Source organism: Streptomyces sp. NPDC044106, assembly GCF_056433985.1.
In genome coordinates this window covers 57,004-112,908 of sequence record NZ_JBWKFZ010000001.1, presented here as the reverse complement: position 1 = coordinate 112,908, position 55,905 = coordinate 57,004, and the positions used below count along the sequence as shown (strand labels likewise).

Annotated in this window: 56 protein-coding genes and 1 tRNA gene (2 of these 57 cut by a window edge); 44 read left to right on the top strand and 13 right to left on the bottom strand. The window is 69.6% G+C overall.

Annotated elements, in window-relative coordinates:
* On the top strand, positions 1-1,076 hold the 3' portion of the coding sequence (locus AC07DI_RS00525; RefSeq protein WP_478901266.1) for a cation-translocating P-type ATPase. The gene continues 970 nt to the left of window position 1, outside the view; only the last 1,076 of its 2,046 coding nucleotides appear in the window; its start codon lies beyond the left edge, outside the window; it ends in the stop codon at positions 1,074-1,076.
* A complete protein-coding gene (locus AC07DI_RS00520; RefSeq protein WP_478901265.1) occupies positions 1,073-1,873 on the top strand; it encodes a cation transporting ATPase C-terminal domain-containing protein in 801 nt (266 codons plus the stop codon). Before AC07DI_RS00525 ends, AC07DI_RS00520 begins: the two co-directional genes overlap by 4 nt.
* On the opposite strand, the gene AC07DI_RS00515 is transcribed toward AC07DI_RS00520, so the two are convergent.
* A complete protein-coding gene (locus AC07DI_RS00515; protein ID WP_478901264.1) occupies positions 1,864-3,408 on the bottom strand; it encodes an LCP family protein in 1,545 nt (514 codons plus the stop codon). The genes AC07DI_RS00520 and AC07DI_RS00515 overlap by 10 nt on opposite strands.
* Positions 3,409-3,487: 79 nt before the next feature.
* Between AC07DI_RS00515 and tatA the strand changes: the two genes are divergently transcribed.
* The 3 genes from tatA to AC07DI_RS00500 all read left to right on the top strand — a co-directional run bounded on the left by tatA (position 3,488) and on the right by AC07DI_RS00500 (position 5,408).
* The gene (gene tatA / locus AC07DI_RS00510) at positions 3,488-3,718 is read left to right on the top strand and encodes a Sec-independent protein translocase subunit TatA (protein ID WP_478901262.1); all 231 of its coding nucleotides are present in this window, start codon (positions 3,488-3,490) and stop codon (positions 3,716-3,718) included.
* Between the two features lie 201 nt (positions 3,719-3,919).
* Positions 3,920-4,201: a hypothetical protein gene (locus AC07DI_RS00505; protein ID WP_478901260.1), complete on the top strand. Its 282-nt coding sequence runs from the start codon at positions 3,920-3,922 to the stop codon at positions 4,199-4,201.
* 277 nt (positions 4,202-4,478) lie between these two features.
* Entirely contained in the window at positions 4,479-5,408 is a 930-nt protein-coding gene (locus AC07DI_RS00500) for a phosphotransferase family protein (protein WP_478901259.1), read from the top strand.
* Between the two features lie 7 nt (positions 5,409-5,415).
* Here AC07DI_RS00500 and AC07DI_RS00495 read toward each other — a convergent pair whose 3' ends face one another.
* Positions 5,416-6,810 (bottom strand): hypothetical protein, encoded by a 1,395-nt coding sequence (locus AC07DI_RS00495; protein ID WP_478901258.1) that lies wholly within the window; start codon positions 6,808-6,810, stop codon positions 5,416-5,418.
* Positions 6,811-7,101: 291 nt separating this feature from the next.
* Between AC07DI_RS00495 and AC07DI_RS00490 the strand changes: the two genes are divergently transcribed.
* The 3 genes from AC07DI_RS00490 to AC07DI_RS00480 are packed head-to-tail and all read left to right on the top strand — an operon-like array spanning position 7,102 to position 8,421.
* Positions 7,102-7,629: a bifunctional DNA primase/polymerase gene (locus AC07DI_RS00490; protein ID WP_478901257.1), complete on the top strand. Its 528-nt coding sequence runs from the start codon at positions 7,102-7,104 to the stop codon at positions 7,627-7,629.
* On the top strand, positions 7,629-7,952 hold the full coding sequence (locus AC07DI_RS00485; protein WP_384249024.1) for a hypothetical protein: 324 nt from the start codon (positions 7,629-7,631) through the stop codon (positions 7,950-7,952). The genes AC07DI_RS00490 and AC07DI_RS00485 overlap by 1 nt, the downstream gene beginning before the upstream one ends.
* Before the next feature lie 4 nt (positions 7,953-7,956).
* Positions 7,957-8,421, top strand: coding sequence for a hypothetical protein (locus tag AC07DI_RS00480; RefSeq protein ID WP_478901255.1), 465 nt, complete (start codon positions 7,957-7,959; stop codon positions 8,419-8,421).
* Between the two features lie 1,755 nt (positions 8,422-10,176).
* On the opposite strand, the gene AC07DI_RS00475 is transcribed toward AC07DI_RS00480, so the two are convergent.
* Both AC07DI_RS00475 and AC07DI_RS00470 read right to left on the bottom strand, forming a co-directional pair.
* Positions 10,177-11,424 carry an XRE family transcriptional regulator gene (locus AC07DI_RS00475; RefSeq protein ID WP_478901253.1) on the bottom strand — a complete coding sequence of 416 codons (1,248 nt, stop codon included), beginning with the start codon at positions 11,422-11,424 and terminating at the stop codon, positions 10,177-10,179.
* A 160-nt stretch (positions 11,425-11,584) separates the two neighbouring features.
* Positions 11,585-11,920, bottom strand: coding sequence for a GntR family transcriptional regulator (locus tag AC07DI_RS00470; RefSeq protein WP_478901251.1), 336 nt, complete (start codon positions 11,918-11,920; stop codon positions 11,585-11,587).
* A gap of 211 nt (positions 11,921-12,131) precedes the next feature.
* Here AC07DI_RS00470 and AC07DI_RS00465 point away from each other — a divergent pair, with 211 nt between their 5' ends.
* From AC07DI_RS00465 to AC07DI_RS00445, 5 genes are read left to right on the top strand one after another with little or no spacing between them, the layout of a single operon-like run.
* Positions 12,132-12,662, top strand: coding sequence for a hypothetical protein (locus tag AC07DI_RS00465; protein ID WP_478901250.1), 531 nt, complete (start codon positions 12,132-12,134; stop codon positions 12,660-12,662).
* Positions 12,662-13,522 carry a hypothetical protein gene (locus AC07DI_RS00460; protein ID WP_478901249.1) on the top strand — a complete coding sequence of 287 codons (861 nt, stop codon included), beginning with the start codon at positions 12,662-12,664 and terminating at the stop codon, positions 13,520-13,522. The genes AC07DI_RS00465 and AC07DI_RS00460 overlap by 1 nt, the downstream gene beginning before the upstream one ends.
* 2 nt (positions 13,523-13,524) lie before the next feature.
* Positions 13,525-13,911: an HNH endonuclease gene (locus tag AC07DI_RS00455; protein ID WP_478901248.1), complete on the top strand. Its 387-nt coding sequence runs from the start codon at positions 13,525-13,527 to the stop codon at positions 13,909-13,911.
* The gene (locus AC07DI_RS00450) at positions 13,908-14,102 is read left to right on the top strand and encodes a helix-turn-helix transcriptional regulator (RefSeq protein WP_478901247.1); all 195 of its coding nucleotides are present in this window, start codon (positions 13,908-13,910) and stop codon (positions 14,100-14,102) included. Before AC07DI_RS00455 ends, AC07DI_RS00450 begins: the two co-directional genes overlap by 4 nt.
* Positions 14,099-15,562: a tyrosine-type recombinase/integrase gene (locus AC07DI_RS00445; protein WP_478901246.1), complete on the top strand. Its 1,464-nt coding sequence runs from the start codon at positions 14,099-14,101 to the stop codon at positions 15,560-15,562. The genes AC07DI_RS00450 and AC07DI_RS00445 overlap by 4 nt, the downstream gene beginning before the upstream one ends.
* Positions 15,563-15,715: 153 nt before the next feature.
* Here the strand turns inward: AC07DI_RS00445 and AC07DI_RS00440 are convergent.
* Positions 15,716-15,787 (bottom strand) — tRNA-Arg (locus AC07DI_RS00440).
* 180 nt (positions 15,788-15,967) lie between these two features.
* Between AC07DI_RS00440 and AC07DI_RS00435 the strand changes: the two genes are divergently transcribed.
* The 25 genes from AC07DI_RS00435 (at position 15,968) to AC07DI_RS00315 (ending at position 42,343) form a co-directional block, all read left to right on the top strand.
* Positions 15,968-16,594: a response regulator gene (locus AC07DI_RS00435; RefSeq protein ID WP_478901245.1), complete on the top strand. Its 627-nt coding sequence runs from the start codon at positions 15,968-15,970 to the stop codon at positions 16,592-16,594.
* Between the two features lie 291 nt (positions 16,595-16,885).
* Positions 16,886-17,944 carry an ArgS-related anticodon-binding protein NrtL gene (nrtL, locus tag AC07DI_RS00430; protein WP_478901243.1) on the top strand — a complete coding sequence of 353 codons (1,059 nt, stop codon included), beginning with the start codon at positions 16,886-16,888 and terminating at the stop codon, positions 17,942-17,944.
* Between the two features lie 70 nt (positions 17,945-18,014).
* Entirely contained in the window at positions 18,015-19,406 is a 1,392-nt protein-coding gene (gene lysA / locus AC07DI_RS00425) for a diaminopimelate decarboxylase (RefSeq protein ID WP_384248998.1), read from the top strand.
* 103 nt (positions 19,407-19,509) lie between these two features.
* Complete coding sequence (locus AC07DI_RS00420; RefSeq protein ID WP_384248995.1) at positions 19,510-20,802, top strand: homoserine dehydrogenase; 1,293 nt, start codon at positions 19,510-19,512, stop codon at positions 20,800-20,802.
* Between the two features lie 6 nt (positions 20,803-20,808).
* Positions 20,809-21,867 (top strand): threonine synthase, encoded by a 1,059-nt coding sequence (thrC, locus tag AC07DI_RS00415; RefSeq protein ID WP_384248992.1) that lies wholly within the window; start codon positions 20,809-20,811, stop codon positions 21,865-21,867.
* A 305-nt stretch (positions 21,868-22,172) separates the two neighbouring features.
* Positions 22,173-23,090 (top strand): homoserine kinase, encoded by a 918-nt coding sequence (gene thrB, locus AC07DI_RS00410; RefSeq protein ID WP_384248989.1) that lies wholly within the window; start codon positions 22,173-22,175, stop codon positions 23,088-23,090.
* 396 nt (positions 23,091-23,486) lie between these two features.
* Positions 23,487-25,577 (top strand): transcription termination factor Rho, encoded by a 2,091-nt coding sequence (gene rho, locus AC07DI_RS00405; RefSeq protein ID WP_478901240.1) that lies wholly within the window; start codon positions 23,487-23,489, stop codon positions 25,575-25,577.
* A gap of 329 nt (positions 25,578-25,906) precedes the next feature.
* Positions 25,907-27,034, top strand: a complete 1,128-nt coding sequence (locus AC07DI_RS00400) for an LCP family protein (protein ID WP_478901238.1) — start codon at positions 25,907-25,909, stop codon at positions 27,032-27,034.
* Positions 27,035-27,192: 158 nt separating this feature from the next.
* Entirely contained in the window at positions 27,193-27,414 is a 222-nt protein-coding gene (gene rpmE, locus AC07DI_RS00395; RefSeq protein ID WP_384248980.1) for a 50S ribosomal protein L31, read from the top strand.
* A gap of 116 nt (positions 27,415-27,530) precedes the next feature.
* Positions 27,531-28,607 (top strand): peptide chain release factor 1, encoded by a 1,077-nt coding sequence (prfA, locus tag AC07DI_RS00390; RefSeq protein ID WP_384248977.1) that lies wholly within the window; start codon positions 27,531-27,533, stop codon positions 28,605-28,607.
* An 84-nt stretch (positions 28,608-28,691) separates the two neighbouring features.
* Positions 28,692-29,531: a peptide chain release factor N(5)-glutamine methyltransferase gene (gene prmC, locus AC07DI_RS00385; RefSeq protein ID WP_478901235.1), complete on the top strand. Its 840-nt coding sequence runs from the start codon at positions 28,692-28,694 to the stop codon at positions 29,529-29,531.
* Between the two features lie 44 nt (positions 29,532-29,575).
* Positions 29,576-30,223 (top strand): L-threonylcarbamoyladenylate synthase, encoded by a 648-nt coding sequence (locus AC07DI_RS00380; RefSeq protein WP_384248971.1) that lies wholly within the window; start codon positions 29,576-29,578, stop codon positions 30,221-30,223.
* Positions 30,220-30,873: an arsenate reductase/protein-tyrosine-phosphatase family protein gene (locus AC07DI_RS00375; protein WP_384248968.1), complete on the top strand. Its 654-nt coding sequence runs from the start codon at positions 30,220-30,222 to the stop codon at positions 30,871-30,873. Before AC07DI_RS00380 ends, AC07DI_RS00375 begins: the two co-directional genes overlap by 4 nt.
* A 78-nt stretch (positions 30,874-30,951) precedes the next feature.
* Positions 30,952-32,220, top strand: coding sequence for a serine hydroxymethyltransferase (locus tag AC07DI_RS00370; protein ID WP_478901233.1), 1,269 nt, complete (start codon positions 30,952-30,954; stop codon positions 32,218-32,220).
* 112 nt (positions 32,221-32,332) lie between these two features.
* On the top strand, positions 32,333-33,676 hold the full coding sequence (locus AC07DI_RS00365; protein WP_384248962.1) for an MraY family glycosyltransferase: 1,344 nt from the start codon (positions 32,333-32,335) through the stop codon (positions 33,674-33,676).
* A gap of 261 nt (positions 33,677-33,937) precedes the next feature.
* A complete protein-coding gene (locus AC07DI_RS00360) occupies positions 33,938-34,375 on the top strand; it encodes a hypothetical protein (RefSeq protein ID WP_478901232.1) in 438 nt (145 codons plus the stop codon).
* Between the two features lie 276 nt (positions 34,376-34,651).
* Positions 34,652-35,422: a F0F1 ATP synthase subunit A gene (gene atpB / locus AC07DI_RS00355; protein ID WP_478901705.1), complete on the top strand. Its 771-nt coding sequence runs from the start codon at positions 34,652-34,654 to the stop codon at positions 35,420-35,422.
* A 76-nt stretch (positions 35,423-35,498) separates the two neighbouring features.
* Positions 35,499-35,741 (top strand): ATP synthase F0 subunit C, encoded by a 243-nt coding sequence (gene atpE, locus AC07DI_RS00350; protein WP_355802790.1) that lies wholly within the window; start codon positions 35,499-35,501, stop codon positions 35,739-35,741.
* Between the two features lie 37 nt (positions 35,742-35,778).
* Positions 35,779-36,327 (top strand): F0F1 ATP synthase subunit B, encoded by a 549-nt coding sequence (locus AC07DI_RS00345; protein WP_478901231.1) that lies wholly within the window; start codon positions 35,779-35,781, stop codon positions 36,325-36,327.
* Positions 36,324-37,148, top strand: a complete 825-nt coding sequence (locus AC07DI_RS00340) for a F0F1 ATP synthase subunit delta (protein WP_384248950.1) — start codon at positions 36,324-36,326, stop codon at positions 37,146-37,148. Before AC07DI_RS00345 ends, AC07DI_RS00340 begins: the two co-directional genes overlap by 4 nt.
* Before the next feature lie 119 nt (positions 37,149-37,267).
* Positions 37,268-38,857 (top strand): F0F1 ATP synthase subunit alpha, encoded by a 1,590-nt coding sequence (gene atpA, locus AC07DI_RS00335; RefSeq protein ID WP_384248947.1) that lies wholly within the window; start codon positions 37,268-37,270, stop codon positions 38,855-38,857.
* A gap of 21 nt (positions 38,858-38,878) precedes the next feature.
* The gene (locus AC07DI_RS00330) at positions 38,879-39,799 is read left to right on the top strand and encodes a F0F1 ATP synthase subunit gamma (protein WP_384248944.1); all 921 of its coding nucleotides are present in this window, start codon (positions 38,879-38,881) and stop codon (positions 39,797-39,799) included.
* Positions 39,799-41,241, top strand: coding sequence for a F0F1 ATP synthase subunit beta (gene atpD / locus AC07DI_RS00325; protein ID WP_384248941.1), 1,443 nt, complete (start codon positions 39,799-39,801; stop codon positions 41,239-41,241). Before AC07DI_RS00330 ends, atpD begins: the two co-directional genes overlap by 1 nt.
* Before the next feature lie 131 nt (positions 41,242-41,372).
* A complete protein-coding gene (locus AC07DI_RS00320; RefSeq protein WP_384248938.1) occupies positions 41,373-41,747 on the top strand; it encodes a F0F1 ATP synthase subunit epsilon in 375 nt (124 codons plus the stop codon).
* Positions 41,748-41,893: 146 nt separating this feature from the next.
* Positions 41,894-42,343, top strand: coding sequence for a DUF2550 domain-containing protein (locus AC07DI_RS00315; protein WP_384248935.1), 450 nt, complete (start codon positions 41,894-41,896; stop codon positions 42,341-42,343).
* A gap of 154 nt (positions 42,344-42,497) precedes the next feature.
* On the opposite strand, the gene AC07DI_RS00310 is transcribed toward AC07DI_RS00315, so the two are convergent.
* The 3 genes from AC07DI_RS00310 to AC07DI_RS00300 form a co-directional block, all read right to left on the bottom strand.
* Positions 42,498-44,315: a glycosyl hydrolase family 18 protein gene (locus AC07DI_RS00310; RefSeq protein WP_478901228.1), complete on the bottom strand. Its 1,818-nt coding sequence runs from the start codon at positions 44,313-44,315 to the stop codon at positions 42,498-42,500.
* Between the two features lie 232 nt (positions 44,316-44,547).
* A complete protein-coding gene (locus AC07DI_RS00305; RefSeq protein ID WP_384248929.1) occupies positions 44,548-45,198 on the bottom strand; it encodes a response regulator in 651 nt (216 codons plus the stop codon).
* Positions 45,195-46,385 (bottom strand): sensor histidine kinase, encoded by a 1,191-nt coding sequence (locus tag AC07DI_RS00300; RefSeq protein WP_478901226.1) that lies wholly within the window; start codon positions 46,383-46,385, stop codon positions 45,195-45,197. The genes AC07DI_RS00305 and AC07DI_RS00300 overlap by 4 nt, the downstream gene beginning before the upstream one ends.
* Positions 46,386-46,550: 165 nt before the next feature.
* On the opposite strand from AC07DI_RS00300, the gene AC07DI_RS00295 reads away from it, so the two are divergent.
* Positions 46,551-47,126 carry a hypothetical protein gene (locus AC07DI_RS00295; RefSeq protein ID WP_478901224.1) on the top strand — a complete coding sequence of 192 codons (576 nt, stop codon included), beginning with the start codon at positions 46,551-46,553 and terminating at the stop codon, positions 47,124-47,126.
* 11 nt (positions 47,127-47,137) lie between these two features.
* On the opposite strand, the gene AC07DI_RS00290 is transcribed toward AC07DI_RS00295, so the two are convergent.
* The 3 genes from AC07DI_RS00290 to AC07DI_RS00280 are packed head-to-tail and all read right to left on the bottom strand — an operon-like array spanning position 47,138 to position 49,285.
* Entirely contained in the window at positions 47,138-47,710 is a 573-nt protein-coding gene (locus AC07DI_RS00290) for a cob(I)yrinic acid a,c-diamide adenosyltransferase (RefSeq protein ID WP_478901223.1), read from the bottom strand.
* Between the two features lie 13 nt (positions 47,711-47,723).
* On the bottom strand, positions 47,724-48,479 hold the full coding sequence (locus AC07DI_RS00285; RefSeq protein ID WP_478901221.1) for an ABC transporter permease: 756 nt from the start codon (positions 48,477-48,479) through the stop codon (positions 47,724-47,726).
* 23 nt (positions 48,480-48,502) lie between these two features.
* The gene (locus AC07DI_RS00280; RefSeq protein ID WP_478901219.1) at positions 48,503-49,285 is read right to left on the bottom strand and encodes an ABC transporter ATP-binding protein; all 783 of its coding nucleotides are present in this window, start codon (positions 49,283-49,285) and stop codon (positions 48,503-48,505) included.
* A gap of 98 nt (positions 49,286-49,383) precedes the next feature.
* On the opposite strand from AC07DI_RS00280, the gene AC07DI_RS00275 reads away from it, so the two are divergent.
* The 4 genes from AC07DI_RS00275 to AC07DI_RS00260 all read left to right on the top strand — a co-directional run bounded on the left by AC07DI_RS00275 (position 49,384) and on the right by AC07DI_RS00260 (position 54,310).
* Positions 49,384-50,025: a TetR/AcrR family transcriptional regulator gene (locus tag AC07DI_RS00275; protein WP_478901218.1), complete on the top strand. Its 642-nt coding sequence runs from the start codon at positions 49,384-49,386 to the stop codon at positions 50,023-50,025.
* Between the two features lie 190 nt (positions 50,026-50,215).
* Positions 50,216-51,064 (top strand): 3-hydroxyacyl-CoA dehydrogenase family protein, encoded by an 849-nt coding sequence (locus AC07DI_RS00270; RefSeq protein WP_384248910.1) that lies wholly within the window; start codon positions 50,216-50,218, stop codon positions 51,062-51,064.
* A 196-nt stretch (positions 51,065-51,260) separates the two neighbouring features.
* Entirely contained in the window at positions 51,261-51,584 is a 324-nt protein-coding gene (locus tag AC07DI_RS00265; RefSeq protein ID WP_055696792.1) for an STAS domain-containing protein, read from the top strand.
* A gap of 233 nt (positions 51,585-51,817) precedes the next feature.
* Positions 51,818-54,310 carry a P-loop NTPase family protein gene (locus tag AC07DI_RS00260; RefSeq protein ID WP_478901216.1) on the top strand — a complete coding sequence of 831 codons (2,493 nt, stop codon included), beginning with the start codon at positions 51,818-51,820 and terminating at the stop codon, positions 54,308-54,310.
* Positions 54,311-54,389: 79 nt separating this feature from the next.
* On the opposite strand, the gene nucS is transcribed toward AC07DI_RS00260, so the two are convergent.
* Positions 54,390-55,061: an endonuclease NucS gene (nucS, locus tag AC07DI_RS00255; RefSeq protein ID WP_362364886.1), complete on the bottom strand. Its 672-nt coding sequence runs from the start codon at positions 55,059-55,061 to the stop codon at positions 54,390-54,392.
* Between the two features lie 253 nt (positions 55,062-55,314).
* Here nucS and AC07DI_RS00250 point away from each other — a divergent pair, with 253 nt between their 5' ends.
* The gene (locus tag AC07DI_RS00250) at positions 55,315-55,707 is read left to right on the top strand and encodes an SCO5389 family protein (RefSeq protein ID WP_384248902.1); all 393 of its coding nucleotides are present in this window, start codon (positions 55,315-55,317) and stop codon (positions 55,705-55,707) included.
* 72 nt (positions 55,708-55,779) lie between these two features.
* Here AC07DI_RS00250 and AC07DI_RS00245 read toward each other — a convergent pair whose 3' ends face one another.
* A protein-coding gene (locus AC07DI_RS00245; RefSeq protein ID WP_478901215.1) for an LLM class flavin-dependent oxidoreductase crosses the window boundary here: on the bottom strand, positions 55,780-55,905 show its final stretch. The gene runs 909 nt beyond the window's last position; only the last 126 of its 1,035 coding nucleotides appear in the window; its start codon lies off the right edge, out of view — the gene reads right to left on this strand; the stop codon is at positions 55,780-55,782.

Below are 55,905 nucleotides of genomic sequence, written 5' to 3'. Positions count from 1 at the left end.
TGCGGGGCCGGGGCCTGGAGACGCTGCCGTTCGCCGTGGCGGTGGCGGTCGGGCTCACCCCCGAGATGCTTCCGGTCGTCGTCACGACCTGCCTGGCACGGGCCGCCGCACGTCTCGCCCGCGCCCACGGCGTGATCGTCAGACGGCTGCCCGCCCTGCACGATCTCGGCGCCATGGACGTCCTGTGCGTGGACAAGACCGGCACGCTCACCCAGGACCGCCCGGTGTTCGATCGCGCCCTCGACACCGAGGGCCACGACGCCCCCGAAGTCCTGCACTGGGCGGCCGTCAACGCCTGGTGGACCCTCCAACTCGCCGACCTGCCCGCCCCAGACGCCCTGGACGAGGCGATCCTGGACGCCGCCGACGAGGAAGCGCTCACGCACGGCGAGGGCATCGCGGCTCTCCCCTTCGATCCCGTACGCCGTCTCGCCACGGCCGTCGTGTCGTGCCCCGGCGCCGGCCTCGGCGTCCACACGCTCGTGGTCAAGGGCGCCGTCGAGAACGTACTGGAGCACTGTGCTCTCCCCGACGAGGAGCGCGTACGTCTCCACGCGCACGCGGCACGCCACGCCGAGGCGGGCCTGCGCGTGCTGGCCGTGGCCACCGCCGACCGCCCCGCACGGCACCGTGACTGGACCCCGGCCGACGTACGGGGCCTGACGTTCCGCGGCTTCGTCACGCTGCGCGACGCGTTGACGCCCGCCGCGGGACCGGCCCTGCGCGCCCTCGCGGAGCGGGGCGTCACGGTCAAGATCCTCACCGGCGACCACCCGGGAACGGCGGCCCGCGCCTGCCGCGACCTGGGACTCGACGTCGACCGGGCGGACATCCGCACGGTCGCCGACCTCGACGGTCTCACCCCGGCCGCACTCTCCGAACTGGCCCACCGCACCACGGTCCTCGCCGGTTGTACGCCCGAGGACAAGGCTCGCGTCGTCGCGGCGCTGCGCGCCCACGGCCACACGACGGGCTTCCTCGGCGACGGCGTCAACGACCTCCCGGCCCTGCGCGCGGCCGACGGGGCGTGGCCCCGCACGACGCGGTGCCGGTGGCGAGGGAGGCGGCGGACATGATCCTGCCGCAGCGCGCCACGACCGAGCCGACGGCGTCTTCCACGGGCTCCTCCCGCCCCTCGGGCCTGACGGCCATCGTGCACGCCGTCACCGCGGGGCGGGGCAGCAGCACGAACATCGCGACCTACCTGCGCATCACGCTCTCCTCGAACCTCGGCAACGTCATAGCGATGCTCACCGCGGGCCTGCTGCTCCCGTTTCTGCCGATGCTCCCGGCCCAGGTGCTGGCCCAGAACCTCTGCTTCGACGCGGCCCAACTCGCCTTCGCCTACGAGCGCCCCGCCCCCACGGCCCTGCGCCGCCCCACCGCACTGCGCCCGCGCGCCTTCCTCCGCTTCATCACGGGCTTCGGCGTCCTCAACGCCGTGGCGGACCTCGCGACGTTCGCGATCCTCGCGCTCGCGGTGCCGGGCCCGACGGGGACGGAGGACGAGTCGGTGTTCCACTCGGGCTGGTTCACGGAGAACCTGCTCACCCAGGCCTTGGTGATGCTGCTCCTGCGTACGACGCGCGGCACGGCCGGCGCGGCACGCGGCGTGACACGGGGAACAACGCGCGGCGCGACATGGGGAACAACGCGCGGCGTCCCGACCGCACGCCTCGGCAAACCCGCGCCGATCACCTGGGCGGCGACGGCCCTCGCGGTCACGGGCCTGCTGCTCCCGCTCACCCCGCTGGGCCCGCTGCTGGCCATGACTCCGCTGCCGCCCTTCTACTACCTGCTCCTGGCCGCGGTCCTGGCCCTGTACGCGGCGGCCCTGACCACCCTCAGGTGCCGCTTCACCGCTCAGCCGTAGGACAGATCGGAGCAGGGCCCGGCATCGGCGGCCCGAGCCTTGCCGCGACGGTCACCGCCGCCCGCACCACCCGTGCTGCCCGCACTGCCCATGCTGCCCGCACTGTCCCCACTCCCCGTGCTGTCCGCGCTGCCCGCCTCGGCCCCGGACCTCTCGGCGTACGACCGCCCCAGAACCACCCTGACCCCGCCCCCCTCGGCAGCCGCCCGCGCCCGCACCTCGGCGCCGGGAAAGAGCCGGGCAACGTTCTCGGCCCGCGCTTTCAGCCCCTCCCCCTTCCCTTTCCCCTTCCCTGTCCCGTACTCGACGACGGTGGTGACGTGCTCCTGACCGGCGGCCGTACCGGTGCCGGTCACGGTGAACCCGTGCGAGGTGAGCGACCGGGCGGCCTTGGCGGCGAGCCCGTCGACGATGGTGCCGTTAAGAACATGGACGGCGATCCCACCCCCGGAAACCTCTTCGGATTCACGCCGGGATTGCTTTTCGCCACCGTCGACACCCTTGTCCTCCCTCAGAGCAGCCCACAACTGTGAGGCCTCGGGCTCGACAACAGCGACACGAGCGCCGTCGTACCGCCAAGGAAGAGTCACGAACTTGGTGTTGTGCAGATCGATGTCCTTCAAGGACATGGCAAAGGAGATGAGCTTGTCGGCGGACCCGAGACCGGGATCGACGGTCATGGAATGGACGGCGGCATCGGCGAGGGGAAACAACTTCCCGGGACTGAACCCCTCACTCTTGACCTTCTTCAACAGGCCGCTGACGAAAGCCTGCTGCCGCTTGATCCGTCCGATGTCGGACCCGTCGCCGATGCCGTGGCGAATGCGTACGTAGTCCAGGGCGCGCTGCCCCGAAACCTCCTGCACTCCTTTGCGGAATATCCGTCGACCCGGGCTGCCGCGACGGGGATTGAGGTCGCCCTCGTAAAGATCCTTGGACAGGCAGACCTCAACGCCACCCACCACGTCGGTGAGTTCGGAGAACCCTTTGAAATCGACGACAACGGTGTGATCCACCCGAAGCCCGCTCAGCTTCTCCACGGTGTTCTGCGTGCAGGCGGGATTCCCCTTGGCGGTCTCCCCGACGGAGTACGCCGCGTTGAACATGACGTGGTGCTGCGGCTCGGTCCACTTCCCGTCCGGAAGTTTGCAGGACGGTATGTCGACGAGGGCATCGCGGGGAATGGAGACGGCGACGGCATGTCGCCGATCGGCGTACACGTGCAGCAGGAAGGCGGTATCCGACCGCCCGATGTCGTCGGAGTCCCCGCCCCCGAGCGCGCGATTGCCTCCGGTCCGCGCGTCGGACCCGATGACGAGAACGTTCTGCCCGCCCGAACTGCTGTCGGCGGGCCGGTCCCCGGAGATCCCGTCGGCGTCGAACGTCTCGATGCTCCCGCTCAACTTCAGATAGACCCAGCCACCACCCCCCACACCGAGCACGACCAGAGCCCCCACAACAGCGAGCCCCACCCGCCACTTGCGCCCCCGCCCCCGCCGCTGCGCCCGCCCCCGCCTACGCCGGACCCCACCCATCTGCCCACCTCACTGCCGCCCCGTCCGTAACAGTTATATAGTTGCGCAATATAGCAAGTGACAGGCAGCCAAAATCCCCGTGGACCGCACAGAAGCCGGAGGCCCGACAGTGATCCGCAACGCCCTGGAGCCCTGGCACCTACTGATCGTGGCGATCGTGGTCATCGCCCTCTTCGGCTCCAAACGACTCCCGGACACCGCCCGCTCACTCGGCAAGTCGCTACGCATCCTCAAGAGCGAGACAAGGGCACTCAAGGGGGACGAGGTGAAGTCGGAGGGGGCCGTGCGGCCCGAGCGGGACCGAAGCTGACCCGCGCCGAATCGGACCGGACCGGACCGGATCGCACCCGCCGTCTCGCCGCCTCACCCCTCGACAGGCGGCGTCCGGAATTCAAGCCTGCCCAAACGGCTCCGGCATCCGTAACAGACAACTGACCACCGGGGTGCATTTCCCTCAAGCAGGCGCAGGATGGAGACCCGGTCGGACCGGCCGACGTTCGGAGGTACTCCCATGACGCAGCAGACTCTCGGCAGTGGTCATCCCACGAGCGCGGAAAGCTTCTGGTACATCCTCGGATGCATCTCGTTCGGGGCCTCCTACTTCGCAAAGGTTCCCGCCAAGAAGGCGCTCAGCGAATACGGCCTCACCGAGATGACCGGCGCGGAGAAGTTCTGGTACGTCGTAATGAACATAGCGTTCGGCTCCGGATACCTCTCCAAGGTCATCACCAAGAAGGCCCTCTCCGAAGTCACCCGCACAGGCACCCCCGAACGCGTCGAGCCCCTTGTCTGATCAGGAGCCGAGCCCCGAATACAACGCAGCCGGACATCAAAGGCCTTCGCCGCCCGGGTCGGCGTACGGCGGCAGCCGCCTGCACATACGCGAAGACCCCGGCCTCAGCGTTTCCGCTGGTGACGGGGTCTTTAGGCACCTCATGGTGAGAGGCAAGAGCGACCACACCCCTGATCTGCGGGGGAGCGGCGCAAGGACGTGACCTCGACCAGGTCATCACGTCCCTATTACGTGGGTGCCCTGTCCGGGGCCTGGGCCGCGCCGTATCGTCGGAGCCATGATCTCGGGCAGCGGCGAGGAAGCGCGCGGCAGCGGCGGGGAGGACACGGCAGAGGACGTGGCGGTCGTACTGCGCGAGGCGTGCGAAGCGGCCGGCTTGGACTCCGCGGGAGCGGAACTCCTCCGACTCGGATCGAATGCGGTCTACCGTCTCGCGTCCGCGCCGATCATCATCCGCATCACTTGCGACCCGTCCGTTCTGACCGAGATGCAGCGGGCGGTAGCGGTGGCCCGTTGGCTTGAGGAAGCCGACTTCCCTGCGACGCGCGTGCTGGCCGACGTCCGTCAACCCATCGCCGTATGCGGCCGCGTGGTCACCTTCTGGGAGAGCGTCCAGGAGCGGGAGGAGTTCGCGACGGTCGGAGAGCTGGCCGACCTGCTCCGTCGGCTCCACTGGCTCGAAGAGCCCGAATCGCTGGACCTCCCGTACTTCGACCCCCTGGCCAAGCTGTCGTCTTCCCTGGAGAGCCTGACCGCCGTCTCGGAGGGCGACCGCCCTTTCCTGGAGGAACGGGCGTCCCGGCTGTCCAAGGAGTACGGTCGCCTGGACTTCGCCCTCCCCTTCGGCCTGATCCACGGTGACGCCAACATCGGGAACGTCCTGCGTCACCGCGAGGGTCACGCGGTCCTCATCGACCTCGATGGGCTGACCCTGGCGCCACGCGAGTGGGACCTGATCCTGACCGCGATCTACTACGACCGCTACGGCTGGCACACCAAGGCTGAGTACGACGAGTTCGTGCACCGCTACGGCTTCGACCTCATGAACTGGCCCGGCTACGAGACGCTGGCCGACCTGCGGGAGCTGATGATGGTCGTGTGGGTGGGGCACCAGGCCGGTACGAGTGAACGTCACGCCGCGGAGTTCACACGCCGTATGAGATCGCTACGAACAGGCCGGGGCCACGACTCCTGGGGTGCTCTCTAAAGCTCCGTCAATACGTCAGCCGCTGGCCGATCCTTGGCTGAACGTCCCGGCAGCGATCCACAGCCGGTGATCCTGCCCCCCCCTCCGCGAGGCGTCGTGCCGCCGCGCTCGGGCGCCTCGCTCTGAGGTTGTGACGGAACTCCGCGAGATAGCTGACGCACCTCGCGGACTTGAGCTGTTCGCCGAGATCAAGAGCATCGAGAGCTACGCGGCATGCTTCCTCGACCTCACCCGCACGCATGTGTGCGTCGGCAAGGACCATGGTCGCGAAGAAGTCACTCCGCACGTGGCTGCCGCTCATGGCGTTCTCGGCATGGGCCACCGCCCGGCGGGCGCTGTTGACGTCCCGGAAGCAATGGGCGGCCTCAGCAGCAAGCTCGATCTCGTCGAAGTAGCTGATCCACTCCGGCTCGTCCTCGCTGTTCCGACTCTCCAGAGCCTTGGATGCCGCACTCAGAGCGGCTTCGCATCCGATGACATCGCCTGTACGGGCAAGGGCGCGGGCCTCCATGGCGTGGGATTGGGCCCGAAGCGTCGGCGTAGCGACCGGAGAGATACCCATGAGAGCCGCGCGGGCAAGGGTCGCGGCCTGGATGTACCGCCCCAGGAAGGTCGCCTGGTGACTCATTGCGCTCAGGATGCTGCCCGCGAGCCGCCGATCGTTGGCGTCTTGGGCGAGGCGGAGGGCCTGGAGGAAATAGCGCTGCGCCAGCCCGTGTCGGCATGAGTCGTACGACATCCAGCCGGCCAGGAGCGTGGCTTCCGCGACGGTGGAGAAGAGCGCCCGCCCCACTTGTTCCGTGTACCGGCCTCGCAGCAGCGGCGCCACGTCGTTGTTCAGGTATTGGATGACCGAGTGCCGCGCGTGATCCCCACCGAACTGGTCGTCCAGGCGGGCGAACACATCCGCTGTGGTCCTCACCGCTGCCACGTCGCCGAGCCCGACCCGTACTCCGCCGTCCCGCGGGCGCGGAGTACTGGGCTCAGGCGCAACCAACCACCGAAGGGATGCCTCGCTCCACGCGGGCTCGGAAGGCTCTGAGGTGAGCAGAGGGTCGTACTGGTTGAGATCCGCACGCCACAACTGACCGATGGTCTGGATAGCGTCGTCCGGGCTTGCGGGATACGCCGCGTCTACTACGGCCGCGTCCTTGGGTTCGCTGTGATTCAGGCCGAGCTCTCCAGCATTCACGCCGTACGCATCGCAGAGCAGCGGCCCGTAGAAGCTGTCGGGGATGCTGTGCCCGTTCTCCCAACTGGCGATACGCCGCTTGACGCTGCTGTCCGACGGGAGCTGATGCCCACGCCGGGTGGCTGTCTGGCGCAACTCCCTGACCAGTCGCGGCTGGCTCCAACCACGACCGACGCGAGCCTCACGTAGGCGGACACTGGTCGGCTTCATGGAGACGTGAACCCTTCACTCCCGTGCGCATACGCCGGTGGGGCACCTCAATCTGTCCGATCGAATGTACGCGCTTGATACTGCCTCTTGCAGGAAGTAATCGGAGATCATCCTGCGCGGAAACAGATGACGGGGGACGACGCGACCTTCGTGGACGCGTCACCCCCCCGTCACCTCTCGTCATCTGTCCCGGCCTGGTGCTGGGCCAGGAGTCTGGATTCACAGCGGCATTGAGCCGCACGCGACTCCGGTTGAGGGTGGGACGACGTGCAGCGGATGACAAGGCGAGGCGTGGAGTGGCTTACCGCGGCGGCGGACAACGCGGCCGAGTGCCGACAGGTCTGGGTGGAAGACCCGCGAACACCGACGCTGCTGCCGACCGGCCGCCTATTCGACGTGGTGAGCGTGGAACAGCGTCTCGGTATGGAGATGTTCGACCGCCTCCTGCGCAGCGCCATGCCGTTCGGTCCGACGGTCGTCGACCGCAAGGCGCAGAGAGTCGGGTTCTTCCTCGGCTCAGGAAGTCGCGGGACCTTCACGAACTGCCTCGACCGGGAAACGACCTCGCCGCCTCCGTACCGGTACCTCGACCAGGGCTCCGCGATGGTCGTACCCGGCCCCATTCCGCTGGCCGACGACCGCTATCAGTGGCTCCGCGCGCCGGTGCGCCGGCCGGAAGCCAACCCGTTGCGCCCGGTCGCCATGGCGACTGCCTTGGTGGCGTCCGCGGAACTCCTGGCCAGGATCGACCGCTTCGACGAGCGGTACCCGACTCCGTACGTGGCGGCCACCGTTCTCCGCGACGAGGTGGACGACTGATGCCGATCGACCCACCCGACGAGCCGGACGCTGCTGCGTGGTCCCCTCTGCATGGCGACGGTTGGTACGCGGCCCGAAACGCGACGACAGCGCTGCGCGACGCCTTGGTGAGGGCGGGTCTGGAGAAGAACTTCCCGTATCTGCGTGCGGAGCTGAATGCCTTCGGACACGGCTTGGTTGAGCTGGGCCGGGTATCGCCCGACACGGCGGAGCGCGTGGCGGAGCTCCTGCGCCTGGCGCTTGCCGAGGGCTTCGGGCCGGCTCCAGTCCTGGAGGCCCGTCAATCGCTGCCGACCGTCGATGAAGGCAAAGGAGGGCCATAGCGCCATGACTGACCGACGTGGAGTGGTGGCCAGGCGGACGGAAGACCTGATGCCGGGCGCGTCCTACGTCCGCGGTTGGAACCATGCGCGGCGCGGCGTCAACGCGTCAGCCGATCAACTCGCTCTGCTGGGATTGGACTCCGACTTCGCCGGCCTGACGGCAGACGGGAGCATCGTCGGCGACGGGCTGGTGGACGTGCTCGGCAAGGGGCCTGTTGCTGAGCACCTCGTGTGGGTCTACGGCAGAGCCGAAGTGCGTGGCCTGATGATCTCTGCCTCAGGCTTCACGCAGCCAGCCGTAGACGAGTGCCGTCGCGTCCTGGCCCATCGCGTCGTCGTTCTTGGGGAGCTCCGTGAACTCGTGATGGCGCTGGAACAAGAGCGGCCTCTGGATGAGTGGCTCCGGGAGAAGGCACGGAGAGCCATGGTCGATCGCGAACCTCTGGCTATCTACGGTGTCCACTTCTGACGCGACGACCACTCAGTGGGTTGCGCCGCTACGAGGAGGCTTCTTGGCCCGTCTGAGCTGGGGTATAACTCACCAAGATCATTACGTCGACATTGCGTGATCATCGGCAAACGGCTGCTTCTAGCGGCACCGCCTGCACATACGCCAAGACCCCGTCCTCAGCGAAAGCGCTGGTGGCGGGGTCTTTGGGCACCTACTACAAGGTGCCCCCGGCAGGATTCGAACCTGCGCACACGGCTCCGGAGCACATTCAGATTTGAGCTTGCGAATGGGCCCTGACCAGCAGGTTCCTTGATCCTGGGTGGTGTTCGGTGCCTTCCTGTATCGCAGATAGTGCGAAAGGCCCTGACCCGTGACCGCGCTCGATCGCTGAGCGTCCACTGGCGCGAGCTGCCGGACTGCCGCCTCGTTGGCTCCGATTCCACCGTGTGAGAGGGCGCGAGACGTTCCGCTTACGCGGGGAGGCGCAGGGGGAGGCGGCAGGGAGGCGGGGAGTTCTCCCTGAGCGCCTCCCTGGGGTGCCTCCCTGTGTCTGACCTGCGTAGATCAACGATCAGGGAGGCGGGGAGGCGCGCAGGTCAGGCCCTGAAAACCCCCTTCTGAGCGCTTCGGGAAGGGGGTGCCTCTGCCTCCCTGAAGTGGTCGGCTCCGGATTCCGCTTGTGCTCGCAGAGCAGTGAGGACCGCCCTACGGCTGGACGGTCCTCGGGCGCCTCAGCGGGCGGGAGCTCCCGCCGGAGGGGCGAGTGCGGGCTCGCTGTGGGGAAGACGGCTCTTAGGGGAGGGGCGGCCCCTGCCCCCCCCTTCTCCAGGGGCCGCTACGTCCGCTACCGCCGCTACCGCGCAGGTCGGAGCCATGATCGAGGTAGCGGGAAGGGGTAGCGGTAGCGGCTACGACCGACGCCTTCCAAGGGGAGGTGTCTGCGTCCCTTCCTCTCTTCCCCGGTGTCCGCCACGTCCGCCACAAGCCCCTAAGAGCAATGAGGACCGCCCTGCCGGGCGGACGACTCTCAGGCGCCTACCCCGGCGGGAGCTCCCGCCGGACCGCGACCGACCCTTTCCCGGCAACCACGACGGCTCTTCAGGAGGGGGGTCCGGCCGGGGCCCCTCGCCCCCCTCTGAAGAGCCGTCGTGTCCCCAGGGCGATGGAGGGCGCGGTGTCTGTCCGAGGTGCGGATTTCTGCGTCACCGCGTCACCTGCGTCATCCAAGGTGTCTGACCTGCACTTTTCGGGTGACGCAGAGGCATAGGGGTGCGTCATCGGTGACGCAGGCCTTCGTCACCGATGACGAAGGTGACGCAGAGGTCACCGTCTGCGTCACCGCTGTATGCGCAGGTCACGAGGTGTTCGGTGACGCAGTGACGCAGGTGACGCAGGTTTTCCTACTTAGGAAAAGGAGGGGGGTCTGTAGTAGTACGACGCCGGGCGGAGCGTTGCTCCGAACAGCAAGAAGAGCACGCGCGGCCGGGGTGCTCCTCTTGCTTGGGCGCGGCGGTCGCGGTCCGGCGGGAGCTCCCGCCGGGGTAGGCGCCTGAGAGTCGTCCGCCCGGCAGGGCGGTCCTCATTGCTCTTAGGGGCTTGTGGCGGACGTGGCGGACACCGGGGAAGAGAGGAAGGGACGCAGACACCTCCCCTTGGAAGGCGTCGGTCGTAGCCGCTACCGCTACCCCTTCCCGCTACCTCGATCATGGCTCCGACCTGCGCGGTAGCGGCGGTAGCGGACGTAGCGGCCCCTGGGGAAGGGGGCAGGGCGACCTACTGCGGAAGGAATCCCGGGGTGGCTTGCCCGAGATCGCGAAGGCGTGAGAGGTAGTCCTGAGCGGCAGGCTCTGCCGCGTACCGAGTCCGCATCTCGGCCGCTAGTTCCCGGCTGGTCATGATGAGCGACGGGACCGACTGGCGCTCGCCCTGGAGGGCCCTTTCTCCCATGATCAGAGCCTGTTCAAGGTCACCCCCCCGCGCTGCGGTCACACCCAGCGTGACGCGCGCTTCCGCATTGCGCATGGGTGAGCGCTCCGTGCCATCGAAATCTGTCCCCGCTCGGAGGACTTCATCGGCAAGGGTTCGTGCCAACTTGTCCTCACCCACCAGGCGATAGCAGTCCATGGAGTAGAAGTCGAACTTGGCCGGGTCCACCACAAAGTGGTTGTCCAGGTTCTCCGGGTACGGCATCCCTTCGAGCAACGAACGTCCTCGATCAAGTGCCACCTCAACCTGGCGACGATCCCCGAGACGGGCCCACGCCTTCGCCTCCTGGGCTGCAAGCTGCACCCCCACGCTGTGGCGCCCGGCGATGTCGGCGCCTGACTGCGCCGCCGCGATGACGCCCCGGTAGTCGCCCGTGGTGAGTGCGAACCATGCCTTCATCTCGTGTGCCCACCCGGCAACCTCCGGATGATCCGATTCGGTTGCCAGAGACAGGGCCGCCCGCCTCGTCGACTCGGCTGCGTACCGATCACCCGTGTCGTACTCCACGCACCCCACGAGTAGCGCGAGCCAACCGGACAGGGCGAGCACCTCGCGATGCTGCGCGAGCGTGAGGCTCTTCGAGTGGAGTTCTACCACCCGGCGCAACCATTGGCGCCCCTCGATGAGGAGCTGGTCGCTGGGCATGAACGGATACTCCGAACAGAGGCGGTCCGTGGTGATCCGTAGAGCGTCCAGCGTGGCTGAGTCCACGTCCGACCGATTGAGACGGCTCACGATCTCCAGCGTCTCCATACCGCTCACAGCCAAGATCTCCTTGTCCCCATCGCGGCGTGCCGGCGCGGGGAAGAGCGCGTGCGTCACGGTGCCGAAGACCGCAGCGATGAGCGGTTGATAGAACTCATTGGGGATCTGCCCGGCCTCCCACCGCTTCCACTGCCGAATCAGGCTGTCATCTGCGGGAAGCTCTTCCTTGGCGTGGGCCCGGAGCGCCCTGATCGCGTCTCGCTGGGACCAGTCGCGGGCTGCCCGCTCGGCCGCGATGCGCCGCACCCACGCGGGCCTACCGTCGCTCATACGTCCTCCTCGGAGTGCTTACCCGCTGAGTCTCTCGTCCCGCCCCTGGGGACAGGCAAGGGGACAGCCAGGGGACACCGGACATGTCCCCAACGCTCCAGACTGCCCCCCTCAGTGTCACTTACCGCACACCTTCCGTTCCTCGCATGCTGGTTACAGATCAAGCACCGACCTGGGTTGAGCGCCCTTCGAGGGCTTCCACCCGTTCCGTTAGCGTCTGAACCAGGGAGCGGAGTTCATTGATCTCGCTACGCACGTCGTTAGAAGGGGCGCCGCCATCGGCGACGAAGTTCCCGAGGTTCCCGGCTGACACGATCAGCCCTTCAGACCTGAGCAGGGCCAACCCGTTCTGGATGGTCTGGCTCGCGAAGCCGAACCGCTCGATCAACTCTCGTTGTGACGGCAGCTTGTCACCTGGCTTCATGCTGCCGATATCCCCGCGAAGGGCGTCCGCGACCTGCACCGCCTTGGGCTTGGGCCCACCTGTGACAGTCATGCATTGAGCGTACCCACCACAGCGAACTAGTGCACACCACTTCATGAGGGTTGTGCACCACAGCGAACTAGTGCAAGCTAGTCAGCAGCGGGGAAGAGTCGGGATCGAGACTCTGATCTGCGAAAAGTCCTGGTCACGCCAGGAAAAAGCAAGGAGCGGCTTCCTACCGCCAAGCAGACAGCCGCTCCCTGACCCTCGAAGGGGCAACTCCATGATGCCTGGAACCACTGCGGAACGACGTGCCGACGCGGTCACGGTCGAGGCCACCGAGCCCATTGACATCCGTTCTCTGACGGGCGCGGAGCGGACGGTAGCGCTGTACACCTCGGACATGCCGAACCGGCGCCGGAACCACGGGCCGGAGGAGCTGTGCGCGTGGATCGCTCAGGGCGTCGAGCGCCTCGGGTTGGACACGGTGCGGGCATGGGCCCGCTTCTACGCCGGTCACCGCGTGTTGGAGTCGGCCAGGGTGATGACGGCGCCAGTGCAGGCGCGCCACGAGCAGCGGTTCCCCAAGGCCAACCGTCTGGTGTGGGCGTCGCAGATGAGCGCCAACCTGCTGTGGCGCTTCCCGCCGACCGCTGAGGCGGCGGCCCGGGACGCGATCGAGGTGGACGGCGGATGCCCGTGCCGGGGGACGGGTGAGATCCCGCTGTGGGGACCGGGCATCTCGATGATGTGCCCGGTCCACCGCCGCGCCGAGATCAACGCGCACCACAGCGCCTTCCTGGCGGGGTACTGATGGCCACCTCGGGCCCGCTGGACGCGCTGTACGCCCGTGTGGCGGCCCCGGCCGCTCCCGCCGTGCCTTTGGCACGGCGGGAGCGCCGCCGGGCCACAGAGGAGTTCCCCACCATCCCCATCCTGGGTCTGGAACTGAGCGTGGGGGAGACCGCCGCCGCACTGTTCGAGACGGGCGCGGACGAACTCGCCCTCCCCGGACCGGACACCGACACGCACACCGACACCCTGTACGACGCCTTGAACGGCGCCGTGCGCGTGCTGGGTGTGGCAGGGATCGCCGAAGTCTTTGGCGCCTTCGCTGAGTTGGACGCTGCCGAGTTCCCCGAGGTGGGCCTCTGCCGACAGTTCGCCTACCGCCTCGCCCTGTCGTTCTGGTACGGGGACACCCGCTCCCGCCCTATGACGGTGGGGGAAGCGGCCGTGGCGCTGTACCTCTCGGACGCCTACCGCCACCACCACATCAACGCCTACGCCGCGCGGCGGGCCCCGTTGCTGGTCTCCCGCGCGATCCGGCAGGGCGCCGCCCTGGTGCCCCTGGAGACCCTCACGCGGCTCGGGGAGGCCATGGGGCGGGAGTTCGCGACGCCCGTGACGCGCCTCGTCACGCAGGTCAGCCCCGGCGACGCAGGCGCGGCAGGTGAAGGCGCTACGGCCGTCACGCCGGGCCGTGACTGGCTGTACCGGCAGGCCCTGCCGGACTGGCACCGCCGCCGCCTCTGCTTCGATCTCATGCGGGCCGACACGCGCCAGCCCTCCCCGCTCATCGTCCGGTTGGACGGGGGCTGCTACGCGCTCGGGGTGACCCCGCCAGCCGGACCGGACGGCACGTGGACGCGCACCGTACGAGCGGAGTGGTGAGCGTGCCGAACAAGCCCCACGGGGACGTGCGCCGCCGCCGCAAGCGGCAGGTGGCGTACGTCTTCCGGCACCGGTGCGCCTACTGCCGCCGCCGGTTCGCCTCGCTCGATGCGGCCACCCTCGATCACATCGTGCCCCGGTCCGTGTGGCACACCTGGTCGGCTACCGCGCTCGCCCTTGCCTGCTTCGACTGCAACCACCGCAAGGGCGACCGATTCCCCCTCTCGATCGCCCTCCTGATGCTGCGTCATATCGACGCGAACCGGCCCGTCATCCGCCCGACCGAACTGCCGTTGCTGGCCCGACTCGCGCACGCCAACCAGTCGACCCCTCACCTGCCTGAATCGACCCGTATTCGCTCGATCCGTTCGGAAAGGACTGCGGTATGAGCGCCCCCGTGGTGGACGAGAAGATGACCGTTCAAGAGGTGCTCACCGATCTGAAGGTTGCCCCGTCGACCTTCTACCGGTGGCGTCAGCTCGGGAAGGGCCCCCGCTCGATCAAGCTGCCGAACGGTGACGTTCGCATCCGCAGGTCGGAGTACGAGCGCTGGCTTGCGGAGCGGGAGGACGCCGCGTGAGCGTGACCGAAGACAGCTCGACTCTCCGCCCCCACGGGGAGGCCCGATCGGGGTACTCCCTCGACGTCCGGCTGTGGAAAGTCACGAAGGTCGACCGCAAGGCGCGGCCGTATCAACTCCGGTGGGTCGTCGGCGGAAAGGTAAGCAGCGCGACGTTCGCCACGTCGGCACTCGCCGAAAGCCGACGCTCGGAGTTGCGGCAGGCCATGCGCCGTGGCGAGGCGTTCGAGATCGCAAGCGGACAGCCTGAGTCCGAAGTCCGCGCGTCGGAACAGGCGGCGGCAACCGCGGCTGAGGCTAAGCCCTCGTTGCGGTGGTTCGAGTTCTGCCGAAAGTATGTCGCCGGGCGGTGGCGCATGAGCGCCGCCAAGACCCGTGAGGGCATGGCGGACGGTCTTGCCGCCGTGGCGCTGGCCATGGTCAAGCGAGGCGAGAACACTCCAGACGACAAGTACCTGCGCCTGGCGTTCCGGTGGGCGATCGTCCCCGCGAACGCGGGACAGGAGCCGCCGGCCGAACTGAAAGCCGCGTACGAGTGGCTCACGAAGGAGGACCGGCCGGTTGTCGACCTGGTCGACGTTGAGGTGTTCGAGGACGTGCTGTACCGCCTCAGCTATCGACTGGACGGCACCCCGGCGGCGGGGGAGACGCACAAGCGGCGGCGCCGGGCCCTGAACACGGCCCTCGAACACGCGGTGGCCGCGAAGGAGCTCCCGGAGAACCCTCTCCAGGGGGCCCACAAGAAGCGCGTGGGTTCCGGCGCGGTGGTGGACCGACGCGTCCTCGTGAACGCCGTACAGGGGCGCCAGTTGCTCATTGCGGTCTCCTATGTCGGTTCGTGGGACCGCAACCGGGGGCGGCGCCTGGCGGCCTTCTACGCGGTCCTGTACTACGCGGGGCTCAGGCCCGCTGAGGCGGTCGGGCTCAGGCTCTCCGACTGCCACCTGCCGGACGTGGGTTGGGGCACGCTGACGCTGCGGGAGACACGTCCCGTCTCCGGCAAGCAGTGGACCGATTCGGGCGAGCGGCACGACCGCCGGGGCCTGAAGGCGCGCGAGGCGGACACAGACCGTCCGGTGCCCATCCCGCCCGTTCTGGTCGCCATCCTGCGGGCCCACCTGAAGGAGTTCGGGACCGCCAAGGAGGGGCGGGTCTTCGGCAACGAGCGCGGGGGAGTCGTCGGGTCCTCGACGTACTGGCGCGTGTGGGAGGAAGCGCGCGTGTTCGCCCTCCCGCCTGAGCGCGTCGCCTCGCCGTTGGCCGGGCGCCCATACGACCTGAGGCACGCGTGCATCACACGGTGGCTCAACGCGGGGGTCCCGATCGCTGAGGTGGCCCGGCGCGTCGGCAACTCCCCGGAGGTGATCCACCGCCGATACCACGGCTGTATCGACGGGCACGAGGAAGCGGCCAACGAGAAGATCGCAAAGGCTCTGGAGGAGGAGGGCGACGCAGCCTGAGGGGTGTGTCGGAGGTGTGTCGCATGTATCGCAGATAGTGCGCGAACAGTGAGAGACAGCGAGAAAGAGCGGGAGTCAGTGAGACTGACTCCCGCTCTTTCCTGTTGGCTTTCGCCCTGGTCACGTCGCAGATTCAAGTTTCTGATCAGCGAGTGCCCCCGGCAGGATTCGAACCTGCGCACACGGCTCCGGAGGCCGTTGCTCTATCCCCTGAGCTACGGGGGCGTATCGGCGCGGCTTGCGCGGCGACGGGGTGAACACTACCAGCTCTCCGGGGCTCACCATGAACAGGTATTTCGTTGTCCCGGGAGGAGGCGTCGCAGCGGGTCCGGTGCTCCGGCTCGGCGGCCCCGCTCGGCCCTCCCGCACGGGGCGGAAGTAGGGAAAACCGGGACGCGGTGGTGGGTGCGGACCTACTCTCGAGGTGTGCCAGGCGTGCCCGGCCGCGTGCTTGTTGTGGACGACAACAAGGTCATTCGGCAACTGATCAGGGTCAACCTCGAGCTGGAGGGCTTCGAGGTCGTGACCGCGGCCGATGGTGTCGAATGTCTGGACGTCGTCCATCAGGTGCAGCCCGATGTGGTCACCCTCGACGTCGTGATGCCCCGGCTCGACGGACTGCGCACCGCCGCGCGCCTGCGGTCCGACCCGCGCACCCGTCATCTGCCCATCGTCGTCATCAGCGCCTGCACCCAGTACGAGGTCGAGAACGGGCTGGAAGTCGGCGTCGACGCCTTCCTCGCCAAGCCTTTCGAGCCGAGCGAACTCGTCAGGATCATTCAGCAGCAGTTGATGGAGCGGGGAGCGCCGTCGGCGCAGGGCGCAGACGGGAACGGGTTCGGGCGCGGCCATCAGAGTCACCAAGGGCACCAAGGGCACCAAGGGCAGCAGGGGCACGGGCGTGAGCGTGGGCCCATGGGGAGTGAGCGCTGGGCCGGTGGAGCCGCTGGGGGCCCCGGCGGCGTCGCCTCGGCCTCGGGCATGGGCGGCTGCGTCGACGAGGCCGAGCGCGCCGCGCAGTCCGGCGGCTGAGTCGCGGAAGTCCGGCGGCAGGGTCGCGGAAGTCCGGCGGCAGGGTCGCGAAAGCCCGGCGGCCGGGTCGCGGAACTCGCCGACCGCCGCCCCAGGGCGCCGACCGCCGCCCCAGGGCTCCGGCCCGCCACCCCCGGACGGCGACCCACCACCCCCGGCCCCCGCCCCGGCAAAGACAGAGCCCCGCCCCCCCACACAGAACCACCGCCCCGCCCCCACCCCCGTCCACATCCCGGACCACCCCCCAATCCAACTGGCCTCCCCACCCCCCTCCTCCCATACCCTTGGCCCGTGACCCCCGTCGAGCTCTCCCGCACCGTGCTGCGCGCCATGCGTCATGCCGTTGATGCCGGTGAGCTTCGCGTGGCCGTGCCCGAGGGGGGGAGCGTTCGGGTCGAGCGGCCGCGGGCCGGGGGGTGTGGGGACTACGCCAGCAATCTCGCCCTTCAGGTCGCCCGCGCCGCCGGACGGCCTCCGCGGCAGGTGGCCGAGGTGCTGGCCCTGCGGCTCGCCGACGAGCCCGGGATCGCCAAGGTGGACATCACCGGGCCCGGGTTCCTCAACATCACCCTCGCGGAGGCCGGCGGCGGTGCCCTCGTCCGTGAGGTCCTGGCGCGGGGGCGCTGCTACGGGCACGTCCACCCCGACACCGGCCTGCTCGCCCAGATCCATGTGCCCCGAGAGGTCCGCGCCGTCGTCGTCGCCGACAGCGTCCGCCGCATCCTGCGCTCGCAGGGCACCCTCGTCCGCGTGACCTGCGACGAAGCCCCGGAGCCCGAGTGGACCCGGCTCCTCGGGGTCAGCGTCGACGCCCACGGGCGGCCGCCTCAGCCGCTTCCCACCCTGCGCCCCGTCCCCGCCCCGGAGGAAGCCACCCTCCGGCTCGGCCGCGACGCCGGGCGCTGGGCCCTGCTCCACCCCGCCGCCCACGACCACCCGCGCGTCAGCCCGGGGCAGGGCGGCGACGCGCATCTCGTGCAGAGCGAGAGCAATCCCCTCTTCCGGGTCCGGTACGCCCACTCCCGCTGCCGCGCCCTGCAGCGCAACGCCGCCGACCTCGGTTTCGGTGCCGTGCCCGGCGAGGTCGACGCGCCGGAGCTGCTCCGGCAGGTCGAGGCCTACCCCGGCGTTCTCGACGCCGCAGCCCGGCACCGGGCGCCGGACCGCCTCGCCCGGTACCTCGTCGTCACCGCCGACGCGCTGCTCGCCCTCCAGAGTTCCGTGCTGCCGCGCGGGGACGAGAAACCCTCGGCCGCCCACCGCGCCCGGCTCGCGCTCGCCGAAGCCACCGGGACGGTGCTCGCCGGTGGCCTGTCCCTGCTCGGCATCAGCGCACCCGAATACCTGTGACATCCGTGACCGTGAGAGAGCATGCGATGGATGTGACGGATGTGACATACGTGAGAGAGACGACAGAGCCATGAGCCGTTCCGCCCACCCCGCAGGCCCCCGCCACGCCGACGTATTCCCCGAGGGGCACTACTCCGCGCCGCCCGCCGACCTCAACGCCCTGGACCCCAAGGTCTGGTCCCGCACCGTCACCCGTACCCCCGAAGGCGTCGTCAGCACGGGCGGCATCGAAGTGACGCGGCTCGCCGAGGAGTTCGGGACCCCGGCGTACTTCATCGACGAGGCCGACTTCCGCGCCCGGTGCCAGGCATGGCGCGATGCCTTCGGCAGCGAAGCTGATGTCTTCTATGCCGGCAAGGCGTTCCTGTCGCGGGCCGTCGTGCGGTGGCTGCACGAGGAAGGGCTCAACCTGGACGTGTGCAGCGCCGGCGAGCTCACCACCGCCCTCGACGCAGGCATGCCCGCCGAGCGCATCGCCTTCCACGGCAACAACAAGACCGAGGGCGAGATCCACCGGGCGATCGAGGCCGGTGTCGGGCGCATCGTGCTCGACTCCTTCCAGGAGATCGTGCGCGTCGCGCACATCGCCGAGCGGCTCGGCAAGCGCCAGCCCGTGCAGATCCGCGTGACCGTCGGCGTCGAGGCGCACACCCACGAGTTCATCGCCACCGCGCACGAGGACCAGAAGTTCGGGATCGCGCTCGCGGGCGGGCAGGCCGCCGAGGCCGTGCGGCGGGCGCTCAAGCTCGACGGACTCGAACTCATCGGGATCCACAGCCACATCGGGTCGCAGATCTTCGACATGGCCGGCTTCGAGGTCTCCGCCCGGCGCGTCGTGCAGCTGCTCGCCGAGGTGCGCGACGAGCACGGCATCGAGCTGCCCGAGATCGACCTCGGAGGCGGCCTCGGCATCGCCTACACCTCCGACGACGACCCCAGCGAGCCGCACGAGATCGCCAGGGCGCTGCGCGAGATCGTCGCGCGCGAGTGCGCGTCGGCGAATCTGCGCACGCCCCGCATCTCCGTCGAACCGGGCCGCGCCATCGTCGGACCGACCGCCTTCACCCTGTACGAGGTCGGTACGATCAAGCCCCTCGAAGGGCTGCGCACGTACGTTTCCGTGGACGGCGGCATGTCCGACAACATCCGCACCGCGCTCTACGACGCCGAGTACACCGTCGCCCTCGTCTCCCGCTCCTCCGACGCCGAGCCCGTGCTGGTGCGCGTGGTCGGCAAGCACTGCGAGAGTGGTGACATCGTCGTACGGGACGCTTTCCTGCCGGCCGACCTCGCGCCCGGCGACCTGATCGCCGTGCCCGCGACCGGTGCGTACTGCCGCTCGATGGCGAGCAACTACAACCACGCTCTGCGCCCGCCGGTCGTCGCCGTGCGCGACGGCGAGGCGCGGGTGATCGTCCGGCGCGAGACGGAGGAAGATCTCCTGCGTCTCGACGTCGGATGACGGAAAACATGAAATACATGTCTCACGATCCGGACAATGGACGGAAAGTCCGTACCGGTGGGTGAGACTGGTTCCACCGTAGATGTAGGAGAAGTGAGGTCGGATGATGCGTACGCGTCCGCTGAAGGTGGCGCTGCTGGGCTGTGGGGTTGTCGGCTCAGAGGTGGCGCGCATCATGACGACGCACGCCGACGACCTCACGGCCAGGATCGGCGCCCCGGTGGAGCTCGCCGGGGTCGCCGTCCGCCGCCCCTCCAAGGTGCGCGAGGGAATCGATCCCTCGCTCATCACGACGGATGCGACCGCGCTGGTCAAGCGCGGGGACATCGACGTCATCGTCGAGGTGATCGGCGGCATCGAGCCCGCGCGCACGCTGATCACCACCGCCTTTGAGCACGGCGCCTCCGTCGTCTCCGCGAACAAGGCACTCATCGCCCAGGACGGCGCCGCGCTGCACGAGGCCGCCGTCGAGCACGGGCGGGATCTGTACTACGAGGCCGCCGTCGCCGGAGCCATTCCGCTGATCCGGCCGCTGCGCGAGTCCCTCGCCGGTGACAAGGTCAACCGCGTCCTCGGCATCGTGAACGGCACGACGAACTTCATCCTCGATGCCATGGACACGACGGGGGCCGGATATCAGGAGGCCCTCGACGAGGCCACCGCGCTCGGGTACGCGGAAGCCGACCCGACCGCCGATGTCGAAGGGTTCGACGCCGCCGCCAAGGCGGCCATCCTCGCCGGGATCGCGTTCCACACGCGCGTGCGCCTCGACGACGTGTACCGCGAGGGCATGACGGAGGTCACCGCCGCCGACTTCGCCTCCGCGAAGCGCATGGGCTGCACCATCAAGCTGCTCGCCATCTGCGAGCGGGCGGCCGACGGCGGGTCCGTCACCGCGCGCGTGCATCCCGCGATGATTCCGCTCAGCCACCCGCTGGCGTCGGTGCGGGGTGCCTACAACGCCGTCTTCGTCGAGGCCGAGGCCGCCGGACAGCTCATGTTCTACGGCCCCGGCGCCGGTGGCTCGCCCACCGCGTCCGCCGTCCTCGGCGACCTCGTCGCCGTCTGCCGCAACAAGCTCGCCGAGGCCACCGGGCCCGGCGACTCCGCGTACACCCAGCTGCCCGTGAGCTCCATGGGCGAGGTCGTCACGCGCTACCACATCAGCCTCGACGTGGCCGACAAGCCGGGCGTGCTCGCCCAGGTCGCGACGGTCTTCGCCGAGCACGGCGTATCGATCGATACGGTCCGTCAGACGGGCAAGGACGGCGAGGCCTCCCTCGTCGTCGTCACCCACCGCGCGCCCGACGCCGCCCTCAGCGGCACCGTCGAGGCGTTGCGTAATCTCGACACCGTGCGTGGTGTCGCCAGCATCATGCGGGTTGAAGGGGAGTAAGCAGCAATGACCCACCAGTGGCGCGGAATCATCGAGGAGTACCGGGAGCGCCTTCCGGTCTCCGACACCACGCCGGTCGTGACGCTCCGCGAGGGCGGCACGCCGCTCGTGCCCGCCCAGGTGCTCTCCGAGCGCACGGGCTGCGAGGTCCACCTCAAGGTCGAGGGTGCCAACCCCACCGGGTCCTTCAAGGACCGCGGCATGACCATGGCGATCACCAAGGCCAAGGAGGAGGGTGCGAAGGCCGTCATCTGCGCCTCCACCGGCAACACGTCCGCCTCCGCGGCCGCCTACGCCGTACGCGCCGGAATGGTCTGCGCGGTCCTCGTGCCGCAGGGCAAGATCGCGCTCGGCAAGATGGGCCAGGCGCTCGTCTACGGCTCGAAGATCCTCCAGGTCGACGGCAACTTCGACGACTGCCTGAACCTCGCTCGGGCCCTGTCGGAGAACTACCCGGTGGCGCTGGTCAATTCGGTCAACCCGTTCCGCATCGAGGGCCAGAAGACCGCGTCGTTCGAGATCGTCGACGCGCTCGGCGACGCTCCCGACATCCACGTCCTTCCCGTCGGCAACGCCGGCAACATCACCGCCTACTGGAAGGGCTACAAGGAGTACGCGGCCGACTCGGTGTCGTCCCGTACCCCCCGGATGTGGGGCTTCCAGGCCTCCGGTTCCGCGCCCATCGTGCGCGGCGAGGTCGTCAAGGACCCCTCGACGATCGCCACCGCGATTCGCATCGGCAACCCCGCGTCCTGGCAGCACGCGCTCGCCGCGCGCGAGGAGTCCGGCGGCTTCATCGACGAGGTGACGGACCGTGAGATCCTGCGCGCCTACAAGCTGTTGGCGTCCCAGGAGGGCGTCTTCGTCGAACCCGCGTCGGCCGCGTCCGTCGCCGGTCTGCTGAAGGCCGTCGAGCAGGGCAAGGTCGACAAGGGCCAGAAGATCGTCTGCACCGTCACCGGCAACGGTCTCAAGGACCCGGACTGGGCCGTCGCCGGCGCCCCGCAGCCGGTCACCGTCCCGGTCGACGCCGCGGCCGCCGCCGAGCGCCTCGGCCTGGCGTAACCGCGCGGCCCGGCGCAACCGCGGGCTCGGTGCAACCGCCGAGCCCGCATCGCCCGCAGCACCGCAGGCAGACCCCGCAACTCCGTACAGGGGGGGTGGCACAGGGGGCTTACGACACGCATCGTGCGCCTCCTGTGCGCCCTATGTCGCCACAGAACCTTCCTTCGATAGGCTGTACCGAACCCGCCCCGCCGCATATGCCGCGGTGCCGCCGTTGTCAGCGGCCTTCGGGTGTTCGTACATGTGGCACGTACCGAAAAATACGGAGCCTCAAAAACACGCAGCTCAAGGAGAGTCATCGAGCGATGGCCGGTCCCGCGTTCCGCGCCGCCGCCGTCCGGGTGCGCACCCCCGCCACCAGCGCCAACCTCGGACCGGGCTTCGACGCCCTGGGCCTGTCGCTGGGGCTGTACGACGACATCGTCGTCCGGGTGGCCGACTCCGGCTTGCACATCGACATCGCGGGGGAGGGCAGTGACACCCTTCCGCGCGACGAGTCGCATCTCCTCGTACGGTCCCTGCGCACCGCCTTCGACCTGCTCGGCGGACAGCCGCGCGGGCTCGAGATCGTCTGCGCCAACCGCATCCCGCACGGCCGCGGCCTCGGCTCCTCGTCCGCGGCCATCTGCGCGGGCATCGTCGCCGCACGCGCCGTGACCATAGGCGGCGAGGCCAGGCTCGACGACGCCGCGCTGCTCGAACTGGCCACCGAGATCGAGGGTCACCCCGACAACGTCGCGGCCTGCCTCCTCGGCGGCTTCACGCTCGCCTGGATGGACGGGGGAGCCGGCCGGGCGATCAGGATGGACCCCGTCGATTCCATCGTTCCAGTGGTCTTCGTACCGGGAAAGCCCGTCCTCACCGAGGCGGCCCGCGGCCTGCTCCCGCGCACCGTCCCGCACGTCGACGCGGCCGCCAACGCGGGCCGGGCGGCCCTGCTCGTCGAGGCCCTGACCAGGCGCCCCGAGCTGCTGCTGCCCGCCACCGAGGACCGGCTGCACCAGGAGTACCGCGCCCCGGCCATGCCGGAGAGCGCCGCCCTGGTCGAGCGGCTGCGCGCCGACGGCGTGCCCGCGGTGATCTCCGGCGCGGGCCCCACGGTCCTCGCGCTGGCCGAAGACAGTGCGGCCGACAAGGTCGCACGCCTGGCGGGGGAGGGCTGGGCCGCCAACCGGCTGGCCCTCGACGCCACGGGAACGAGCGTGCTGCCGCTCGCGCCCTGACGCGAGCGGCCTAAGGGAATTCGGGGTGTCCCGATCCCGAGAGGGGGAATGTTTGTTGGATCCGGTAGTGTTAATCTCAAGTCCGCACCCGACCTCACCATGGCGAGGTGCTTTGTGTCCCCGTCCGGGACATCCATTCTTCCGGGAGCCCCCCAAACTGCCTCGTGCCCCGCACTAGGCGGTCCTGAGCACGCTCCGGAACCGGCGTGACCGAGCCGAGTGACACCGCACGTCAGTGGCACCGCACCGGGAATCGCCATCACCAATGAATTCTTCCGCCGCGTTGGCGGACCACCGCCCCGGCACGGTCCACAGGAAAGCAAGGACCGACCGCCGGACAGCACAACCGGTCGCCGAGCCAGACAGGCCGACGTCCGCTCCAGGGAAGGACCCTTCGTGAGCGACACCACCGATCTGATGGGCGTGACTGCCGACACGCCCGCCACGGACGCCTCTGCGGCGCCTGCCACCGGTGCTTCGGCCGGGTCCCGGCGGCGCCGCGGCACCGGCCTCGAGGGCATGGTGCTGGCGGAACTGCAGCAGGTCGCTTCGGGCCTTGGAATCAAGGGCACCGGGCGCATGCGCAAGAGCCAGCTGATCGAGGTCATCAAGGAGGCGCAGGCAGGGGGCGGAGCCCCGGCCAAGAGCGCCCCGGCTGCCGGGGACACCACCGAGACCAAGCCCAAGCGCCGGGCCACCTCGAAGGCCCGTACGGGCGACGACGCCGCGGAGTCCGCCGGCAAGGCGGGCGCGGCCGACAAGTCCGCGGGCGCCAAGGCCGACAAGGGCGCCCAGCAGCAGATCGACATCCCCGGTCAGCCCGCCGGAGGCCCCGCCCGTTCGGGCGAGGCCGAGCGCGGCGGAGACGACCAGCCGGCCGGCGAGCGCCGCAGGCGCCGCGCCACCGCCGACGCGGGCAGCCCCGAGCCGGCCGCCGCCGAGGCGAAGGGCGAGTCGAAGGCCGAGGCCAAGGGCGACTCCGAGGCCAAGGGCGACAAGGGCGGCGACAACTCCGGCGACAACGCCGAGGGCCGCCGCGAGCGCCGTGACCGGCAGGGCCGCGGCCGTGACCGCGACCGCCGCGGCAACAAGGGCGAGGACCAGCAGGGCGGCGGCCGTCAGGACCGCCAGGAGCGTCAGGACCGGCAGGACCGCCAGCAGCAGGGTGGCGGCGGCCGTCAGGACCGGCAGGACCGCCAGGACCGCCAGCGCGACAACGGCCCGCAGGACGACGACGACTTCGAGGGCGGCCGGCGCGGCCGTAGGGGCCGCTACCGCGACCGCCGCGGCCGTCGTGGCCGCGACGAGGGCGGCTTCGGCAACGAGCCGCAGGTCTCCGACGACGACGTCCTGATCCCCGTCGCGGGCATCCTGGACATCCTCGACAACTACGCGTTCATCCGTACGTCGGGCTACCTCCCCGGTCCCAACGACGTGTACGTCTCCCTCGCCCAGGTCCGCAAGAACGGCCTGCGCAAGGGTGACCACGTCACCGGTGCCGTCCGCCAGCCCAAGGACGGCGAGCGCCGCGAGAAGTTCAACGCGCTCGTCCGCCTGGACTCGCAGAACGGCATGGCGCCCGAATCCGGGCGCGGGCGGCCGGAGTTCAGCAAGCTGACGCCGCTCTACCCGCAGGACCGGCTCCGCCTGGAGACCGACCCGGGGATTCTCACCACCCGCATCATCGACCTCGTCGCGCCCATCGGTAAGGGTCAGCGCGGTCTGATCGTGGCCCCGCCGAAGACCGGCAAGACCATGATCATGCAGGCGATCGCCAACGCGATCACGGTGAACAACCCCGAGTGCCACCTGATGGTCGTCCTGGTCGACGAGCGTCCGGAAGAGGTCACCGACATGCAGCGGTCGGTGAAGGGCGAGGTCATCTCCTCGACCTTCGACCGCCCCGCCGAGGACCACACCACCGTCGCCGAGCTCGCCATCGAGCGCGCCAAGCGTCTGGTGGAGCTGGGCCACGACGTCGTCGTGCTGCTCGACTCGATCACCCGCCTGGGCCGCGCGTACAACCTCGCCGCCCCGGCCTCGGGACGCATCCTGTCCGGTGGTGTCGACTCGACGGCGCTGTACCCGCCGAAGCGCTTCTTCGGTGCCGCGCGCAACATCGAGGACGGCGGCTCGCTGACCATCCTCGCGACCGCGCTCGTCGACACCGGTTCGCGCATGGACGAGGTCATCTTCGAGGAGTTCAAGGGCACCGGCAACGCCGAGCTCAAGCTCGACCGCAAGCTCGCCGACAAGCGCATCTTCCCGGCGGTGGACGTGGACGCGTCCGGTACCCGTAAGGAAGAAATCCTGCTCGGCAGCGACGAGCTCGCCATCACCTGGAAGCTGCGCCGCGTGCTGCACGCGCTCGACCAGCAGCAGGCGATCGAGCTGCTCCTGGACAAGATGAAGCAGACGAAGTCGAACGCCGAGTTCCTGCTGCAGATCCAGAAGACGACCCCGGCGCCGGGCAACGGCAACGACTAGTCGTCCTCAGCAGTTCTCAGGGCCGCCCCGTCACAGCAGTGACGGGGCGGCCCTTTTGGTGCGCTATGTGGGCAGTGGGGCCGGAGCGAGACCTTGGCCACACGCATAAGAGATTCTCACGCTCACGGGCAGTAGCCCGGGGGCGGAAAAAGTCGCAGGTGAGGGCGGCAATCCAGGGTCAGAGGTGCACGCTCAGTGACAGCTGTGTCCCGGGGCGCGCACAGGGCGTTGTGCAACCCTTCAACCGGTTTCGCCGTCTGACAAGTGACGACAGACGGCGCCTGACCCTGAAAGCAGGGGGTAACCGCACGACGAGGACTGGGGAGCGCATGACCGACGAGAGCACGCCCGCGGGTATGGCCCACGCGAAGCCCCAGCGCTCCCGCGGTGGCGGCGGCCGGCGCCGCAAGCCCCGCAAGCGCAGCAAGGCACTCGTCGTCACGGCGTGGTCCGCGGCCTCGGTGGTCGTCCTCGGGGGAGTGGGCGCGGGCTTCCTGTACTTCAAGCTCAACGGCAACCTCAACAGCGTCGACATCAACTCGGCGCTCGACGGCAATCGCCCCCAGGACATCGACAACGGCTCCCAGGACATCCTCGTCCTCGGCTCCGACTCGCGCTCCGGCGACAACGCCAAGTACGGCAAGGACGAAGGCGCCGCCCGCTCCGACACCGCGATGATCGTGCACGTCCACAAGGGCCACAAGACGGCCAGCGTCGTCTCCATACCCCGCGACACCCTCATATCCCGGCCCTCGTGCAAGACCGACGACGGCAGGACCGATCCGGGCGGCCGTCGGCAGATGTTCAACACGGCGTACGAGGTCGGCGGCCCCGCCTGCGCCGTCAAGACCGTCGAGAAGATGTCCGGCATCCGGATGGACCACTACATCGAGGTCGACTTCACGGGCTTCAAGAAGCTCATCGACACCCTCGGCGGCGTCGACATCACGACCAAGAAGGCCATCCACGACAAGGACAGCCACCTCGACCTGGACGCCGGCACGCACACACTCAGCGGCGAGCAGGCCCTCGGCCTCGTCCGCACCAGGCACGGCGTCGGCGACGGCAGCGACCTCGGCCGCATCCAGCTCCAGCAGGCCTTCATCAAGGCCCTGCTCGACCAGGTCAAGGACATCGGCCTCTTCAGCAACCCGAAGAAGATGTTCGACCTGGCGAACGACGCGACCAGCGCCATCACCACCGACTCCGACCTGAACGACGTCAGGTCCCTCGCGAGCTTCGCGAACGGCCTCAAGGGCATCGGCGCGGGCGGCATGAAGATGGTCACGCTGCCCATCCAGTACGACCCCGACGACCTCAACCGCGTGCTTCCCCTGGAGGAGGCCGACCAGCAGGTCTGGGACGCGCTCAGGGCCGACAAGCACATCCCGAAGTCCGCCACGGAGAAATCGGCGGGCGACAAGGGCTCCGCGGGCTCCGTCGTGAGCGGCGGCTGAGCCGCCGCCGAGCGGCCGCCGAGCGGTCAGGAATAGATCGGCCCCCACCCCGGTTTTGGGAGATACGGCCGGTCCTGGCAGACTGGTACATCGGCCCCGGTTCACGTACGAGCAATCCGCGCGTACGACCCGGCGCCCTCCCGAAACTAGGAGACACCTTGAAGCGCGAGATCCACCCCGAGTACGTCGAGACCCAGGTCAGCTGCACCTGCGGCGCCGAGTTCACCACCCGCAGCACGATCTCCAGCGGCACCGTCCGCGCCGAGGTCTGCTCCGAGTGCCACCCGTTCTACACGGGCAAGCAGAAGATCCTCGACACCGGTGGCCGTGTGGCCCGCTTCGAGGCCCGCTTCGGCAAGGCTGCCGGCTCCAAGAAGTAGCGAGCCGCTGCGCCGGTCATCGGCCGCCCTCACGAGGGGGTGGCCGGGACCGGCGCTTTTGCCGTCCCGCAGCCGATTCGCGTAGAACCACCGCGTAGAAAACCAGGAGCCCCCGAATGTTCGAGGCGGTCGAGGAACTGATCGGCGAACACGCCGATCTCGAGAAGAAGCTCGCCGACCCGTCGGTCCATGCCGACCAGGCCAACGCGCGCAAGCTGAACAAGCGCTACGCCGAGCTCACCCCGATCGTCACGACGTACCGCTCCTGGAAGCAGACCGGGGACGACATCGGGACGGCGCGCGAGTTCGCCGCCGACGATCCGGACTTCGCCGCCGAGGTCAAGGACCTGGAGCGGCAGCGCGAGGAACTCACCGAGAAGCTGCGGCTGCTGCTCGTGCCCCGGGACCCGTCCGACGACAAGGACGTCATCCTCGAGGTCAAGGCGGGCGCGGGCGGCGACGAGTCGGCCCTCTTCGCCGGCGACCTCCTGCGCATGTACCTGCGGTACGCGGAACGCGTGGGCTGGAAGACCGAGATCATCGACGCCACCGAGTCCGAGCTCGGCGGCTACAAGGACGTCCAGGTCGCCGTGAAGACCAAGGGCGGCCAGGGCGCGACCGAGCCCGGCCAGGGCGTCTGGGCACGGCTGAAGTACGAGGGCGGCGTGCACCGCGTGCAGCGCGTGCCCTCCACCGAGTCCCAGGGCCGCATCCACACCTCCGCGGCCGGTGTCCTGGTGACGCCCGAGGCCGAGGAGATCGACGTCGAGATCCACGCCAACGACCTGCGCATCGACGTCTACCGCTCCTCCGGGCCCGGTGGCCAGTCCGTCAACACCACCGACTCCGCGGTGCGCATCACGCACGTGCCCACCGGAGTGGTCGCCTCCTGCCAGAACGAGAAGAGCCAGCTGCAGAACAAGGAGCAGGCGATGCGCATCCTGCGCTCCAGGCTGCTCGCGGCGGCGCAGGAGGAGGCGGAGAGCAAGGCCGCGGACGCCCGCCGCAGCCAGGTCCGCACCGTCGACCGCTCCGAGAAGATCCGGACGTACAACTTCCCGGAAAACCGGATCTCGGACCACCGCGTCGGCTTCAAGGCGTACAACTTGGACCAGGTGCTCGACGGAGACCTCGACGCCGTCATCCAGGCCTGCGTCGACGCGGACTCCGCCGCCAAGCTCGCCGCCGCGTAAGGCACCCCGTACGACCCTTCACGACCGTCCCGGAGGACCAGCGTGCAGCAACATCTTGGGGGGCGACCCCCGAACCCCCGCAGCGTGCTGCTCGCGGAAGTGGCCCAGGCCACCCAGCGCCTCGCCGACGCGGGCGTGCCCTCGCCGCGCAACGACGCGGAGGAACTCGCCGCCTTCGTGCACGGGGTGAAGCGGGGTGAGCTGCACACCGTCAAGGACGCCGACTTCGACGCCCGCTACTGGGAGACGGTCGCCCGGCGCGAGGCCCGCGAGCCGCTGCAGCACATCACGGGGCGGGCCTTCTTCCGCTACCTGGAGCTGCAGGTAGGACCCGGCGTCTTCGTGCCGCGCCCGGAGACCGAGTCCGTCGTCGGCTGGGCCATAGACGCCGTCCGCGCGATGGACGTGGTCGAACCGCTCATCGTCGACCTGTGCACCGGCTCCGGCGCCATCGCCCTCGCCATGGCGCAGGAGGTCCCGCGCTCGCGGGTGCACGCCGTGGAGCTGTCCGAGGACGCCCTGAAGTGGACGCGGAAGAACATCGAGGGGTCCAGGGTCAAGCTCTGCCAGGGCGACGCCAGGGACGCCTTCACGGAGCTCGACGGCCAGGTCGACCTGGTCATCTCCAACCCCCCGTACATCCCGCTCACCGAGTGGGAGTACGTCGCCCCCGAGGCCCGCGACCACGACCCGGAGCTCGCGCTCTTCTCCGGGGAGGACGGCCTCGAGCTGATCCGCGGCATCGAGCGCACCGCCCACCGGCTCCTGCGCCCCGGCGGCGTCGTCGTCATCGAGCACGCCGACACCCAGGGCGGCCAGGTCCCGTGGATCTTCACGGAGGAGCGGGGCTGGGCCGACGCGGCCGACCACCCCGACCTGAACAACCGCCCGCGCTTCGCGACCGCCCGCAGGGCCATGCCGTGATCCAGACTTCAACCGAGCAGTACGTGTACGAGGAGGCCCGCTAAATGGCACGGCGATACGACACCAACGACGCGACCGACCGTACGACCGGTCTGCGCGAAGCCGCGTCCGCCGTCCGCCGTGGCGAGCTGGTCGTGCTGCCCACCGACACCGTCTACGGCATCGGTGCCGACGCCTTCACCCCGGAGGCGTGCGCCGACCTCCTGGACGCCAAGGGCCGCGGCCGCAACATGCCCACGCCCGTCCTGATCGGCTCGCCGAACACGCTGCACGGCCTGGTCACCGACTTCTCCGAGATGGCCTGGGAGCTCGTCGACGCCTTCTGGCCCGGCGCCCTGACCCTCGTCGCCAAGCAGCAGCCGTCCCTGCAGTGGGACCTCGGCGACACCCGCGGCACGGTCGCCATCCGCATGCCGCTGCACCCCGTCGCCATCGAGCTGCTCACCGAGGTCGGCCCGATGGCCGTCTCCTCGGCCAACCTCACCGGGCACCCCGCACCCGAGGACTGCGACGCCGCGCAGGAGATGCTCGGCGACTCCGTCTCCGTGTACCTGGACGGCGGCCCGACCCCCGGCATCGTCCCGTCGTCGATCGTCGACGTCACGGGCAAGGTGCCGGTGCTGCTCCGCGCGGGCGCGCTCAGCGCGGAAGAGCTGCGCAAGGTGGTACCCGACCTCGAGGTGGCGAATTGACAGCCCCTGAGACGGGGCGTGGCATAGCGGGCTTCCCGGGATCCGCGGGCTCCTTCCGCATCCTCCACGTCAGCACCGGCAACGTCTGCCGCTCGCCGATCACCGAGCGGCTGACCAGACACGCCCTGGCGGACCGCCTCGGCGATCCCCTCACCGGCGGTCTGATCGTGGAGAGCGCGGGCACCTGGGGCCACGAGGGTGCCCCGATGGAGACCAACGCCGAGCAGGTCCTCGCCGACTTCGGCGCGGACCCCACCGGCTTCATGGGCCGCGAGCTCCTCGACGACCACGTCATCCGCGCCGACCTCGTCCTGACCGCGACCCGCGACCACCGGGCGCAGGTCATCTCCATGGGGCACTCGGCGGGCCTGCGCACGTTCACCCTCAAGGAGTTCACGCGGCTCGTGCGGGCCATAGACCCGACGACCCTGCCGGACCCGGACGGGAACGGCGTGGTGGAGCGCGCGCGGGCCCTGGTGCGGGCCGCCGCCGCGCTGCGCGGGTGGCTGCTCGCGCCGAACGTGGAGGCCGACGAGGTGTACGACCCGTACGGCGCGCCCCTGCCGTTCTTCCGGTCGGTGGGCGACGAGATCAACCAGGCGCTCGACCCCGTGGTGACGGCGCTGACCGGGGTGCCCGCACACATGTAGCGGCGGTCCCGCGCGCAGCCGCCCGCCCGGGCCTACATTGGATCTGAGGTCACCCCCTGCGAGGCCCCGGAGCCCACGATGACGGTCAGCACCGCACCCACCGCGCCCGCGGCGTACACGGATCTCGACGCGCTGCGCCGGCAGGACCCCGAGCTGGCCGATGTCCTCGTCGGTGAGGCCGCCCGGCAGGCCGACGGGCTCCAGCTGAGCGCCGCCGAGAACTTCACCTCGCCCGCCGTCCTCACCGCGCTCGGCTCGCCGCTCGCCAACAAGTACGCCGAGGGGTACCCCGGCGCCCGCCACCACGGCGGCTGCGAGCTGGTCGACATCGCCGAGCGGATCGCCGCCGACCGCGCCAAGGCCCTGTTCGGCGCCGAGCACGCCAACGTGCAGGCGCACTCGGGCTCCTCCGCCGTCCTCGCCGCGTACGCCGCGCTGCTGCGGCCCGGCGACACGGTCCTGGCGATGGGCCTGCCCCACGGCGGCCACCTCACGCACGGCTCACCGGCGAACTTCTCCGGCCGGTGGTTCGACTTCGTCGGCTACGGCGTGGACGCCGAGAGCGGCCTCGTCGACTACGACCAGGTACGCGCCCTGGCCCGCGCCCGCCGCCCCAAGGCGATCGTCTGCGGCTCCATCTCGTATCCGCGCCACCTGGACTACGCGGCCTTCCGCGAGATCGCCGACGACGTCGGCGCCTACCTCATCGCCGACGCCGCGCACCCCATGGGCCTGATCGCCGGGGGAGCGGCGCCGAGCCCCGTGCCGCACGCCGACATCGTCTGCGCCACCACGCACAAGGTCCTGCGCGGCCCGCGCGGCGGCCTCCTGCTGTGCGGCGCGGCCCTCGCGGAACGCATCGACCGGGCCGTCTTCCCCTTCACCCAGGGCGGCGCCCAGATGCACACGATCGCCGCCAAGGCCGTGGCGTTCGGCGAGGCGTCGACACCGGCCTTCACGGCCTACGCCCACCAGGTGGTCGCCAACGCGCGGACCCTGGCGCAGGCGCTGGCCGCCGAGGGGTTCACGATCACCACCGGCGGCACGGACACCCATATGGTCCTGGCCGACCCGACCCCTCTGGGAATCGACGCGCACACCGCCCGCGGCAGACTGGCGGCAGCCGGAATCGTCCTCGACACCTGCGCCCTGCCCCACGACACCACCCGCGGCCTACGCCTGGGAACAGCCGCCGTCACCACCCAGGGCATGACCGGCACGGAACTCACCCGCGTGGCGCGCCTGCTGGTCGACGCGGTGCGCGAGGACTCGAACGTACGAGAAGAGGTACGCGAACTGGTGAGGGGATTTCCGCCGTACCCCGGGCAGGACAGGACGGCCGCGTAAGAGACGGGCGGGTACTCGTGCAACCATCGTCGCTACCCGGAAGTCCCCAACCGTATGCGCGCAAAGCTAGGGTGTGGGGCTGAGATGGCCAGCGATACCTGTGGGGAAGCCCGTGCGTGAATACCTGCTGACGCTCTGCATCACGGCCGCGGTGACCTACCTGCTGACCGGCCCGGTGCGGAAGTTCGCGATCGTGGCCGGTGCCATGCCGGAGATCCGCGCCCGCGACGTGCACCGGGAGCCCACGCCCCGGCTCGGCGGTATCGCGATGTTCTTCGGTCTCTGCGCCGGTCTGCTGGTCGCCGACCACCTGCCGAACCTGAACACCGTCTTCGAGAACTCCAACGAACCCCGCGCGCTGCTCTCCGGGGCCGCCCTGATCTGGCTGATCGGTGTCCTCGACGACAAGTTCGAGATCGACGCGCTGATCAAGCTCGGCGGCCAGATGATCGCCGCGGGCGTCATGGTCATGCAGGGTCTGACGATCCTGTGGATCCCCGTCCCCGGCGTCGGCACGGTCTCGCTCACCTCCGGGCAGGGCACGCTGCTCACCGTGGCGCTCGTCGTCATCACGATCAACGCCGTCAACTTCGTCGACGGTCTCGACGGCCTCGCGGCGGGCATGGTCTGCATCGCCTCGGCGGCGTCCTTCATGTACGCCTACCGCATCTGGTACGGCTACGGCATCGAGGCCGCGGCGCCCGCCACCCTCTTCGCCGCCATCCTCATGGGCATGTGCCTGGGCTTTCTGCCGCACAACATGCACCCCGCCCGGATCTTCATGGGCGACTCCGGCTCGATGCTCATCGGCCTCGTCCTCGCGGCGGGCGCCATCTCCGTCACCGGACAGGTCGACCCCGCCGCGATGAAGCTGAACTTCGGCGGCGGCCGCGACGCCACCCACGCGATGCTGCCGGTCTTCATCCCGCTCCTCATGCCGCTCACGATCATCGCGATCCCCTTCGCCGACCTGGTCCTCGCCATCGTGCGGCGCACCTGGAACGGCAAGTCGCCGTTCGCGGCGGACCGCGGCCACCTCCACCACCGGCTCCTGGAGATCGGCCACTCGCACAGCCGCGCGGTGCTGATCATGTACTTCTGGTCGGCTCTCATCGCCTTCGGCACCGTCGCCTACTCCGTGCACTCGACGAGCATGTGGATCCTGCTGCTCATCGTCGCGCTCAGCGCGCTCGGTCTCGTACTGCTCCTGCTGCCGCGCTTCACGCCGCGCACCCCGCGGTGGGCCGAGGCCTTCGTGCCGCCCCGCTACCGGCGCCGCCGGGCAGCCGCGCGGGAGGCCGGCGAGGCGACGTACGGATCACAAGCGGAAGAGGAAGCGCAGGGACCGGGCGACCCGGAGCGGAAGACTCCGGTCTCCGCGGGCGTCAACGGAGCGACCGCGATCGGCGACCGATCGCACTTCGAGGAGAGGCGGGAAGCCGGTACGTCACGTTGACGTACGGCTCGAAATCGCCCCAATACCAGACAAGTTGCCGCTCGGGATGCACAGACGCGCGGATTAACTCTCATGTGTGACAGCGAGCACACTTAGCAGGTAAAGACCTCATCAAATAGTTTGTGATACCGTTCACGAAACCCCGGGATAGAGCCGAAGGACCGTAGTGCGACGGTCCATTGGCCCGAGGGACCTTCTCGACCCGGGTCTACGCTCGTCCATGACGACACCCTGCCCCCATCAGTAAGCGGAGCTGCCGCCATGCCGTCTCAAGACACCCGAACTCTCCTCCAGTCCGCTGTACCCACAGCTGCCGTCGGCGCGATCGTCGCCGCGGTCAGTGGTGTGGTCGCGGGCGGCAAGGGAGCCGTCGGGGCCGTCGTCGGCACGCTGGTCGTGATCGTGTTCATGGGGCTCGGGATGTTCGTCCTGCAACGGACGGCGAAATCGCTTCCGCAGCTTTTCCAGGCGATGGGCTTGATGCTCTATGTCGCCCAACTTCTACTGCTGCTCGTCTTTGTGGCCCTGTTCAAGGACACGGATCTGTTCAACCCGAAGGCGTTCGCCCTCGCTCTCGTGGTGGCCACCGTCGCGTGGATGGCCGCACAGGCCCGTGCGCACATGAAGGCCAAGATCCTTTACGTCGAGCCCGACTCCGACAACAGTGACAAGCCGGAGAAGTCGGGGTCCTCGCAGTGAAGGGTAGGGGCGGGATAAATGCCCGTTCGAGATGCTGCTATCGTCCGGTGCCAACTGCGGCACTGCGGGCGCGGGCATCTGAGCTGACGCCTGCACAATCGCGAGGCTCGATGCCTGGATGCCGCTCACACTTCCGAAACACCAGTCCGGTGCCGACCCGCGGCTGCGCGCCGCGCCGACACGACAACGAGGTTGCCGTACCTATGCGTCACGCCGAAGGAGCCCGCGGTGAGTGCTGACCAAACTGAGCTCGCCTTTGACTGGAGCTGTCGGATCATGTCCGACAACGGCTGTGGCTTCCCGGCTCCGGGCCTGCACTCGTTCCTCTTCAAGCCGATCTTCACGGCTGGTGGGTTCGAGTTCAACAAGGTAATGCTGCTGGCCCTGTTGGCGACGCTCATCGTCGTGACGTTCTTCTATGCCGCGTTCGGCAAGGCGAAGGTCGTCCCCGGCAAGCTGCAGATGATCGGCGAGGCCGGTTACGACTTCGTGCGCCGAGGGATCGTCTACGAGACCCTCGGCAAGAAGGAGGGCGAGAAGTACGTCCCTCTGATGGTCTCGATGTTCTTCTTCATCTGGATCATGAACATCTGGTCCGTCGTCCCGCTCGCCCAGTTCCCGGTCTCGTCGATCTTCGCGTACCCGGTGGTGCTCGCGGCGATCGTCTACCTGATCTGGCTGCCGCTGACCTTCAAGCGCCATGGTTTCGTCGGCGGTTGGAAGAACGTCACCGGCTACGACAACTCGCTCGGCCCGATCAAGTGGCTCGTGTCGTTCATCGAGTTTTTCTCCAACCTGCTGGTGCGGCCGTTCACGCACTCCGTGCGACTGTTCGCCAACATGTTCGCCGGTCACCTGATGCTGGTCATGTTCACCGTGGCCTCCTGGTACCTGCTCAACAGCTGGATGATTCCGGCCGCCGGCGTCTCCTTCGTGATGACCATGGCCATGGTCGTCTTCGAGCTCTTCGTGCAGGCCGTCCAGGCGTACGTCTTCGTGCTCCTGGCCTGCACCTACATTCAGGGCGCTGTCTCCGAGCACCACTGAGTCAGCCCGCCCTCTAGCCCCCAGATCGCCCGGTGGCCAACCCCCACCGGTCCATGAAAGAGAAGGAAGAACCGGCATGTCCGCTCTCCAGACCCTTGCCGCCAGCGAAGTCACCGGCTCCCTCGGTTCCATCGGTTACGGCCTCGCCGCGATCGGCCCCGGCATCGGCGTCGGCATCGTCTTCGGTAACGGCACGCAGGCGCTCGCCCGTCAGCCCGAGGCTGCCGGCCTGATCCGCGCCAACCAGATCCTGGGCTTCGCCTTCTGTGAGGCGCTCGCCCTCATCGGCATCGTTATGCCGTTCGTGTTCGGCCAGTAATTACTGCTAGCTGACACTTTCGACGAAAGGCACTGATGTGATCGCCAACCTGGTTCAGCTGGCGGCCGAGGAGAAGCAGAACCCGCTGATCCCGCCCGGCCCCGAGCTGCTCGTCGGCACACTGGCCTTCGCCATTGTCTTCTTCTTCTTCTGGAAGAAGCTCCTCCCGAACATCAACAAGGTTCTGGACGAGCGCCGGGAGGCGATCGAAGGCGGTATCGAGAAGGCCGAGGCCGCTCAGACCGAGGCCCGGAGCGTTCTTGAGCAGTACAAGGCTCAGCTCGCCGAGGCACGGCACGAGGCCGCGCGTCTGCGCCAGGAGGCGCAGGAGCAGGGCGCCACGCTCATCGCCGAGATGCGGGCCGAGGGCCAGCGTCAGCGCGAGGAGATCGTCGCCGCCGGTCACGCGCAGATCGAGGCCGACCGCAAGGCCGCCGCGCAGTCGCTGCGTCGGGACGTGGGCCAGCTGGCCACCGACCTGGCCGGCAAGCTCGTCGGCGAGTCCCTCGAGGACCACGCCCGGCAGAGCCGCACGATCGACCGTTTCCTCGACGAGCTCGAGGAGAAGGCCGAGGCCGCTCGATGACAGCGCACGGAGCGAGCCGCGAGGCTCTGGCCGCCGCGCGCGAGCGTCTCGACGCGCTGACGGACAGCACCTCGGTCGACGCGAAGCAGCTCGCGGACGAGCTGGCCGCCGTCACGGCGCTGCTCGGCCGCGAGGTCTCGCTGCGTCGGGTCCTGACCGACCCGGCGCAGTCCGGTGAGGCCAAGGCCGATCTTGCGGGACGCCTGCTGTCCGGGCAGGTGGGCGGCGAGGCCGCCGACCTGGTCGCCGGCATGGTGCGCTCGCGCTGGTCGTCGTCGCGCGACCTGGTGGACGCCATCGAGGAGCTCGCCAACCTCGCCGACCTGACCGGCGCGCAGAAGACCGGCGCACTGGACAACGTCGAGGACGAGCTCTTCCGGTTCGGCCGGATCGTCTCGTCGAGCACCGAGCTCCGGTCCGCGCTCACGGACCGCGCCGCGACCGGTGCGGCCAAGAGCGAGCTGCTGCGCAGCCTGCTCGGCGGTCGCGCGGAAGACGTCACGGAGCGGCTGATCGAGCGCCTGGTGACCGCGCCGCGTGGACGTAGCCTGGAAGAGGGACTCGAGTCCCTCTCCAAGCTCGCCGCGGACCGCCGCAACCGCATGGTCGCCGTCGTCACTTCCGCCGTTCCGCTCTCGGACCGGCAGAAGGAGCGTCTCGGCGCCGTCCTGGCCAAGGTGTACGGACGCCCGATGCACCTCAACCTCGACGTGGACCCCGCGGTCCTCGGCGGGATCACGGTCCAGGTGGGCGACGAGGTCATCAACGGCAGCGTCGCGGACCGTATCGCGGAAGCCGGCCGCCGCGTGGCCGGGCAGTAATTCAACAAGCATGACCTACGGCCCTAGTTGGGCCGTGCAGAGGATTCACCTCTTTCTTGGGGGGAGTCCCCATCCCCCCAAAGAAACTTCGGGCCCAACAAGGAGAGCAGGGAACCCAGATGGCGGAGCTCACGATCCGGCCGGAGGAGATCCGGGACGCGCTGGAGAACTTTGTCCAGGCGTACAAGCCGGACGCGGCCTCGCGCGAGGAGGTCGGTACGGTCACCGTCGCCGGCGACGGTATTGCCAAGGTCGAGGGTCTTCCCTCGGCGATGGCGAACGAGCTGCTGAAGTTCGAGGACGGCACCCTCGGCCTCGCGCTGAACCTGGAAGAGCGCGAGATCGGCGCCGTCGTCCTCGGCGAGTTCAGCGGTATCGAGGAGGGCCAGCCGGTGCAGCGCACCGGTGAGGTGCTCTCCGTCGCCGTGGGCGAGGGCTACCTCGGCCGCGTCGTCGACCCGCTCGGCACCCCGATCGACGGCCTCGGCGAGATCGAGACCAGCGGACGTCGCGCCCTCGAGCTGCAGGCCCCCACGGTCATGCAGCGCAAGTCGGTGCACGAGCCGATGGAGACCGGCTACAAGGCCGTCGACGCGATGACCCCGATCGGCCGTGGCCAGCGTCAGCTGATCATTGGTGACCGCCAGACCGGCAAGACCGCCCTGGCCGTCGACACGATCATCAACCAGCGCGACAACTGGCGCTCGGGCGACGTGAACAAGCAGGTGCGCTGCATCTACGTCGCCATCGGCCAGAAGGGTTCCACCATCGCCTCCGTGCGTGGTGCGCTCGAAGAGGCCGGTGCGCTGGAGTACACGACCATCGTCGCCGCCCCGGCGTCCGACCCGGCCGGCTTCAAGTACCTGGCGCCGTACACCGGCTCGGCCATCGGCCAGCAGTGGATGTACGAGGGCAAGCACGTCCTCATCATCTTCGACGACCTCTCGAAGCAGGCCGACGCCTACCGCGCCGTGTCCCTGCTGCTCCGCCGCCCGCCGGGGCGCGAGGCCTACCCGGGTGACGTCTTCTACCTGCACTCGCGTCTCCTCGAGCGCTGCGCGAAGCTCTCGGACGAGCTGGGCAAGGGTTCGATGACGGGTCTGCCGATCGTCGAGACCAAGGCGAACGACGTGTCGGCGTTCATCCCGACCAACGTCATCTCCATCACCGACGGCCAGTGCTTCCTGGAGTCGGACCTCTTCAACGCCGGTCAGCGCCCCGCGCTGAACGTCGGTATCTCCGTCTCCCGAGTCGGTGGTTCCGCGCAGCACAAGGCGATGAAGCAGGTCTCCGGTCGTCTCCGCGTGGACCTCGCCCAGTTCCGTGAGCTCGAGGCGTTCGCCGCCTTCGGTTCCGACCTGGACGCCGCGTCCAAGGCCCAGCTCGAGCGCGGCCAGCGCATGGTCGAGCTGCTCAAGCAGCCGCAGTACGAGCCGATGGCCACCGAGGACCAGGTCGTCTCCGTGTGGGCCGGTACCACCGGTCGCATGGACGAGGTGCCGGTGGGCGACATCCGTCGCTTCGAGCGCGAGCTCCTCGAGTACCTGCACCGCAACGAGCAGGGCCTCATGACCTCCATCAAGGAGGGCGGCAAGATGTCGGACGACACCCTGCAGGCCGTCGGCGACGCCATCGCGCAGTTCAAGAAGCAGTTCGAGACCTCGGACGGGAAGCTTCTCGGCGAGGACGCTCCGGCCGCTGCCAAGTGACGTAAGGAAGGGACCTGACTCATGGGAGCCCAGCTCCGGGTCTACAAGCGTCGCATCCGATCCGTCACCGCGACCAAGAAGATCACCAAGGCGATGGAGATGATCGCCGCCTCGCGCGTCGTCAAGGCGCAGCGCAAGGTGGCGGCCTCCACGCCGTACGCGACCGAGCTCACCCGCGCGGTCACGGCGGTCGGCACTGGCTCGAACACGAAGCACCCGCTGACGACCGAGGCGGAGACGGCGACCCGTTCCGCGGTGCTGCTCCTCACGAGCGACCGCGGACTGGCCGGTGCCTTCAACTCGAACGCCATCAAGGCCGCGGAGCAGCTGACCGCGCGCCTGGAGGCCGAGGGCAAGGAGGTCGACACGTACATCGTCGGCCGCCGTGGTCTGGCCCACTACAACTTCCGCGAGCGCAAGGTCGTGGAGTCGTGGTCGGGCTTCACCGACGAGCCCACGTACGCGGATGCCAAGAAGGTCGCGGTGCCGCTGATCGAGGCGATCGAGAAGGAGACGGCGGACGGCGGCGTGGATGAACTCCACATCGTCTACACCGAGTTCGTCTCGATGATGACGCAGACGGCCATCGACGGCCGCCTGCTGCCGCTCAGCCTCGAAGAGGTCGCGGAGGAGTCGAAGTCCACCAAGGACGAGATCCTTCCGCTGTACGACTTCGAGCCGTCGGCGGAGGACGTCCTCGACGCCCTGCTGCCGCGCTACGTCGAGAGCCGTATCTACAACGCGATGCTCCAGTCGGCTGCCTCCAAGCACGCCGCCACGCGCCGCGCGATGAAGTCGGCCACCGACAACGCCGGGGATCTGATCAACAGCCTCTCCCGGCTTGCCAACGCGGCCCGCCAGGCCGAAATCACCCAGGAAATCAGCGAGATCGTCGGCGGCACAGCAGCGCTGGCCGACGCGACCGCGGGGAGTGACAAGTAATGACGACCACTGTTGAGACGGCCGTTGCCACGGGCCGCGTCGCCCGGGTGATCGGCCCGGTCGTCGACGTGGAGTTCCCCGTCGACGCGATGCCGGAGATCTACAACGCCCTGCACGTCGAGGTCGACGACCCGTCGACCGAGGGCGCCCGCAAGACGCTGACCCTCGAGGTCGCCCAGCACCTGGGTGACGGCGTGGTCCGCGCGATCTCGATGCAGCCCACCGACGGCCTGGTCCGCCAGGCGCCCGTCACCAACACCGGCAAGGGCATCTCGGTGCCGGTCGGTGACGTGACCAAGGGCCGGGTGTTCAACACCCTCGGCGAGGTCCTGAACGACGACCCGTCCACGGTCGCGGACGCCGAGCGCTGGACGATCCACCGCAAGGCCCCGGCCTTCGACCAGCTCGAGTCCAAGACCGAGATGTTCGAGACCGGCCTGAAGGTCGTCGACCTTCTCACCCCGTACGTCAAGGGTGGAAAGATCGGTCTGTTCGGTGGTGCCGGTGTCGGCAAGACCGTTCTGATCCAGGAAATGATCGTCCGTGTGGCCAAGCTGCACGACGGTGTCTCCGTCTTCGCCGGTGTCGGCGAGCGCACCCGTGAGGGCAACGACCTCATGGTCGAGATGGAGGAAGCCGGCGTTCTGGACAAGACCGCGCTGGTCTTCGGCCAGATGGACGAGCCGCCGGGCACGCGTCTGCGCGTCGCCCTGGCCGGTCTGACCATGGCGGAGTACTTCCGCGATGTGCAGAAGCAGGACGTGCTGTTCTTCATCGACAACATCTTCCGCTTCACGCAGGCCGGTTCCGAGGTCTCGACCCTGCTCGGCCGCATGCCCTCCGCGGTGGGCTACCAGCCGAACCTGGCCGACGAGATGGGTCTCCTCCAGGAGCGCATCACGTCGACCCGCGGTCACTCGATCACCTCGATGCAGGCGATCTACGTCCCCGCGGACGACCTGACCGACCCGGCCCCGGCCACCACGTTCGCCCACCTCGACGCGACGACGGTGCTCTCCCGTCCGATCTCCGAGAAGGGCATCTACCCGGCCGTGGACCCGCTGGACTCCACGTCCCGCATCCTGGACCCGCGCTACATCGCGCAGGACCACTACGACTGCGCCATGCGTGTCAAGGGGATCCTCCAGAAGTACAAGGACCTCCAGGACATCATCGCGATCCTCGGTATCGACGAGCTCAGCGAAGAGGACAAGCTCGTCGTCGCCCGGGCCCGTCGCGTGGAGCGCTTCCTGTCGCAGAACACGCACGCCGCCAAGCAGTTCACCGGCGTGGACGGCTCGGACGTGTCCCTCGAGGAGTCGATCGCGGCGTTCAACGCGATCTGCGACGGCGAGTACGACCACTTCCCCGAGCAGGCCTTCTTCATGTGCGGTGGTCTTGAGGACCTCAAGAAGAACGCCAAGGAGCTCGGCGTCTCCTGAGCTTCGTAGCTCTCGACGGTGAGGGGCGGGCCCACCCCCGCGGGGGCCGTGTCCCGCCCCTCCCCGTACGCCCACTAGAATTTGACCCAACACCCGGCGGAGTCGCCGGGTGGTGACCCGAGGAGCCACCCTTGGCTGCTGAGCTGCATGTCGAGCTGGTCGCAGCGGACCGCAGTGTCTGGTCCGGTGAGGCCACCCTGGTCGTCGCGCGTACCACGTCCGGCGACATCGGCGTCATGCCCGGTCACCAGCCGCTGCTCGGTGTGCTGGAATCGGGCCCGGTGACCATTCGTACGAGTGACGGCGGCACGATCGTCGCCGCGGTCCACGGAGGATTCATCTCCTTCGCGGACGACAAGCTGTCGCTGCTGGCCGAGATCGCGGAGCTGTCCGACGAGATCGACGTCCAGCGTGCGGAGCGGGCGCTGGAGCGCGCGCAGTCGGAGGCCGACGCCTCCGCCGAGCGCCGTGCCGACGTCCGACTGCGGGCGGTGTCGTCGCGCTGAAACCGGCGCGTCGGCGTTGACGTGACTCAGCCGCGGCCAGGTCCGGGAAGACTCCGGACCGGGTCGCGGCTGAGGCGATGCGGGTGCAATGTGTTGGTCCGTTGTCGGTCCTTCGACCGACAGTAGAGGCGAGGAGGTCGGTGCCGATGATCCTCACTCTGCTCGTGTGCGGACTTGCTTTGATCGTGCTGGTGTTGTTGGGGCTCTTCGTCTTCGGACTGCGGCGCCGGCTGATCCAGCGTTCCGGCGGCACCTTCGACTGCAGCCTGCGTTGGAACGCCCCGGACAAGGGCGACACCTCCGGCAAGGGCTGGGGGTACGGGGTGGCCCGCTACAACGGCGACCGGGTCGAGTGGTACCGCGTCTTCTCCTACGCCCCCCGGCCGCGCCGGGTCCTCGAACGCTCCGCCATCGAGGTCGTCGACCGCCGGGCACCGGACGGCGAGGAGGAGCTGGCCCTGCTCTCCGACGCGATCGTCCTCGGCTGCCTCCACCGCGGCTCCCGCCTGGAGCTGGCGATGAGCGAGGACGCCTTGACGGGTTTCCTGGCATGGCTGGAGGCGGCGCCGCCGGGCCAGAGGGTGAATGTGGCCTAGCCGCAGTCTCCCCAGGGGCGCGGGGCTCTGACATTTGCGGCTCCGCCGCGTGGGCGCGACCAGCCACGAATGACCCGGAGCCGCGAAACATGAGAAGCCGGGAAGACAAGGGGCGATCTTGTCTTCCCGGCTTCGTCCTGGGGGACGGCGCGTACTACTTCAGGCCGTCGTTGATTGCAGTCACCAACTCCCCGTTGGCCGTGTCACCGCTGAACTCCCAGAAGAACGCCCCGCCGAGCCCCTGCTGCTTGGCCCACGTCATCTTCGCGCGGACGGTCGCTGGCGTGTCGTAGGACCACCAGTTCGTGCCGCAGTGGGCATAGGCAGTGCCGGCGATCGTCCCGTTCGAGGGACAGGAGTTCTTGAGGACCTTGTAGTCCTCGATGCCCGCCTCGTACGTGCCGGGCGCTGCCCCCGTCGCCGTGCCGCCCGGCTCCTTCTGCGTGACGCCGGTCCACCCGCGGCCGTAGAAGCCGATGCCGAGCAGGAGCTTGGCCGAGGGGACGCCCTTGGCCTTCAGCTTGGCGATGGCCGCCGCGGAGTTGAAGCCGTCCTTCGGGATGCCCTGGTAGGCCGTGAGCGGGGAGTGCGGAGCCGTCGGGCCCTTGGCGTCCCAGGCGCCGAAGAAGTCGTACGTCATGACGTTGTACCAGTCGGCGTACTGCGAGGCGCCGCCGTAGTCGGCGGCGTCCAGCTTGCCGCCCTCGGAGCCGTCGGCGGAGATGGCGGCCGTGACGAGGTTGTTGGCGCCGAACTCGTTGCGGAACGCCTGCATCATGTTCTTGAAGACGGCCGGGCCGCTGGTGTCGCAGGAGAGGCCGCAGGCGTTGGGGTACTCCCAGTCCAGGTCGATGCCGTCGAAGATGTCGGCCCAGCGCGGGTCCTCGACCAGGTCGTGGCAGGACTTGGCGAAGGCCGCCGGGTTCTTCATGGCGTCGGTGAAGCCGCCGGACCAGGTCCAGCCGCCGAAGGACCAGAGGATCTTGACGTTGGGGTACTTGGCCTTGAGCTTGCGCAGCTGGTTGAAGTTGCCGCGCAGGGGCTGGTCCCAGGTGTCGGCGACACCGTCGACGCTCTGGTCGGCGGTGTAGGCCTTGTCGATCGCCGCGTAGGAGTCGCCCATGGTGCACTTGCCGCCCTGGACGTTGCCGAAGCTGTAGTTGATGTGGGTGATCTTGGCGGCCGAGCCGGAGGACGCGATGTTCTTCGCGTGGTAGTTCCGGCCGTAGACGCCCCACTCGGTGAAGTAGCCGAGCTTGACCTTGTCGCCGGGGCCGGGGCCCGGGTCACCGCCGCCGCCCGTGGTGTGGACCTTGACGGCCGCGCTCGCGGGTCCCGTCTGGTCGGCGGTGTCGCGGGCCTGGACGGTGTACGAGTAGTCGGTGCCGGCGGTCAGGCCGGTGTCGCCGTACGAGGTGCCGGTGACCGTGGCGACCTTGGCGCCGTCGCGCAGGACGTCGTAGTTCTTGACGCCCTTGTCGTCGGTGGCGGCCTTCCAGTCGAGCTTGACCGAGGTGTCGGTGATGCCGGAGGCGGTCGGCGCGCCGGGGGCGCTCGGCGGGTTGTCGCCGGGGACGCTGCCGCCGTCGCAGCTCGCGCCGTTCAGCTCGCACTTGGCGGGGGCGCCGGAACCGGTGCCGTTGAAGCCGAAGGAGACCGAGGCGCCGGGGGCGAGCGTCCCGTTCCAGCCGAGGTTCTTGGCGGTCCAGCGGTTGCCGGAGTTGGTGACGGTGGCGTCCCAGGCCGAGGTCACCTTGGTGTCGGAGGGGAAGTCCCAGGCGACGTTCCACGAGCTGATGCTGGTGGTGCCGGTGTTCCGGATCGTCCACTTGCCCTCGAAGCCGCTGCCCCAGTCCTGGGTCTTGGCGTACGTGGCGGTGGCCTCGGGGGCGGCGTCGGGGGCCGCCTCGGCGGAGCCGCCGAGGGCGACCAGGGTGGCAAGGGGCAGCAGCAGAGTGGTGAAACCCGCCACGGCTTTGTGTCTGCCTCTGAGTCTCGGGCGTGTGTCGCTGTCTGTGAAGCGCACGAGGTGCTCCTCGTTTCCGGGGGTCTACGGGGTTGGGACCCTGCGCCGCCCGTGAGCACGTGGACACGTGGGGGAGTGCTCACCGCAGTGCGGTGAGAATAGAAAGGTCTGGACCAGCGGTCAAGAGGTCTGAACCATTAGCCGGGCCGCGAAGGACCGCTTGTGCCCGCTGTCCGGATCAGACGCCCAACTCCTGCGCGAGGACGGCGGCTTGCACCCGGCTGCGCAGCTCCAGCTTGCCCAGCATCCGGCTGACGTGCGTCTTCACCGTCGCCTCCGCCATGGTGAGCCGGGTGGCGATCTCCGCGTTCGACAGGCCCTCGCCGATGCAGGAGAGCACCTCGCGCTCGCGCCGGGTGAGGCCGTCGAGGATCGCGGGATCCGGAGCGTTCTCGCCGCGTACGGCCCTCGAAGGGGCGGCGAACTCGGCGATCAGACGGCGGGTGACGGCAGGCGCGATCAGGCCCTCGCCGCGCGCGACCGTGCGGACGGCCTCGATGAGGTCCTTCGCCTCGGTGTTCTTGAGGAGGAACCCGGACGCGCCCGCGCGCAGCGCCCCGAACACGTACTCGTCGAGGTCGAAGGTGGTCAGGACCAGGACGTCTGCGAGCCCCTCGGCGACGACCTGACGCGTCGCGGAGACCCCGTCGAGGCGCGGCATCTGCACGTCCATCAGGACCAGGTCGGGGCGCAGTTCACGGGCGAGCGCGACGGCCTCCTCGCCGTCCGCCGCCTCACCGACGACCTCGATGCCGGACGCGCTGCGCAGGATCAGGACGAGTCCCGAGCGCACGGCTGACTGGTCCTCGGCGACTAGCACCCGGATCATTCCTTGGCTCCTTCGTCTGCGGGGTCTACGGGCAGGGTCGCGAAGACGATCCAGACCTTGCCGTCGGGACTCGCCTCGGGACCCGACGCGAAGGTGCCGCCGAGCAGTTCGGTGCGCTCGCGCATGCCGACGAGACCGGCTCCCGAGCCGGGCGCACGGGGCCCGGCCGGATCACCGTACGGGCTGGTCACCCGCACTGTCAGGGCGTGGGGCCGCTGGGCGAGGGAGACGGTGACGCGGCCCGGCGATGCGTGTTTGAGGGCGTTCGTCAGGGACTCCTGCACGATGCGGTACGCCGCGAGCTCCACCGGCGTGGGCAGCTTCGGGCCTTCCGCGGTGCGGGCGTCGTCGAGCGTCACGTCAAGGCCGTCCCTGCGGGCGTTCGCGAGCAGGGCGGCCAGGCCGTCCAGGGTGGGCGCGGCGGCAGGTTCCAGGTCGCCGCTCTGGTCGCGCAGGATGCCGATGAGGCGGCGCATCTCGGCGAGGCCCTCGACGCTGTTCTCGCGGATGACGGCCAGGGCCTGCCTGCTCGTCGCCGGCTCGTCCAGGGAGAGGGCGGCCGTGGAGTGGATGGCGATCGCCGAGAGGTGGTTGGCGATCATGTCGTGCAGTTCGCGGGCCATCCGGGCGCGCTCGGCGGAGACGGCCTGGGTGCGGTCCATCTCGGCGAGCAGCGCGGTCTGTTCGGCCCGCAACTTCGCCGCGGCGGTCGCCTCGCGGTGGTTGCGCACCAGCGCGCCGGTGGTGGCCGGGGTGAAGGCCACGACGCCGGCCGCCACGCCGAGGAGGACGGCCTGCGGGTCCCGCCACCAGGCGAGGAAGACGACGGTCAGGGCCACCGTGATGAGGCCCGTGGTGATCGGGATGCGCCGGGCGGCGGCCGGCGTCCCGTAGACAACGGCCGCGTACATGATGTCCGTGAACATCAGGACCGACGCGAGGTTGCCCGTCGTGAACTGGTCGGCCACCAGCGCGAGGGTGGCGATGACCAGGGCGAACTGGGGTCTGCTGCTCCGCAGCAGTTCGAGTCCGGCCAGGACGAGGAGGGGTACCAGCGCCCAATGGCCGCTCAGCGGCCGGTCGTTCTGGGCGTTCAGTCCCAGTGCCCACAGCACGAGCCCGCACAGCAGGCTGCCCACGGCGATCTGTACGTCGACGCGTTGCGGGCGGGGGAGGGTCGGGGCCATGTGTCCATCCAACACGGCGCGCCGGGCCCGTGCCTGCTCCGGAGGGAGGAACCGCCCGCTACATCGAAGGATGCAGTCCCACTTCGTCACTGGCGACGACGAACGGCGGCCGTCCGGGCGGGAGCCTTGAGACATGACCGGCGGAGCGACCTGGAGGAACGAGCCGTGATCGTCACATTGATCATCATCTGCGAGGCCGGCTTCTGGGTGCTGCTCGCCGCGGGGATCGCCCTTCGCTACTGGGCGAAGATGCCGAGGGCGAGCGTCGCCGTGCTGCTGTGCGAACCGCTGCTCGAAGTCGTGCTCTTCGCCGTCACCGCGGTCGACCTGAAGAACGGCGCCGAGCCGGACTGGAAGCACGGCCTGGCCGCCGTCTACATCGGCTACTCCGTCGCCCTCGGCCACTACACGGTCAAGTGGGTGGACGTCCGCGTCGCCCACCGGTTCGCGGGCGGCCCGGCGCCGAGGACCCCGAAGTACGGCACCGCCCGCGCGGTGCACGAGTGGAAGATCGCCGCCCGCTGGGTGCTCGCCGCGCTGATCGCCATGGCGCTGCTGCAGGGCGCGGTCTGGTACGTGGGCCCGGACGGCGGGACGAGCTCACTGCGCGGCTGGCAGCAGCGGATGCTCTGGGTGATCGGCATCAACCTGATCATCGCGGTGTCGTACACCGTCTTCCCGAAGAAGGCGCCGGCGGTGCGGGACGACGAGGAGCGTCCGGGCTACCTGAGCAAGCGGTGAGCGCCGTACGGCTACCGCTCCCCGCCCGGCACCCACAGCACGTCCCCGACCGCCTTGTTCGCCGTACGGGCCAGGATGAAGAGCAGGTCGGAGAGGCGGTTGAGGTAGGTGGCGGTCAGCGGGTTCATGACCTCTCCGTGGACCTCGAACGCCGCCCACGTCGCGCGCTCGGCCCGCCGCACGACCGTGCACGCCTGGTGCAGCAGCGCGGCCCCCGGCGTGCCGCCCGGCAGGATGAAGCTGCGCAGCTTCTCCAGCTCGTCGAGGAAGCGGTCGCAGTCCGCCTCCAGCTTGTCGATGTAGGACTGCTCGACGCGCAGCGGCGGGTACTTGGGGTCTTCGACGACGGGCGTGGAGAGGTCGGCGCCCACGTCGAAGAGGTCGTTCTGGACCCGGACCAGGACCTTGACGACCTCCGCGTCGAGCTTCCCGAGCGCGATCGCCGTGCCGATGGCCGCGTTGGCCTCGTTGGCGTCGGCGTACGCCGAGATCCGCAGATCGGTCTTGGCGGTGCGGCTCATGTCCCCGAGGGCCGTCGTCCCCTGGTCGCCGGTCCTGGTGTAGATGCGCGTCAGATTCACCATGGGGCCAGCGTAGTTACGCTCCGGCCTTCTTGTAGACACGTGTGCCCACCGTCACGGACAGCAGCACGAAGCCGAGCGCCATCAGGACGCCGTACAGCATGGTCGTGGTCGCGTACTCGCCGACGTACGCAGCCCGTACCGCGTCGACCAGGTAGCGGAACGGCATGAAGTGGGAGAGCACGTCCAGCCAGGCGGGCGCGAGCGCCATCGGCAGCATCAGCCCCGAGAGCAGCATCGAGGGCATGCTCACCGCGTTCACCGCCGGGCCGAACTCGTGCGGCTTGCCGACCTTCATGGCCAGCGCGTACGAGAGGGAGGCGAGCCCCGCGGTGAGCAGCGCCACGAACGCGAAGCCGATGAGGACGCCGGTGAGCGGCGCCCTGAGCCCCATCACGAGCGCGGCGAGCACGAGCAGCACCGCCTGGAAGACGAAGAGCGCGGCGTCGCGCAGGATCCGGCCGAGGAGCAGCGCGAGACGGCTGACGGGCGTCACCCGCAGCCGCTCCACCACGCCGGACTGCTTCTCGATGATGAGCGCGAAGCCGCTGAACGTGGCGCCGAACAGGCCGAGTTGGAGCAGCAGGCCCGGTACGAGCACCTGCCAGGAGTCGCCGCGCGAGCCGAGCGGCAGATCGGTGAGCAGCGGTCCGAACAAGAGCAGGTAGAGCAGGGGCGTGAGGACGCCGAAGAGGATCTGGAACTTGGAGCGGAGGGTCTGCCGGGCGTACCGGCCGAAGATCAGCGCGGTGTCGGAGAGCAGTGCGTGCATGGCGGGGTCCTGATCGTGGAGGGTCAGACGGCGACGGGGGCGGTGTCCCTGGGTGCGACGGCGCGCCCGGTGATGGCGAGGAAGGTGTCCTGGAGGGTGGCGTCGATCGAGCCGCCGTACTGGAGCTTGAGCGCGCTCGGGGTGCCCTCGGCGACCACGACGCCCCGGTCCACGACGATCAGGCGGTCGGAGAGCGCGTCGGCCTCGTCGAGGTAGTGGGTGGTGAGGAAGACCGTCGTGCCGTACTCGTCGCGCAGCCGCCGCACGAGCCGCCACAGGTCGGCCCGGCTGCCCGGGTCGAGGCCGGTGGTCGGCTCGTCGAGGAAGAGCACCTCGGGCCGGTGGGTGAGCCCCATGGCGATGTCGAGCCGTCTGCGCTGGCCGCCGGAGAGTGCGGCGCAGGGGCGCTCCATCAGCTCGGTCAGACCGAGGTCGCGCGCCAGTTCCTCGGCCCGGTCGGCCGCCTGTCGCTTCGTCAGGCGGTAGAGCCGGCCCTGGGTGATCAGTTCCTCGCGGACACGGATGCTCAGGTCGACGCCGCCGGACTGGGCGACGTACCCGATCTTGTTCCGGACGCCTGCGGGGTCCCCGGCCAGGTCGCAGCCCGCGACGGTGGCGGCGCCGCCGGTGGGCGGGAGCAGCGTGGTCAGCATGCGCAGCGTGGTGGTCTTGCCCGCGCCGTTCGGCCCGAGGAAGCCGAGGATCTCGCCGGGCTCGACGCGCAGGTCGATGCCGCGCACGGCCTCCACGGGGCCGTCCTTGGTCTGGAAGGTCCGGGCGAGCCCGGCGGTGCTGATGATTGCCATGGCGACAACAAAAACAGAGTCCATGAAATTTTGCAACGCCACCAAAATTTCATGAGGCCCAAAGTTTGGGGGAGGCCAAGGATGTCTACGATGAAGGCATGGCTGAAGGGCTCAGAGAGCGCAAGAAGCGGCAGACGAAGCAGCGGATCTCGGACATCGCGACCGGGCTCTTCCTGAAGCACGGCTTCAACGCCGTGACCATCGCGGAGATCGCCGACGCCGCCGACGTCTCCGTCAACACCGTCTACAACTACTTCCCGGCGAAGGAGGACCTCTTCCTCGACCGGGGCGGCGACGTGATCGACCGCCTCCCCCGCTACGTGCGCGGGCGCCGCGCGGGGGAGTCCGCCGCCGAAGCCGTCCTGCGCGAGCTGTACGCCGACGTGGAGGCCGTCTCGCCGACCATCGGGCTCTTCCCCGGCTGGGCCGACTTCATGAAGGTCATCACCGAGGCGCACGCGCTGCGCTCCCGGCTCTGGGCGATCCAGCAGGAAGCCCTCGACCGGCTCACGACGACCCTCGCCGAGGAGACCGGGGCGGCCGGGGGCGACCCGCTGCCCGGCCTCGTCGCGGGTCAGCTCTCCTGGGTGCACAGCACGCTCATGGCCTGGATCGGCGAGGAGATGTCCAGGCGCCGCGAGCCCGCCGAGGTCTCCCGTGAAGCGCTGGGACTGCTCGACGAGATGGCGGAGCTGCTGAGCGGAAAGGTCCTCAACTACGCGCGGCGCGCCGCCGGATGACACGCGGCGCACCGCCGGACGACACGCTCGGGCCGACGGACGGCACGTATCAGTGTGATGTCCGTCATTTGAGACGTGACGCGCATCTCTTCAGGGTCACAGGCGGCCTCACGAACGCTAACGTGCGCCGGAGAGGCATACGTGAACAGCGTGCACGCCAAGCGTGACAAGCGGTAGGGGAGTCGGAACAGTGGCACGGAAGCTCGCCGTCATCGGAGCCGGACTCATGGGGTCCGGTATCGCTCAGGTCTCCGCCCAGGCGGGCTGGGACGTCGTCCTGCGCGACGTCACCGACGAGGCACTGACCCGGGGCACCGACGGCATCAAGGCGTCGTACGACAAGTTCGTGAGCAAGGGCAAGCTCGCCGCCGACGACGCCGAGGCAGCGCTCGCGCGCATCACGACCACCACCGACCTGGACGCCGTCGCCGACGCGGACATCGTCGTCGAGGCCGTCTTCGAGAAGCTGGAGATCAAGCACGAGATCTTCCGCGCACTCGACAAGCTCGTGCGCGACGACGCCGTACTCGCCTCCAACACCTCCGCCATTCCGATCACCAAGATCGCGGCCGTCACGGAGCGCCCGGAGCGCGTCGTCGGCGCCCACTTCTTCTCGCCGGTCCCGATGATGCAGCTCTGCGAGCTGGTGCGCGGCTACAAGACCAGCGACGAAACCCTCGCCCGCACGCGTGAGTTCGCCGAGTCCGTCGGCAAGACCTGCATCGTCGTCAACCGCGACGTCGCCGGCTTCGTGACGACCCGTCTGATCTCCGCGCTCGTCGTCGAGGCGGCGAAGCTCCACGAGTCGGGCGTCGCCACCGCCGAGGACATCGACATCGCCTGCAAGCTCGGCTTCGGCCACGCCATGGGACCGCTCGCCACCGCCGACCTGACCGGCGTCGACATCCTGCTGCACGCCACGGAGAACATCTACACCGAGTCCCAGGACGAGAAGTTCGCGCCGCCGGAGCTGATGCGCCGGATGGTTGACGCCGGTGACATCGGGCGCAAGAGCGGGCAGGGGTTCTACAAGCACTGAACCAGCACTGACGTACGCCGTCTGACGCCCCGTCGGACGCTTCGGCGCCCGGCGGGTCACCCCTCGGAGTGAATTCGGTATCGGTTCGCTTACAGACGGCAACTTCCTCGCCCAAGCGGCAGTCAGTTGCAGTGACATACGCAGACGCCCTACGTATCGGGCGTCACAGCAGACACAGCACTCTCGGGGAGCGCATATGCACATCAGGGGCGACCAGGCCCAGCTGGTCGTCGGGGGACGCCTCGACGTACGCAGCGCGGCGGACGCCCGCACGGTCCTGCACTCGGCCGTCGACGACGGCGCCGGCGACCTGGTGCTCGACCTGTCAGAACTCGACTCGTGGGACGCCACGGGACTCGGCGTCATCATGGGCGCGCACCGCCGCGCGGGACGCTGCGGACGCAGACTCGTCCTGCGCCACGTGCCGCCCCAGATGCAGCGCCTCCTCGTGGCGACCCGGCTGCACCGCATCCTCGCCATCGAGGGCGGCATCGGAGTCGAATCACTCCCCAGAGTCTGAACATCACCGTGCGGAACGACTGAGAGCGCACGGAGAACGCACAATCCTCACGAACCTGTGACGTCTCGGACGGGGCGCTACCCCGCCCTCCCGGAGATACTGAGCGAAGGTCTAGGGTTCGGTCGCCCACCGATATACGAACCCGCACGGGGGCACCGGACCAGAAGCGACAGCGCAGTGTGCACGAAGGCCGGAGGGGGCTCTGCACACCACGCATCTGGGGGGCTAGGACCATGGACCCGATGAACCGGCGACCCGAAGAGTACGGCCACGACGGCATGGACGACGACGAACAGGCACGCCCCGGGCAGCCGCCGCGCCAGCCCGCGACACCCGACTTCGGCCAGCCGGCACCCACACCGGCCCGCACCGTCCAGCTCGTCTCCGGCGACTTCCTGCTCACCGTCAACCCCGTCGACGGCAGCGAGATCGAACCCTGCCCGCCGGGGGAGCGCCCCGAGCGGCCCGCCAAACGGACCGCGGCCGAACGCGCCGAACTGCGCCGGGCCGCCATGCCACCCGTGCCGCCCGGCCCCGCACTGCCGCGGCTGCCGCTCCTGGAGCGCCAGGAGGAGCGCGAACGCCTCGTACGCCTCCTCGCGCGCGGCCGCTCCGTCCGGCTCACCGGACCCGCCGGATCGGGACGCACGGCGCTCCTCGACGCCGTCGCCGATGACTGCGCGGACCTCGCGCCCGACGGCGTCGTCCGCCTCTGCGGCTACCGCAGGACGCCCGGGGAGCTGCTCCACGACCTCGCCGCCGCCGTCTACGAGGGCGCGCTCCACCGGCCCGAGCACGCCCTGCTGCTCGACCTCGTCCACGACATCGGCGCGGTCGTCGTCCTCGACGACCTGGAGTTCGGCGGCGCCGCACTCGACGAACTGCTCGACGCGACCCCCGAGTGCGCCTTCCTCGTCGCCGCGACACCCGACGTCGCGGCCCCCTCCGCCGACTCCCAGCTCGAAGAGGTCTTCCTCGGCGGACTCAGCAGGGGCGGCGGCCTCGAACTCCTGGAACGCGCCGTCGGCCGGGTCCTCGACGACGAGGAGGCCGACTGGGCGGGCGACCTGTGGTTCGAGTCCGAGGGGCTGCCACTGCGCTTCGTGCAGGCCGGCGCCCTGCTCCGGCAGCGCGACCAACTCCGCGCCGACCCGCACGCCTTCGAGGAGCACGGCTACGTCGCCGACACCCCGGGCGACACCCCCGCCGACGCGCCCTTCGACCCCGACGACGTACCGGACGTACCGCTGCCCTCGCTCGCCGACGGCGCCGCGCCCGCGGCCCTGCTCGCCGCGCGCCTCAGCCCGTCCGCCCGCGCCACCCTGACGTTCGCCGTCGCCCTCGGCGGCGAGCTGCCCCACCAGGCCCACCTGCCGGCCCTGGTGGGCGACACCCACGCCGACGCGGCCCTCGCCGAACTCGTCGGCTGCGCCCTGGTCACCCCGGTCGGCGCGCACTACCGCCTCGCCGCCGGGGTGCGTACGCAACTGGAGAGCGTCGGGTACGCCGACGACGCGGCCGGGCACGCCCTGTCCGCCGCCCAGCACTACGCCTGGTGGGCCGGACACCCCTCCGTCACCCCCGAGCGCGTCGTCGCCGAGGCCGACGCCGTGCAGGCCGCGCTCACCGCCCTGGTCGCCACGGAGAGCGGCGCGGCCGTCCTGCTCGCCCGCACCGCCGCGCCCGCCTTCGCCGGCGGGCTCGACTGGGCGGCCTGGGAGCGCGCCCTGCGCTCCGGCCAGGAAGCGGCGCGCAACGCGGGCGAGGTCGCCGAAGAGGCGTACTTCCACCACGAACTGGGCATCCTCGCGCTCTGCGGCGGGCAGCTCGACCGGGCCCGCGCCGAGCTGGAGGCCTCCGTCGGGCTGCGCGGCGTGCTGGCCGACAAGCGCGGCATGATCTCCGGCCGCCGGGCCCTCGCGCTGGTCGACGACCGCTCCGGCGGCACCCCGGTCCTCGCCGGGGCCACCGTGGGCGAGGAGCTGCCCGACGCCCGCCACGAGGAATCCGCCTCGCCCCCGGGCGGCGTCCCCGCCGCCTTCGCGCTGCCCGCACCGCCCGCCGAGCCGGACACGCTGGTCACCAGCAGGGTGGCGCCCACCGTCGCCGGTGCGGGACCCGCGCCGAGCCGCCGCTCCATCATCAGCGGCACCCGGCGCAACCTCATCGCGGCGGGCGCGGGCGCCCTGCTCGCCGCCGTCCTCGGCACCGTCGTCACGCTCGGCGCCACGTCCGGCGACGACTCGCCCGACGGCGACAAGGTCAAGACAGAGCAGTCCGCGACGGAGGACCACGGCGACGACGGCCCGACCGCCGACCAGCCGCAAAAGGACTCCACGAGCCGCCCCGGCGGCCCCGGCCTTGACGGCGTCGTCGGCACCGCCGACGACCCGAGGCCGAGCGTCGGCGGCACGCCGTCCGGCAGGCCGAGCGCCGGCGCCTCGCCGTCGGGCAGGCCGACGAAGCCCACGGGCAGGCCGACCGAGCCGACCGGCAAGCCCACCAAGCCCACGGGCAGCCCGACGAAGCCGACCAAGCCCCCGACGCACCCGCCCACCAAGCCGCCGACGGACCCGCCGACCACCCCGCCCACGGACCCGCCGGTCACCCCGCCCGTGACCGAGGACCCGCCCACCTCACCCGACAACTCCGGCGCGGCGAAAAGCCCGATGATCTCCCCGGCGGACTCCCCGAGCGGGTCGGGCGGCGGCGCGTCGGCGTCCTGAGCGGCCCCGCTGCGCAAAGAGGAGGGCCGGGTCCCCAAGGACCCGGCCCTCCCGCACGCCCCTACAGGCGTACGCGGTGTCAGAACAGCCGCAGCTTGTCGTCCTCGATGCCGCGCAGCGCGTTGTAGTCAAGGACGGCGCAGCCGATGCCGCGGTCCGTGGCCAGCACGCGGGCCTGCGGCTTGATCTCCTGGGCGGCGAAGATGCCCTTCACCGGCGCCAGGTGCGGGTCGCGGTTCAACAGCTCCAGGTAGCGGGTGAGTTGCTCGACACCGTCGATCTCGCCGCGCCGCTTGATCTCGACGGCCACGGTCTGCCCGTCGGCGTCGCGGCAGAGGATGTCCACCGGGCCGATCGCCGTCATGTACTCGCGACGAATGAGTGAGTATCCCTCGCCGAGCGTCTCGATCCGGTCGGCGAGCAGCTCCTGGAGATGCGCTTCCACGCCGTCCTTGATGAGGCCGGGGTCCACGCCCAGTTCGTGCGAGGAGTCGTGCAGGATCTCCTCCATCGTGATGATGAGCTTCTCGCCCCCCTTGTTCACGACGGTCCACACACCGGCGTCATCACCTGTCCCTTCCTTCAAGGTGCAGGGCGGAGACATCCAGTTGAGCGGTTTGTAGGCCCTGTCGTCCGCGTGGATGGAGACGCTGCCGTCCGCCTTCACGAGGATCAGGCGGGGGGCCGAGGGGAGATGGGCGGTGAGCCGGCCCGCGTAGTCCACGGAGCATCGGGCAATGACGAGACGCATGGGGCGCAACGCTACTCGACTCGGGGCGGTGCACGCGATTCGCCCGCCGTCCCACGGGCACCGCCCGGGAGTCCGGACGACTTGTCCGGCGATGGACGTGTTCGATCCTGGCCGGTTATGCGCCCAATCTCCTGGTGCCGCCACCGCCCGGTGCCTACCGTAGAAGCAAGAGGTCGTCATCCGTGCACGCTGCGTAGGCGGGCTCCATCCCTGTCCGAAACCCCCGCTCCCCGGGGGTGTGAGAGGAGAACCCATGTCGCTCGACGTCTCACCGGCGCTGTTGGAACAGGCCGAGCGAGGCGAGGTCGACGAAGCGGAATTCGTCGACTGCGTCCGGACCTCCCTGCCTTACGCATGGGAGATGATCAGCTCCCTGGTGGCACAGCTCAAGATCGACGGCGGTGAGTTCGCCGACAACCAGACGCCGCCGCCGGACGAGCAGGCGCGTGGCCAGCTGCTGCGCGCCCTCGCGAGTGACGCGATTCGCGGTGCCCTGCAGCGGCATTTCGGGGTGCGTCTGGCATTCCAGAACTGCCACCGCGTGGCGGTCTTCCCGCTGGATCCGTCGGTGGACGACCGGCTCGCCCGTTTCACCTCGATACGGGGCCAGCTGCTCAATCAGTCACCCGAACTCCGGGACTGCTGAGGCATGTTGCTGCCGCTCCGTACGCGGGAGGTGTTCAGTCCGGAGCGGCAGCTCCGCAGCCGACGGCGGATCTCAGCCGAGCTGGGGCAGTACCTCGGTGCCCAGCCTCCGTACGTTCTCCTCGGTGGCCGCGAGATCGCCCGAGCCCTCCACGAGCAGCGCGAAGCGCGTGATGCCGGTGCGCTCCGAGGTGGCCGC

Bases quoted from the DNA above. Each gene is read 5' to 3' on its own strand.
- AC07DI_RS00520 (WP_478901265.1), top strand. From the start codon at position 1,073: ATGATCCTGCCGCAGCGCGCCACGACCGAGCCGACGGCGTCTTCCACG.
- AC07DI_RS00515 (WP_478901264.1), bottom strand. From the start codon at position 3,408: ATGGGTGGGGTCCGGCGTAGGCGGGGGCGGGCGCAGCGGCGGGGGCGG.
- AC07DI_RS00505 (WP_478901260.1), top strand. From the start codon at position 3,920: ATGACGCAGCAGACTCTCGGCAGTGGTCATCCCACGAGCGCGGAAAGC.
- AC07DI_RS00500 (WP_478901259.1), top strand. From the start codon at position 4,479: ATGATCTCGGGCAGCGGCGAGGAAGCGCGCGGCAGCGGCGGGGAGGAC.
- AC07DI_RS00495 (WP_478901258.1), bottom strand. From the start codon at position 6,810: ATGAAGCCGACCAGTGTCCGCCTACGTGAGGCTCGCGTCGGTCGTGGT.
- AC07DI_RS00485 (WP_384249024.1), top strand. From the start codon at position 7,629: ATGCCGATCGACCCACCCGACGAGCCGGACGCTGCTGCGTGGTCCCCT.
- AC07DI_RS00480 (WP_478901255.1), top strand. From the start codon at position 7,957: ATGACTGACCGACGTGGAGTGGTGGCCAGGCGGACGGAAGACCTGATG.
- AC07DI_RS00475 (WP_478901253.1), bottom strand. From the start codon at position 11,424: ATGAGCGACGGTAGGCCCGCGTGGGTGCGGCGCATCGCGGCCGAGCGG.
- AC07DI_RS00470 (WP_478901251.1), bottom strand. From the start codon at position 11,920: ATGACTGTCACAGGTGGGCCCAAGCCCAAGGCGGTGCAGGTCGCGGAC.
- AC07DI_RS00465 (WP_478901250.1), top strand. From the start codon at position 12,132: ATGATGCCTGGAACCACTGCGGAACGACGTGCCGACGCGGTCACGGTC.
- AC07DI_RS00460 (WP_478901249.1), top strand. From the start codon at position 12,662: ATGGCCACCTCGGGCCCGCTGGACGCGCTGTACGCCCGTGTGGCGGCC.
- AC07DI_RS00450 (WP_478901247.1), top strand. From the start codon at position 13,908: ATGAGCGCCCCCGTGGTGGACGAGAAGATGACCGTTCAAGAGGTGCTC.
- lysA (WP_384248998.1), top strand. From the start codon at position 18,015: ATGAGCCGTTCCGCCCACCCCGCAGGCCCCCGCCACGCCGACGTATTC.
- AC07DI_RS00420 (WP_384248995.1), top strand. From the start codon at position 19,510: ATGATGCGTACGCGTCCGCTGAAGGTGGCGCTGCTGGGCTGTGGGGTT.
- thrC (WP_384248992.1), top strand. From the start codon at position 20,809: ATGACCCACCAGTGGCGCGGAATCATCGAGGAGTACCGGGAGCGCCTT.
- thrB (WP_384248989.1), top strand. From the start codon at position 22,173: ATGGCCGGTCCCGCGTTCCGCGCCGCCGCCGTCCGGGTGCGCACCCCC.
- AC07DI_RS00400 (WP_478901238.1), top strand. From the start codon at position 25,907: ATGACCGACGAGAGCACGCCCGCGGGTATGGCCCACGCGAAGCCCCAG.
- prfA (WP_384248977.1), top strand. From the start codon at position 27,531: ATGTTCGAGGCGGTCGAGGAACTGATCGGCGAACACGCCGATCTCGAG.
- AC07DI_RS00380 (WP_384248971.1), top strand. From the start codon at position 29,576: ATGGCACGGCGATACGACACCAACGACGCGACCGACCGTACGACCGGT.
- AC07DI_RS00370 (WP_478901233.1), top strand. From the start codon at position 30,952: ATGACGGTCAGCACCGCACCCACCGCGCCCGCGGCGTACACGGATCTC.
- AC07DI_RS00360 (WP_478901232.1), top strand. From the start codon at position 33,938: ATGCCGTCTCAAGACACCCGAACTCTCCTCCAGTCCGCTGTACCCACA.
- atpB (WP_478901705.1), top strand. From the start codon at position 34,652: ATGTCCGACAACGGCTGTGGCTTCCCGGCTCCGGGCCTGCACTCGTTC.
- atpE (WP_355802790.1), top strand. From the start codon at position 35,499: ATGTCCGCTCTCCAGACCCTTGCCGCCAGCGAAGTCACCGGCTCCCTC.
- AC07DI_RS00340 (WP_384248950.1), top strand. From the start codon at position 36,324: ATGACAGCGCACGGAGCGAGCCGCGAGGCTCTGGCCGCCGCGCGCGAG.
- atpA (WP_384248947.1), top strand. From the start codon at position 37,268: ATGGCGGAGCTCACGATCCGGCCGGAGGAGATCCGGGACGCGCTGGAG.
- AC07DI_RS00330 (WP_384248944.1), top strand. From the start codon at position 38,879: ATGGGAGCCCAGCTCCGGGTCTACAAGCGTCGCATCCGATCCGTCACC.
- atpD (WP_384248941.1), top strand. From the start codon at position 39,799: ATGACGACCACTGTTGAGACGGCCGTTGCCACGGGCCGCGTCGCCCGG.
- AC07DI_RS00315 (WP_384248935.1), top strand. From the start codon at position 41,894: ATGATCCTCACTCTGCTCGTGTGCGGACTTGCTTTGATCGTGCTGGTG.
- AC07DI_RS00305 (WP_384248929.1), bottom strand. From the start codon at position 45,198: ATGATCCGGGTGCTAGTCGCCGAGGACCAGTCAGCCGTGCGCTCGGGA.
- AC07DI_RS00300 (WP_478901226.1), bottom strand. From the start codon at position 46,385: ATGGCCCCGACCCTCCCCCGCCCGCAACGCGTCGACGTACAGATCGCC.
- AC07DI_RS00290 (WP_478901223.1), bottom strand. From the start codon at position 47,710: ATGGTGAATCTGACGCGCATCTACACCAGGACCGGCGACCAGGGGACG.
- AC07DI_RS00285 (WP_478901221.1), bottom strand. From the start codon at position 48,479: ATGCACGCACTGCTCTCCGACACCGCGCTGATCTTCGGCCGGTACGCC.
- AC07DI_RS00280 (WP_478901219.1), bottom strand. From the start codon at position 49,285: ATGGCAATCATCAGCACCGCCGGGCTCGCCCGGACCTTCCAGACCAAG.
- AC07DI_RS00275 (WP_478901218.1), top strand. From the start codon at position 49,384: ATGGCTGAAGGGCTCAGAGAGCGCAAGAAGCGGCAGACGAAGCAGCGG.
- AC07DI_RS00265 (WP_055696792.1), top strand. From the start codon at position 51,261: ATGCACATCAGGGGCGACCAGGCCCAGCTGGTCGTCGGGGGACGCCTC.
- AC07DI_RS00260 (WP_478901216.1), top strand. From the start codon at position 51,818: ATGGACCCGATGAACCGGCGACCCGAAGAGTACGGCCACGACGGCATG.
- nucS (WP_362364886.1), bottom strand. From the start codon at position 55,061: ATGCGTCTCGTCATTGCCCGATGCTCCGTGGACTACGCGGGCCGGCTC.
- AC07DI_RS00250 (WP_384248902.1), top strand. From the start codon at position 55,315: ATGTCGCTCGACGTCTCACCGGCGCTGTTGGAACAGGCCGAGCGAGGC.